At 67.5% G+C, this 55,275-nt stretch carries 53 protein-coding genes, 1 tRNA gene and 1 other RNA gene (1 of these 55 only partly in view); 31 read left to right on the plus strand and 24 right to left on the minus strand.

The genetic code is table 11. From position 1 onward, the window contains the following. Position 1: 1 nt before the first annotated feature. Positions 2–77: transfer RNA gene (locus ACZ2IA_RS09280), tRNA-Phe, on the plus strand. A 134-nt stretch (positions 78–211) separates the two neighbouring features. On the opposite strand, the gene bcsG is transcribed toward ACZ2IA_RS09280, so the two are convergent. From bcsG to bcsE, 3 genes are read right to left on the minus strand one after another with little or no spacing between them, the layout of a single operon-like run. Then, complete coding sequence (bcsG, locus tag ACZ2IA_RS09285) at positions 212–1,813, minus strand: cellulose biosynthesis protein BcsG (RefSeq protein WP_470292293.1); 1,602 nt, start codon at positions 1,811–1,813, stop codon at positions 212–214. After that, the gene (locus ACZ2IA_RS09290) at positions 1,806–2,030 is read right to left on the minus strand and encodes a hypothetical protein (RefSeq protein WP_470292294.1); all 225 of its coding nucleotides are present in this window, start codon (positions 2,028–2,030) and stop codon (positions 1,806–1,808) included. The genes bcsG and ACZ2IA_RS09290 overlap by 8 nt, the downstream gene beginning before the upstream one ends. Before the next feature lie 2 nt (positions 2,031–2,032). Continuing rightward, positions 2,033–3,649 (minus strand): cellulose biosynthesis protein BcsE, encoded by a 1,617-nt coding sequence (bcsE, locus tag ACZ2IA_RS09295; RefSeq protein ID WP_470292295.1) that lies wholly within the window; start codon positions 3,647–3,649, stop codon positions 2,033–2,035. A 343-nt stretch (positions 3,650–3,992) separates the two neighbouring features. On the opposite strand from bcsE, the gene bcsR reads away from it, so the two are divergent. Genes bcsR through ACZ2IA_RS09330 form a run of 7 tightly spaced genes read left to right on the plus strand, consistent with a single transcriptional unit; the run spans position 3,993 to position 15,310 of the window. Further along, positions 3,993–4,160, plus strand: coding sequence for a BcsR/BcsP family cellulose biosynthesis protein (gene bcsR / locus ACZ2IA_RS09300; RefSeq protein ID WP_470292296.1), 168 nt, complete (start codon positions 3,993–3,995; stop codon positions 4,158–4,160). Positions 4,161–4,209: 49 nt separating this feature from the next. Then, on the plus strand, positions 4,210–4,965 hold the full coding sequence (gene bcsQ / locus ACZ2IA_RS09305) for a cellulose biosynthesis protein BcsQ (RefSeq protein ID WP_470292297.1): 756 nt from the start codon (positions 4,210–4,212) through the stop codon (positions 4,963–4,965). Continuing rightward, the gene (gene bcsA / locus ACZ2IA_RS09310) at positions 4,962–7,553 is read left to right on the plus strand and encodes a UDP-forming cellulose synthase catalytic subunit (RefSeq protein ID WP_470292298.1); all 2,592 of its coding nucleotides are present in this window, start codon (positions 4,962–4,964) and stop codon (positions 7,551–7,553) included. Before bcsQ ends, bcsA begins: the two co-directional genes overlap by 4 nt. After that, positions 7,550–9,823, plus strand: coding sequence for a cellulose biosynthesis cyclic di-GMP-binding regulatory protein BcsB (bcsB, locus tag ACZ2IA_RS09315; protein ID WP_470292299.1), 2,274 nt, complete (start codon positions 7,550–7,552; stop codon positions 9,821–9,823). The genes bcsA and bcsB overlap by 4 nt, the downstream gene beginning before the upstream one ends. Continuing rightward, on the plus strand, positions 9,820–10,980 hold the full coding sequence (gene bcsZ, locus ACZ2IA_RS09320; protein ID WP_470292300.1) for a cellulose synthase complex periplasmic endoglucanase BcsZ: 1,161 nt from the start codon (positions 9,820–9,822) through the stop codon (positions 10,978–10,980). The genes bcsB and bcsZ overlap by 4 nt, the downstream gene beginning before the upstream one ends. Beyond that, entirely contained in the window at positions 10,950–14,909 is a 3,960-nt protein-coding gene (locus tag ACZ2IA_RS09325) for a cellulose synthase subunit BcsC-related outer membrane protein (RefSeq protein ID WP_470292301.1), read from the plus strand. Before bcsZ ends, ACZ2IA_RS09325 begins: the two co-directional genes overlap by 31 nt. Positions 14,910–14,920: 11 nt before the next feature. Further along, positions 14,921–15,310 (plus strand): hypothetical protein, encoded by a 390-nt coding sequence (locus ACZ2IA_RS09330; RefSeq protein ID WP_470292302.1) that lies wholly within the window; start codon positions 14,921–14,923, stop codon positions 15,308–15,310. A 64-nt stretch (positions 15,311–15,374) separates the two neighbouring features. On the opposite strand, the gene ACZ2IA_RS09335 is transcribed toward ACZ2IA_RS09330, so the two are convergent. Further along, positions 15,375–16,589 (minus strand): CynX/NimT family MFS transporter, encoded by a 1,215-nt coding sequence (locus ACZ2IA_RS09335; RefSeq protein WP_470292303.1) that lies wholly within the window; start codon positions 16,587–16,589, stop codon positions 15,375–15,377. Then, positions 16,586–17,281, minus strand: coding sequence for a FadR/GntR family transcriptional regulator (locus tag ACZ2IA_RS09340; protein WP_470292304.1), 696 nt, complete (start codon positions 17,279–17,281; stop codon positions 16,586–16,588). Before ACZ2IA_RS09340 ends, ACZ2IA_RS09335 begins: the two co-directional genes overlap by 4 nt. Positions 17,282–17,421: 140 nt before the next feature. Between ACZ2IA_RS09340 and ACZ2IA_RS09345 the strand changes: the two genes are divergently transcribed. After that, on the plus strand, positions 17,422–18,204 hold the full coding sequence (locus tag ACZ2IA_RS09345) for a class II aldolase/adducin family protein (RefSeq protein ID WP_470292305.1): 783 nt from the start codon (positions 17,422–17,424) through the stop codon (positions 18,202–18,204). 148 nt (positions 18,205–18,352) lie between these two features. Continuing rightward, positions 18,353–18,541, plus strand: coding sequence for a 4-oxalocrotonate tautomerase (locus ACZ2IA_RS09350; protein ID WP_470292306.1), 189 nt, complete (start codon positions 18,353–18,355; stop codon positions 18,539–18,541). A gap of 219 nt (positions 18,542–18,760) precedes the next feature. On the opposite strand, the gene ACZ2IA_RS09355 is transcribed toward ACZ2IA_RS09350, so the two are convergent. The 5 genes from ACZ2IA_RS09355 to aroQ form a co-directional block, all read right to left on the minus strand. Beyond that, on the minus strand, positions 18,761–19,783 hold the full coding sequence (locus ACZ2IA_RS09355; protein ID WP_470292307.1) for a DUF3426 domain-containing protein: 1,023 nt from the start codon (positions 19,781–19,783) through the stop codon (positions 18,761–18,763). Between the two features lie 5 nt (positions 19,784–19,788). Then, a complete protein-coding gene (gene prmA, locus ACZ2IA_RS09360) occupies positions 19,789–20,682 on the minus strand; it encodes a 50S ribosomal protein L11 methyltransferase (protein ID WP_470292308.1) in 894 nt (297 codons plus the stop codon). Between the two features lie 3 nt (positions 20,683–20,685). Next, a complete protein-coding gene (gene accC / locus ACZ2IA_RS09365) occupies positions 20,686–22,038 on the minus strand; it encodes an acetyl-CoA carboxylase biotin carboxylase subunit (protein WP_470292309.1) in 1,353 nt (450 codons plus the stop codon). A 93-nt stretch (positions 22,039–22,131) separates the two neighbouring features. Then, positions 22,132–22,584 (minus strand): acetyl-CoA carboxylase biotin carboxyl carrier protein, encoded by a 453-nt coding sequence (gene accB / locus ACZ2IA_RS09370; RefSeq protein WP_470292310.1) that lies wholly within the window; start codon positions 22,582–22,584, stop codon positions 22,132–22,134. 32 nt (positions 22,585–22,616) lie between these two features. Then, the gene (gene aroQ / locus ACZ2IA_RS09375) at positions 22,617–23,069 is read right to left on the minus strand and encodes a type II 3-dehydroquinate dehydratase (protein WP_470292311.1); all 453 of its coding nucleotides are present in this window, start codon (positions 23,067–23,069) and stop codon (positions 22,617–22,619) included. A 294-nt stretch (positions 23,070–23,363) separates the two neighbouring features. Between aroQ and queA the strand changes: the two genes are divergently transcribed. From queA to ACZ2IA_RS09405, 6 genes are all read left to right on the plus strand, one after another. Continuing rightward, positions 23,364–24,401: a tRNA preQ1(34) S-adenosylmethionine ribosyltransferase-isomerase QueA gene (gene queA, locus ACZ2IA_RS09380; RefSeq protein ID WP_470292461.1), complete on the plus strand. Its 1,038-nt coding sequence runs from the start codon at positions 23,364–23,366 to the stop codon at positions 24,399–24,401. A gap of 3 nt (positions 24,402–24,404) precedes the next feature. After that, a complete protein-coding gene (locus ACZ2IA_RS09385; protein ID WP_470292312.1) occupies positions 24,405–24,779 on the plus strand; it encodes a gamma-butyrobetaine hydroxylase family protein in 375 nt (124 codons plus the stop codon). Between the two features lie 3 nt (positions 24,780–24,782). Then, positions 24,783–25,517 carry a bifunctional demethylmenaquinone methyltransferase/2-methoxy-6-polyprenyl-1,4-benzoquinol methylase UbiE gene (gene ubiE, locus ACZ2IA_RS09390; protein WP_470292313.1) on the plus strand — a complete coding sequence of 245 codons (735 nt, stop codon included), beginning with the start codon at positions 24,783–24,785 and terminating at the stop codon, positions 25,515–25,517. A gap of 10 nt (positions 25,518–25,527) precedes the next feature. Then, on the plus strand, positions 25,528–26,106 hold the full coding sequence (locus tag ACZ2IA_RS09395; protein WP_470292314.1) for a ubiquinone biosynthesis accessory factor UbiJ: 579 nt from the start codon (positions 25,528–25,530) through the stop codon (positions 26,104–26,106). 48 nt (positions 26,107–26,154) lie between these two features. After that, complete coding sequence (gene ubiB / locus ACZ2IA_RS09400) at positions 26,155–27,678, plus strand: ubiquinone biosynthesis regulatory protein kinase UbiB (RefSeq protein WP_470292315.1); 1,524 nt, start codon at positions 26,155–26,157, stop codon at positions 27,676–27,678. A 269-nt stretch (positions 27,679–27,947) separates the two neighbouring features. Next, positions 27,948–29,264, plus strand: coding sequence for an NAD(P)/FAD-dependent oxidoreductase (locus tag ACZ2IA_RS09405; protein ID WP_470292316.1), 1,317 nt, complete (start codon positions 27,948–27,950; stop codon positions 29,262–29,264). Positions 29,265–29,347: 83 nt separating this feature from the next. On the opposite strand, the gene ACZ2IA_RS09410 is transcribed toward ACZ2IA_RS09405, so the two are convergent. Then, on the minus strand, positions 29,348–29,713 hold the full coding sequence (locus ACZ2IA_RS09410) for an Mth938-like domain-containing protein (protein ID WP_470292317.1): 366 nt from the start codon (positions 29,711–29,713) through the stop codon (positions 29,348–29,350). 186 nt (positions 29,714–29,899) lie between these two features. Here ACZ2IA_RS09410 and ACZ2IA_RS09415 point away from each other — a divergent pair, with 186 nt between their 5' ends. The 4 genes from ACZ2IA_RS09415 (at position 29,900) to thrC (ending at position 34,299) form a co-directional block, all read left to right on the plus strand. Then, complete coding sequence (locus tag ACZ2IA_RS09415) at positions 29,900–31,129, plus strand: pyridoxal phosphate-dependent aminotransferase (RefSeq protein WP_470292318.1); 1,230 nt, start codon at positions 29,900–29,902, stop codon at positions 31,127–31,129. A gap of 124 nt (positions 31,130–31,253) precedes the next feature. Beyond that, positions 31,254–32,564: a homoserine dehydrogenase gene (locus ACZ2IA_RS09420; protein ID WP_470292319.1), complete on the plus strand. Its 1,311-nt coding sequence runs from the start codon at positions 31,254–31,256 to the stop codon at positions 32,562–32,564. Further along, positions 32,557–32,886 carry a hypothetical protein gene (locus ACZ2IA_RS09425; protein WP_470292320.1) on the plus strand — a complete coding sequence of 110 codons (330 nt, stop codon included), beginning with the start codon at positions 32,557–32,559 and terminating at the stop codon, positions 32,884–32,886. The genes ACZ2IA_RS09420 and ACZ2IA_RS09425 overlap by 8 nt, the downstream gene beginning before the upstream one ends. Positions 32,887–32,892: 6 nt before the next feature. Beyond that, positions 32,893–34,299, plus strand: coding sequence for a threonine synthase (gene thrC / locus ACZ2IA_RS09430; RefSeq protein WP_470292321.1), 1,407 nt, complete (start codon positions 32,893–32,895; stop codon positions 34,297–34,299). Positions 34,300–34,383: 84 nt separating this feature from the next. On the opposite strand, the gene ACZ2IA_RS09435 is transcribed toward thrC, so the two are convergent. Beyond that, a complete protein-coding gene (locus ACZ2IA_RS09435; protein WP_470292322.1) occupies positions 34,384–36,507 on the minus strand; it encodes an autotransporter outer membrane beta-barrel domain-containing protein in 2,124 nt (707 codons plus the stop codon). A 165-nt stretch (positions 36,508–36,672) separates the two neighbouring features. On the opposite strand from ACZ2IA_RS09435, the gene flgA reads away from it, so the two are divergent. The 5 genes from flgA to ACZ2IA_RS09460 all read left to right on the plus strand — a co-directional run bounded on the left by flgA (position 36,673) and on the right by ACZ2IA_RS09460 (position 40,805). Beyond that, entirely contained in the window at positions 36,673–37,350 is a 678-nt protein-coding gene (gene flgA / locus ACZ2IA_RS09440) for a flagellar basal body P-ring formation chaperone FlgA (protein ID WP_470292323.1), read from the plus strand. Positions 37,351–37,438: 88 nt separating this feature from the next. Beyond that, on the plus strand, positions 37,439–37,732 hold the full coding sequence (gene flgM / locus ACZ2IA_RS09445; RefSeq protein WP_470292324.1) for a flagellar biosynthesis anti-sigma factor FlgM: 294 nt from the start codon (positions 37,439–37,441) through the stop codon (positions 37,730–37,732). Between the two features lie 42 nt (positions 37,733–37,774). Then, positions 37,775–38,239, plus strand: coding sequence for a flagella synthesis protein FlgN (locus ACZ2IA_RS09450; RefSeq protein WP_470292325.1), 465 nt, complete (start codon positions 37,775–37,777; stop codon positions 38,237–38,239). Positions 38,240–38,330: 91 nt separating this feature from the next. Continuing rightward, positions 38,331–39,254, plus strand: coding sequence for a CobD/CbiB family protein (locus ACZ2IA_RS09455; RefSeq protein ID WP_470292326.1), 924 nt, complete (start codon positions 38,331–38,333; stop codon positions 39,252–39,254). 153 nt (positions 39,255–39,407) lie between these two features. Beyond that, a complete protein-coding gene (locus ACZ2IA_RS09460) occupies positions 39,408–40,805 on the plus strand; it encodes a DEAD/DEAH box helicase (RefSeq protein ID WP_470292327.1) in 1,398 nt (465 codons plus the stop codon). A 74-nt stretch (positions 40,806–40,879) separates the two neighbouring features. Here ACZ2IA_RS09460 and ACZ2IA_RS09465 read toward each other — a convergent pair whose 3' ends face one another. The 10 genes from ACZ2IA_RS09465 to purM all read right to left on the minus strand — a co-directional run bounded on the left by ACZ2IA_RS09465 (position 40,880) and on the right by purM (position 50,394). After that, on the minus strand, positions 40,880–41,218 hold the full coding sequence (locus ACZ2IA_RS09465; protein ID WP_470292328.1) for a DUF2322 family protein: 339 nt from the start codon (positions 41,216–41,218) through the stop codon (positions 40,880–40,882). Between the two features lie 169 nt (positions 41,219–41,387). Beyond that, a complete protein-coding gene (locus ACZ2IA_RS09470; RefSeq protein ID WP_470292329.1) occupies positions 41,388–41,939 on the minus strand; it encodes a hydrolase in 552 nt (183 codons plus the stop codon). Between the two features lie 134 nt (positions 41,940–42,073). Further along, positions 42,074–43,318: a uracil-xanthine permease family protein gene (locus ACZ2IA_RS09475; protein ID WP_470292330.1), complete on the minus strand. Its 1,245-nt coding sequence runs from the start codon at positions 43,316–43,318 to the stop codon at positions 42,074–42,076. 104 nt (positions 43,319–43,422) lie between these two features. Next, a complete protein-coding gene (upp, locus tag ACZ2IA_RS09480) occupies positions 43,423–44,055 on the minus strand; it encodes a uracil phosphoribosyltransferase (RefSeq protein ID WP_470292331.1) in 633 nt (210 codons plus the stop codon). 269 nt (positions 44,056–44,324) lie between these two features. Then, the gene (grxD, locus tag ACZ2IA_RS09485) at positions 44,325–44,648 is read right to left on the minus strand and encodes a Grx4 family monothiol glutaredoxin (RefSeq protein WP_470292332.1); all 324 of its coding nucleotides are present in this window, start codon (positions 44,646–44,648) and stop codon (positions 44,325–44,327) included. Between the two features lie 40 nt (positions 44,649–44,688). Next, positions 44,689–46,089 carry a chloride channel protein gene (locus ACZ2IA_RS09490; RefSeq protein WP_470292333.1) on the minus strand — a complete coding sequence of 467 codons (1,401 nt, stop codon included), beginning with the start codon at positions 46,087–46,089 and terminating at the stop codon, positions 44,689–44,691. A gap of 58 nt (positions 46,090–46,147) precedes the next feature. Continuing rightward, positions 46,148–47,395: an RsmB/NOP family class I SAM-dependent RNA methyltransferase gene (locus tag ACZ2IA_RS09495; protein WP_470292462.1), complete on the minus strand. Its 1,248-nt coding sequence runs from the start codon at positions 47,393–47,395 to the stop codon at positions 46,148–46,150. Positions 47,396–47,398: 3 nt separating this feature from the next. Further along, positions 47,399–48,601, minus strand: a complete 1,203-nt coding sequence (locus ACZ2IA_RS09500; protein WP_470292334.1) for a DUF3108 domain-containing protein — start codon at positions 48,599–48,601, stop codon at positions 47,399–47,401. A 27-nt stretch (positions 48,602–48,628) separates the two neighbouring features. After that, complete coding sequence (purN, locus tag ACZ2IA_RS09505) at positions 48,629–49,264, minus strand: phosphoribosylglycinamide formyltransferase (protein ID WP_470292335.1); 636 nt, start codon at positions 49,262–49,264, stop codon at positions 48,629–48,631. Positions 49,265–49,356: 92 nt separating this feature from the next. After that, complete coding sequence (gene purM, locus ACZ2IA_RS09510; RefSeq protein WP_470292336.1) at positions 49,357–50,394, minus strand: phosphoribosylformylglycinamidine cyclo-ligase; 1,038 nt, start codon at positions 50,392–50,394, stop codon at positions 49,357–49,359. A gap of 277 nt (positions 50,395–50,671) precedes the next feature. On the opposite strand from purM, the gene hda reads away from it, so the two are divergent. The 6 genes from hda to ACZ2IA_RS09540 all read left to right on the plus strand — a co-directional run bounded on the left by hda (position 50,672) and on the right by ACZ2IA_RS09540 (position 54,582). After that, complete coding sequence (gene hda / locus ACZ2IA_RS09515) at positions 50,672–51,346, plus strand: DnaA regulatory inactivator Hda (RefSeq protein ID WP_470292337.1); 675 nt, start codon at positions 50,672–50,674, stop codon at positions 51,344–51,346. After that, entirely contained in the window at positions 51,343–52,017 is a 675-nt protein-coding gene (locus ACZ2IA_RS09520; protein ID WP_470292338.1) for a histidinol-phosphatase, read from the plus strand. Before hda ends, ACZ2IA_RS09520 begins: the two co-directional genes overlap by 4 nt. Positions 52,018–52,088: 71 nt before the next feature. Then, on the plus strand, positions 52,089–52,961 hold the full coding sequence (locus ACZ2IA_RS09525; protein ID WP_470292339.1) for an ATP-binding protein: 873 nt from the start codon (positions 52,089–52,091) through the stop codon (positions 52,959–52,961). 61 nt (positions 52,962–53,022) lie between these two features. After that, positions 53,023–53,097, plus strand: a non-coding RNA gene (locus ACZ2IA_RS09530) — sX9 sRNA. A gap of 115 nt (positions 53,098–53,212) precedes the next feature. Next, positions 53,213–54,145: a Nudix family hydrolase gene (locus ACZ2IA_RS09535; RefSeq protein ID WP_470292340.1), complete on the plus strand. Its 933-nt coding sequence runs from the start codon at positions 53,213–53,215 to the stop codon at positions 54,143–54,145. Further along, positions 54,142–54,582 carry a hypothetical protein gene (locus tag ACZ2IA_RS09540; protein ID WP_470292341.1) on the plus strand — a complete coding sequence of 147 codons (441 nt, stop codon included), beginning with the start codon at positions 54,142–54,144 and terminating at the stop codon, positions 54,580–54,582. Before ACZ2IA_RS09535 ends, ACZ2IA_RS09540 begins: the two co-directional genes overlap by 4 nt. A gap of 63 nt (positions 54,583–54,645) precedes the next feature. Here ACZ2IA_RS09540 and ACZ2IA_RS09545 read toward each other — a convergent pair whose 3' ends face one another. Both ACZ2IA_RS09545 and ubiA read right to left on the minus strand, forming a co-directional pair. Continuing rightward, positions 54,646–54,858, minus strand: coding sequence for a hypothetical protein (locus ACZ2IA_RS09545; RefSeq protein ID WP_470292342.1), 213 nt, complete (start codon positions 54,856–54,858; stop codon positions 54,646–54,648). Between the two features lie 114 nt (positions 54,859–54,972). Continuing rightward, positions 54,973–55,275: the end of a 4-hydroxybenzoate octaprenyltransferase gene (gene ubiA / locus ACZ2IA_RS09550; protein WP_470292343.1), read on the minus strand. Its footprint extends 576 nt past the window's final position; 303 of the gene's 879 nt are visible here — the last part of the coding sequence; the start codon falls outside the window, past its right edge — the gene reads right to left on this strand; its stop codon occupies positions 54,973–54,975.

The following is a 55,275-nucleotide window of genomic DNA, read 5'->3' on the forward strand; positions in this document are numbered from 1 at the left end:
TGGCCAATTAGCTCAGTTGGTAGAGCAACGGATTGAAAATCCGTGTGTCCTTGGTTCGATTCCGAGATTGGCCACCAGAATTTCAAAGAGACCGCAGCCTGTGCTGCGGTCTTTTTGCGTTGGCGCGTCGGATCGGTCAGGCTTGTCGCTGATCGCACCGCACATGAAAAAACCGGCCCCTGCGGGCCGGCTTGTCGTTGCCGGTGTGGGATCACTGGCCGACCGGGTACGGCGTCCAGTCGCTGCCCTGCTGGCGCATCATGTAGCGCGAGCCATCCTGCAGCATCGCCGTTCCCTCGTTCTCGGCCACGTACGGCGTGGTCGGCAGTTGGTCGAGGTAGTTGCCCGGCTGATAGTCGGCGCCGAACGGGCTCTTGTTCACCATCTTCGACAGGATGGCCGACACCGCCAGGTAGCTGGTCGGCTGGTCGACCTTCACCTGACCGACCGTGGCGCTGCCGCCGATCACCTTGATCGCCGCCGGCACGATGGTGATCGCCGGGGTCGGGATCTCGCGCAGGCCGGAGAACTGCAGCTTGTCGCCGCGCAGCGCCGCGCCGTGCTCCGGCACCATCACCAGGATCACCTTGCGGTGCGATTTCTCCAACTGGTCGATGAAGCGGTTCAGGTTGTTGAACAGCGTATTGGCGCGCAGGTGATAGCTGTCCAGGCTATTGAGGTTGCCGGCGCCGACCACCCGGTTGCCGTCGTGCAGGCTGACGGTGTTGTAATAGGCGGCGACGTGCGGGGCGGTGTCGGCTTGGCGCTGTTCCTGCCAGCGGTTGAGCACCTCGTAGTCGTCGTAGATCGGCGAGTTGTCGAACGAGGTCTGCGCGACCTTCAGCCCCTTCTGCGACATCAACGGCAGGTTCCGCCGACCCTCGTTGCGGAGCAGCTTGAGGAAGTCGTCGAAGTGGCCGTCGTGGTTGAGTGTCAGTTCGGTCTTGAAGCCGAGCTTGGCCAGATCCTCGAACAGGAAGCACTGCGGCGAGGCGCTGTCGTAGAGTGCGGTGTGGGTGGGCTGGCCGCAACTGGCGCGCAGTACCCGCAGCGCCGCCGGGCCGCTGTAGGCGGCCGCCGAGTTGAAATGGGTGAACAGGAAGTCGAAGCGCGACAGTAGCGGGTGGTTGTCGAGCTTGACGTAGCGCAGGTCGTCCCAGGCGAGCGAGCAGATGTGGATCAGCAGGATGTCGAAACCCGGGTCGGCCAGTGGTAGGTTGAACGCCACCGCGCGCTGGCCCTCGCTCTTGTAGAAGGCGGCGAGCTTGTCGTCGAGCGACTGGCGGCCACCGCTGGCCGCGGCCGGCGCACCGTTGTCGGCGACCACGGCGGCGGGCGCCGGTCGGTACGTCGCCCACAGCTGCGATCCGCTGACGCCGACGAGCGCCAGCATCACCAGCGTGCCGAGGCGCAGGTAGCGCGACAGCAGCGTGTAGCCGACCACCAGCACCACCAACAGTGCGACCGCGTCCGGCTTGATGACGCGGCCGGCCAGCTCGAACAGGTAGCTGAGACTGAAGCCCTGGACCACCTTGAGCTGGCTTACCGTCTGGGTGAACGAAGGCAAGAAGGAGTCGTTGTAGAGCAGCGCCGCGGCGCCGACGATGGCGAGGCTGTTGCGCAGCCAGATTTTGACCCGGCCTTCCACCGGCAGCAGCAACAGCAACGCGAAGGCGAGGTTGGGCAGCGGGTGAAAGCCGAGCAACCCCTGCCAGAACAGCAGCAGCTTGGCGATGAAATAGATGCTCCAGGCACCGAGCCCGGTCGAGCGGGGCGGGGCAGCAGGAGCGAGACGGGGCGGGGCACTAGTCATGATGGCGGTCGGTGCTGGCCGGCGTCGCGTCGTTGCGCGCCGCCAGCTGGTTCAGGTAGGGGTGGGGTTCGAAGTAACGCAGTGCGTTGCGCCGTTGCCGCCACCGTGCCTTCAGCCATGGCAAGAGCCTGGCGTGCAGCGCATAGCCGGCGATCAGGCAGACCAGGGCAGTGACGAGCAATAGGAACTGTTGCGCGCTCAATTCGGGGTTCAGCATGGTCATGACTTCCGCTGCGAAGTGGATAGGCGGACCAGTGGGGCCGGCGTCGGCGGCTCTTGCCACGGCTTGACTAGCGGCACGGCCCGTAGCAGCGCGGGGGAGGGCAGTTGTTCGGCGATCGCGACGCCGAGGTCGGGCAGGTTGGCGAAGCCGGCCTGGCCGCGGAACTGCTCGAGCGCGAGCCGGATGCTGTCCGGGTCGGGGCTGCGTACCTCGCCCTCGAACAGCTCGCCGACCGGCAGCCGGAACAGGTGCTTTAGCGCGGTGTCGACGTCGTTGTCGCGGCAGGCGAACAGGAACAGGTAGACATGGTCGCGGTCGGCGCTGCACAGGTCGCCGGCGCGCTTGAAGCGGCACAGCCACAGCATGTCGAGCGGGCTGGCGCCGGGCGCGGGGCGCAGGCTGATCAGCACATTGTGGATGCCGATGGTGCGGCTGCGCTCCACGGTCGCGCTGACCGCCGCGGCAAAGCGTGCCGGCGGCAGGTAGCCGCGGTCGGTTTCCGGGCGGCTGGCCGCTTGCAGTGTGCCGCTTTCGCCGTCGAGCCGGCCCTGATAGACCGCCTGCTGCAGTGCGCCGACCAGGCTGAGCACGCTGGTCAGCCCCAATTCGGCCGGCAGCACGGCGTTGGCGCCCAGATTCAGCAGCAGCTGCTCGTCGCTGTGGCGCAGCCGGCTGTTGCCGACCTCGCGCACCAGGATCTTCAGCTGCTTGCCGCGGCTCAGGCGTAGCCGGTGTACCGTTTCGGCCAGCTCGGCGCTGTCGGCAGCGTCGAGCAGCACGGTGGCGGCCACGGCGTTGTCGGCGGCGTCGAGTAGCGCGGCGCGGTTGTCGAATAGCTGCCAGTGCGCCGACGGCGCCGCGTAGTCTGGCAGGCTCGCGCGGGTGGCTAGCACCCGCTGCCGGTCGCTGGCCGCACGTGCCGGCGTCGGCTGATCTGCGTCGGATGTGGTGTCGGCCTGTAGCCGGCCATTGGCGCTCAGCGTCAGCGGGAACGGCGTCGGCAGGGACAGCGCGTCGCTGCCCTGCCAGTGTTCGACCTGCCAGGTATAGTGGCCCTGCCACGACTGTTGGCCGAAGGCGAGTCCGGCGCAGTCGGCGCCCAACTGGCTGAGCAGCGCCAGCTGCGGCAGGTCGAGGCGTTGCGCGGCGAACACGAGCAGCAGGGTATGGCCGGTCTCGGCGGCCCAGTGCCGGCAGCGCTGCAGTTCGCGCTGGGCGGCGGGGCCGTGCTCGAGCGGCAAGTAGTCTTCGGCGTCGTCGAGCACCAGCAGCATCGGCCCGCCGGCCGGGTGCAGTCGGTGGCGGTAGTCGGCGAGTTCGGCCAACTGGCGCGTCAGCCGACCGGTGCGGTCGCGCCCCGCCGGCAACGGCGAGAGCAGTGCCGCACTGCCGGTGCGCAGGCGCTCGTCGAGTCGCGCGGTGTCAGGCTGCAGCGCGGGATCGGCGCGGCTGACGCACAGCAAGGGCCGTTCGCCGCCACCGGGCAGATTGCCGAACAGCAGGGCGCGGGCGAGCAGCGCCGTCTCGCTCGCGACTAGGTAGACGGCCCCGGCGGTGAGGCTGGCCGCAGCCGGATCGAGTCCGGTGATGCCAAGCGTTGGTAGAGTCTGCATGTCGGTGACGCCGTATCACGGGCACGGCGGATGGATCCTTGATTTAGCGGTGGTCGGGTGGCCCTGCGAAGCTAGACGACCGGCACAATGATTTGACTGGAATATCAATGTTGGCTAATTTTATGCGATTGCGGTGGAAATTCTAAAACACTTTCAATGTAATATTAATTATGATGTTTGCGTTAAAGAGATTATGCTTCGTTCTCGCCTGACCAGCGAGTTTTCTACCGCCGGACGGCCAGACGGCCGGCCGATCGGCGATAACGTTACAATTCTAATGACTTCAGTTTAAACAGTATATTGAATAGCCGGGCACGCCGACGTGCGGCCGGCAAGGTTGATCATGCAAGAAGATATTCGTCGTTTGTACACCCACCTCCACCAGCCCGAGTTCCGTTTCCGGGAGCTGCGGCTGAGCGAAGCGGCCGAAGCGGCGTGCCAGCGCTGGCCGCTGCTGCAGTCGATCCGCGCCGAGGCGCCGGTTGAGCCGGCGGCGGCCGAGCGGACCTGATGCGGGGCGAGGAGGCCGCCGAGCGCTTGGCGGCAGAAGGGGGGCGAACGTGTCGATTCTCGCGGTAACCGGCGCCAAGGGCGGCACCGGCAGCACGGCCGTGGTGGCCGGGCTCGCCGGTGCCTGGGCTCGCCAGCAGCAGGCGGTGCTGGCGCTCGACCTGTGCCGGCAAAACCTGCTGCGCCTGCATTTTGGCCAGGACTGGCACGAGACCGACGGCTGGCATGCCCGGCTGGCGGTGGGGCACGACTGGAGCGAGGCCGCCTGGCGGACTGCCACCGGGCTCACCTTCGTGCCGCACGGCCTGTCCCCCGATGACGCTTCCGCAGCGGTTCTGGGCGAGTCGCGCTGGCTGGCCGGCGAGCTGGCCAGCCTCGACTTGCCGGCCGGCAGCCGGCTGCTGCTCGATACGCCGAGCGCGCCCGGCGGCGCGCGAGCTCAGGCGCTGGCCGCGGCCGACCAGGTGCTGGTGTTGCTGGCGCCGGAGCCGCTGTCCTGCGGCCTGCTCGGCCAGGTCGAGGCCGAGCTGCTACAGCACGGCGTGGCGCCGGAGAGGCTGCTGTTCGTGCTGAGCCGTTTCGATCCGACCCGCCAGCTCGACCGCGACGTCGAGCTGCTGCTGCGCGAGATGTTGGCCGAACGGCTGGCTCCGTTGCCGCTGCACCGGGACGAGGCGGTGCGCGAGGCTCTGGCGATGCAGCAGCTGGTCGCCGACTACGCGCCGCACAGCCAGGCGGCTGACGACTTCCGCCAGCTGGCGACCTGGTTGTCGATCCGGCTGGAAGCCGGCGCGAGGTCGCGATGAGCGGTCGCTGGTCGCGCTGGCTGCTGGCGAGCGGCTGGGTGCGTCATCCCGACGACGCCCGCTCGCTCGGCGCCGTGCTGCTCAGCCTGTTCCTGGTCCCGCCGGCCGACGGCTGGCAGGCCTGGGGCCGGCGCGCCCGCCACTACTTTCCGCATGTGGATTTCGACCGGCTGCGTCCGGCCGACCCGGTGCGCATCGTGCTGCAGTGCCTGTGGCTGCTGCTGGTGCGCCTCCCCGGCGAAGCCCGCCACGGGCCGGACCTGCGCCGCGCGCTGCCGCGGCGTCGCTGGCAGGAGCGCCGCCATGTCGAGGGGGCGCTGCGCCTGGGCTGGCAGCGCGCCAAGACGTGGGCGCTGCGGCGCTTTCCGGCGCTGCTCGATCGCACCCGGCTGCGCGGCTCGGTCGAGCAGGCGGCGCTGCACCCGTTCTGGGACCACTGGCTGGCGCGCTACGCCTGCTACGCGTTGGCGGTGCTGCTGGCGCTGGTGTGTATCACCACACCGTTCGACGTCGCCTCGCAGGCGCTGTTCGTGGTGCTGCTGCTGGCGGTGGCGCTGTGGGTGCGCCGGGTGCCCGGGCCGGTGCCGACGCTGATCTTGATGGTATTCTCGATTACCGTGTCGACCCGCTACATCTGGTGGCGCGCCACCTCGACGATCAACGACGACAGCGTGGCGAACCTGATCGCCGGCGTGGTGCTGCTCGGCGCGGAGCTGTACGCCTGGCTGGTGCTGTTGCTGGGCTTCTTCCAATCGTCGTGGATGCTGCGCCGCAAGGTCGTCGTGCTGCCGGCCGACCCCGTCTGCTGGCCGAGCGTCGACGTGTTCATCCCGACCTACAACGAGCCGCTGCGGGTACTGAAGCCGACCGTCTACGCCGCGCTGGCGCTCGACTGGCCGCGCGACCGGCTCAACGTCTATATCCTCGACGACGGAAGCCGCGACGAGGTGCGCGGGTTCGCCGACGAGATCGGTGTCGGCTACATCGTCCGGGAGCGTCACAACCACGCCAAGGCCGGCAACATCAACCACGCGCTTACGCTGACCGACGGCGAGTTCGTGGCGATCTTCGACTGCGACCACATCCCGACCCGCTCCTTCCTGCAGGTGACGATGGGCGGCTTCCTGACCGACACCCGGCTGGCGCTGGTGCAGACGCCGCACCATTTCTTCTCGCCCGACCCATTCGAGCGCAATCTGCAGACCTTCCGCAAGGTGCCGAACGAGGGTGAGCTGTTCTACGGCCGGGTGCAGGACGGCAACGACCTGTGGAACGCGACGTTCTTCTGCGGCTCGTGCGCGGTGCTGCGCCGCGGCCCATTGCTGGAGATCGGCGGTATCGCGGTCGAGACGGTGACCGAGGACGCGCACACCTCGCTGAAACTGCACCGCCGCGGCTACCGTTCGGCCTACCTCAACCTGGTACAGGCCGCCGGCCTCGCCACCGAGAGCCTGTCGGCGCACATCGGCCAGCGCATCCGCTGGGCGCGCGGCATGGCGCAGATCTTCCGCACCGACAACCCGATGTTCGGCCGCGGTCTGTCGCTGGCGCAGCGGCTGTGCTACAGCAACGCGATGCTGCATTTCCTGTACGGCATCCCGCGCACGGTGTTCCTGACCGCGCCGCTGGCGTTCCTGCTGCTGCACGCCTACACCATCTACGCGCCGGCGATGGCGATCGTGCTGTATGTGCTGCCGCACATGGTGTTCGCCACCATCACCAACTCGCGGATGCACGGCCAGTTCCGCCGCTCGTACTGGGGCGAGATCTACGAGACGGTGCTGGCCTGGTACATCACGCTGCCGACCACCATCGCGCTGCTGTTCCCGAAGCTCGGCAAGTTCAACGTCACCGCCAAGGGCGGCATCGTCGAGGAAAGCTATTTCGACTGGAACATCACCAAGCCGTACCTGGTGCTGATGTCGCTGAACCTGTTCGGCCTGTTCGCCGGCGGCTACCGCCTGCTGACCGGGCCGAACGACGAGATCGGCACGGTGCTGGTGAATATGGCGTGGACCGGCTACAACCTGTTCCTGCTCGGCGCCGCGCTGGCGGTGGCCAAGGAGTCGCGCCAGGTGCGGGTGACGCACCGGGTGCACGCCCGCCTGCCGCTGACGCTGCACCTGCCGGACGGCAAGTGCCTGCCGTGCCACACCCTCGATTACTCCGAGGGCGGCATGGCGATCGAGCTGCCGCAGGCGCTGAAGCTGGCGCCGGACACGCCGATCAGCGTGTCGCTGCGCCGCAGCGGCCGCAGTTTCGCCTTCCCGTGCCTGACCGTGTTCGCCAAGGGTAACCGCCTGAGCCTGCGCTTTGCCGCGCTCAGCCGCCAGCAGGAAATGGACCTGGTGCAATGCACCTTCGCGCGCGCCGACGCCTGGCTCAGCGACAACGCGCGTGCGCCCGAGCAGACCCCGATGCACGGCCTGCGCGACATCTTCCGGCTCGGCCGGGACGGCTTCCGCCTGCTGTTTGCGCAGGTGCTCGACTACCTGGACCCGCTGCCATCCCGGCTGGCGCGGCTGGCCCGCCGGCTCGCCAGCCTGCTGCCGCGCCAGCCGGCCCTCCTGATAGAAGGAAAATCATGACGCGTCCCGTGCTCATCCCCCTCTTGGCGCTGACGGTGGCGGGCCCGCTGTCCGCCGCCACGCTGCCCGACTTCTCCGCCGGCACGGCCGGGCGCGCGCCGCTCGCCGCGACGGCTTCGGCCAAGCCGCTGATCAGCACTCGCACGCTGAGCTTCCGCCAGCTCGGCGCGCAGTCGCCGCTCAGCCTGCGCGGCGGCAACGGCATCGCCGGGATCAACTTCGGTAGCCGCAGCGACGAAGTGATCACCCAGGCCAAGCTCAGGCTGCGCTATACCTACTCGCCGTCGATGTTGGCCGAACTGTCGCATATCAAGGTGATGCTCAACGACGAGGTGGTGGCGGTGCTGCCCTTGCCCAAGGACAAGGGTGGCACGCCGCAGCTGCTCGAGTTGCCGCTCGATTCGCGGCTGTTGGCCGACTTCAACCGCCTGCAGTTCCGGCTGATCGGCCACTACACCAACCAGTGCGAGGACCCGGCGCACAGTAGCCTGTGGGCGCAGATCAGCAATACCAGCGAGCTGGTGCTGACCGCGCAGTCGCTGCCGCTGGTGAACGACCTGGCACGCTTCCCCGAGCCGTTCTTCGACAAGCGCGATTTCACCCGGCTGACGCTGCCGTTCGTGTTCGCCGGCCAACCCACGCTCGGCACCTTGCAGGCGGCCGGCGAGCTGTCCTCCTGGTTCGGCGCCGCCGCCGGCTGGCGCGGTGCGCGCTTCCCGACACTGCTCGACAGCCTGCCAACGGCGCAGCACGCGGTGGTGTTCGCCACCAACGGCCAGCGGCCCGGCTTCCTCGCCAAGTACCCGCAGGTCACCGCGCCGACCGTGGCGATCATCGCCAACCCGAACCGGCCCGAGCGCAAGCTGCTGCTGGTGCTCGGCCGCGACGACAAGGACCTGAAGCTCGCCGCCGACGCGCTGGTGCTCGGCCAGGCGGCGATGACCGGTTCACAGGTGACGGTGGGCTCGGTCAAGCTCGACGCGCCGCGCCAGGCCTATGACGCACCGAACTGGGTGCGGCTCGATAGGCCGACCAAGTTCGGCGAGCTGGTCGGCAGCCAGCAGGAGCTGGAGGTGGCCGGTCAGCAGCCCGACCAGGTCCGCGTCAACCTGCGCGTGCCGGCCGACCTGTTCACCTGGCGCAGCCGCGGCATCCCGATCGCGCTGAAGTTCCGTTACACCGCACCGGCCAAGCTCGACGGCTCGCGGCTGTCGGTGGCGATCAACGACAACTTCGTGCAGAGCTTCAACCTGCGCCCGGCCGGGCAAGGCGGCGAGCAGTCGTCGCTGCGCCTGCCGCTGCTGGACGACGGCCTGCTCGGCGGCGGCAACGAGGTGCTGCTGCCGGCGTTCCGCGTCGGCAGCCGCAACCAGCTGCAGTTCCAGTACTCATTCGTGCTGCAGAAGGAGGGCAACTGCAACAGCAGCTCCAACGACAACTTCCGCGCCGCGATCGATCCGGATTCGCAGATCGACTTCAGCGGCTACCCGCACTACACCACCTTGCCCAACCTCGGCTTCTTCGCCAACTCGGGCTACCCGTTCACCAAGTACGCCGACCTCTCAAACAGCGCGCTGGTCGTGCCGGCCAAGCCGTCGGCGCCGGACATCGAGGCGATGCTGACGCTGCTCGGCCGGATGGGCGAGGCGACCGGCTACCCGGCCCTGCGCTATCGGCTGGTGGCGCCGGCGCAGATCGACATGGTGAAGGATGCCGACCTGCTGGTGATCGGCGCGGCGGCGCAGCAGCCGCTGTTGCAGGCCTGGCGCGACCGGCTGCCGACCTCGATCGACGGCAGCGACCGGCGCGTCGCCGACAGTGCCTATTCGGCCAACTCGGCGTTCGCCTGGCTCAGCGCCGACGCTAAGCCGAACACCGCCATCCTCGGCCAGGCGCAGATCCGCGCACAGGGCAAGATGGCGGCGCTGCTCGGCTTCGAGTCGCCGTATACCAAGGGGCGCAGCGTGGTGCTCGTGACCGGTTCCGAGCCGGGCGCGCTCGGCCAGGCGCTCGACGCGCTCGACGACGGTGGCAAGGTTGCCGCGATGCACGGCAGCGCGGTGCTGATCCGCGCCGACGCCGTCGAGAGCCAGTTGGTCGGCCCGACCTACGAGGTCGGTAAGCTGCCGCTGTGGACCTGGGTGTGGTTCTTTCTGTCGGAGCGGCCGATCCTGTTGGCGATCATGGCGGTGCTGGCGGTGTGCACCTTCGCCTTCGCGATCCTGCGACTACTGAAAGCGGTGACCGCACGCCGGCTGGGAGAGAAATGATGCGTAGATTGAGCAAGCACTGGTTCGCCGTCGGCCTGTTGTGCCTCGCCGGCGCGACGCAGGCCGCCACGCCGTGCGGCGACTGGCCGGACTGGACCACCTTCAAGCAGCGCTTCCTGTCCGACGGCGGCCGGGTGATCGACCGCAGCACCGAGAACCTGCAGACCACCTCGGAGGGGCAGTCGTACGCGCTGTTCTTCGCGCTGGTCGCCAACGACCGCGCCGCCTTCGAGCAGGTGCTCGGCTGGACCCGCGACAACCTGGCCGGCGGCGACCTGACCGCGCGGTTGCCCGCCTGGCAGTGGGGCAAGCGCGCCGACGGCAGCTGGAACGTGATCGACGCCAACAGCGCGTCCGATTCCGACCTGTGGATCGCCTACAGCCTGATCGAGGCCGGCCGGCTGTGGCGCGAGCCGCGCTATACGGCGCTGGGCAAGCTGCTCGGCCAACGCATGCTGCGCGAGGAGACCGCCGAACTGCCCGGCCTCGGACTGACGCTGCTGCCGGGGGCAAAGGGCTTCCATCCTGAACCGACACTGTGGCGGCTGAACCCGAGTTATGTGCCGCTGCAGCTGGTCGAGCGGATGGCACGGGCGATGCCCGATTCGGGCTGGACCAAGCTGCTCGCGAGCTCCGAGAAGCTGATCCTGAAGAGCGCGCCGAGGGGCTTCGCGCCGGACTGGGGCGGCTACCGGACAGGCAAAGGCTTCGTGCCGGATACCCAGACGAAAGCTGTGGGCAGCTACGACGCGATCCGCGTCTACACCTGGGCCGGCATGCTGGCGCCCGAGCTACCGGGACGCGTGCGGCTCTTGAAGTGGCTGTCGCCGATGGGGACGCTGGTCGCGCAGCGCGGTGCACCGCCGACCGAGGTCGACACCGTCAGCGGCCAGGCCGGCGCCGACGTCGGGCCGGTCGGCTTCTCGGTCGCGCTGCTGCCGTTCCTGGCGGCGTCGGGGCAGAAGAACGCCGTCGACGAGCAGCTGACCCGGCTCGCCGCCCAGCCGTTGGCCGAACGGCCGCAGAATTACTACGAGCATGTGTTGTCGCTGTTCGGCCTGGGCTGGCAGCAGCAGCGCTATTCGTTCAACCGGTACGGCGAAGTCCGACCGCGCTGGGAGACGGCATGTCCCGCTTCGCCCCGCTCCTCGTCCTGAGCGCGCTGGCGGCCGTGCCGGCCGCCTTCGCCGCACCGTCGCCGGTCGACCCGGTGCAGGCGCTGCTCGACCAGGCGCGTCTCTGGCAGGGGCTCAACCGCAACGATCTGGCGCAGCAGGCGCTCGACAAGCTGCTGCGCATCGCGCCGAACAACCCGGAGGGCCTGACCCAGCTCGCGCTGCTGCAGCTGAAAAACCGCCAAGGCAAGGAGGCGGCGGCGACGCTGGCGAAATTGAAGCGGCTCTATCCCGGCTACGACGGCATCGCCCGCATCGAGCAGCAGCAGCGCCTGGCCGGTGCCGATCAGGGCAAGCTGTTGGCCGCCCGGGCGCTGGCGCGCAGCGGCCAGATCGACGCGGCGATCGCGGCGTTCGACGCGCTGTACGGCGGCCGCCCGCCCGAGGGCGAGCCGGCGATCGAATACTGGCAGCTGGTGGCGCGCAGCCCGAACAACGGCTGGGCGCGCGCCCGCGCCGGCCTCGCCGCGCTGGTCGCGGCCAACCCCGACAACCGCCGCTACCGGCTGACGCTGGCCGACCTGTACCTGAACAAGCCGCCGGCCCCGCCGGCGGTGTTGGCCGAACTGAAGGCGCTCAGCGTCCATCCGGACAGCCGCAGCCAGGCGCTCGGTATCTGGCGCCGCGCGCTGTTGCAGGAAGACCTCGGCTCGCTGCAGCGCGACGCGTTCACTTCCTACCTGCGCGAGGTGCCGGACGACGACGCGGTGAAGGACAAGCTCGCCAGCCTCGACGACGCGGCCGCCAAACAGCGCGCGCTGCTCGCCGACCCGGCGTACCGCGCCCGGCTCGACGCCGGCCGGCTGCTCGACCAGAACCGCCTGGCCGACGCCGACGCCAAATTGGCGCTGGCACGGCAGCGCTACGGCAACGAGGTCGACGTGCTTGGCAACCTCGGCCGGCTACGCGAGAAGCAGGGCAAGTACGACGAGGCGATCGATTATTACCGGCAGGCCGCGGCGAAGGACAGCGACAAGGCCGGCTGGCAGCGCCGCATCGCCGATGCGCGCTTCGCGCAGCTCTTGGCCGACGCGGAGCGGGCCGAGGCCGCCGGGCGGCTCGAGCAGGCGTCGGCGGCGTTGGCCGAAGCGGGAAAGATCAAACCGGCTTCGGCCGAGCTGCGCGTCGCGCAGGGCCAGCTGCTCGTGAAACAGGGCAAGCCGGCCGCGGCGCGCGACGCCTATGAGGGGGCGCTGACGGCCGAGCCGGACAACGGATCGGCGCTCTCCGGGCTGGTCGGGCTGTACCTCGCCAGCGGCGAGCTCGACGAGGCGAGCCGCTACCTGCAGTCGCTCAGCCCGGCGCGGCGCAAGGCGCTCGGCCGCGCCTACCCGGCTGCACAGGCAAGGGTCGAGCGCGAGCGCGCCGACCGCTTGCAGGCGGCCGGGCACACCGACGAGGCGATCGCCGCCTTGCAGCGCGCGGTGGTGGCGATGCCGCAGGACCCGTGGAACCGCTTCGCTCTCGCCAACGCCTACGTCGCCGCTGGCCAAGCGGCACGCGGCGACAAGCTGCTGCGTGAACTGGCCGATGCGCCGGCGCCGGACAGCGATGCGCTGTACGCCTACGCGCTGTTCAGCTCGCGTGCCGAGAGCGACCGCGCCGCGCTGGCCGCGCTGCAGCGCATCGCGCCGGCGCAGCGCAGCGCCGGCATGGGGCAGCTGCAGCGCCGGCTGTGGCTGCGCGAAACGCTGCGCCTGGCCGAGGCCGACGTCGCCGCCGGCCGGCCGGACCGCGCCGAACGTCGACTCGACCTGGCCGAACGGCAACTGGCCGGCGACCCGGAGCGGCTCGCCGAACTGGCCAAGGGTTGGCAGGCGCTCGGCAATACAGACCGGGCGCTCGCGCTGATGCAGCGCCTCTACGCCGCGCAGCCGTCGCCCGAGGTGACGCTGCGCTACGCCGACCTGCTGCTCGACCTTGACCGCAACGACGAGGTGCGCGCGCTGCTCGAGCGCTTGCCGGCCCATACTCTCGACAAGGACGAGCAGGCGTCGCTGACATCGGCGCGCTCGACCTTGGCGGTCCGTCTCGCTGACCGCGAACGCGAGGCCGGCCACGGCGCGCGTGCACGCGCCTTGCTGTTGCCGGCGCTCGCCGCCGATCCGGCCAACCCGCGCTTGCTGCGCAGTGTCGCGGCGCTCGATCTCGATCAGCGGCGCTGGCAGGATGCCCGTCAGCGCCTCGACGAGGTGTTGCAGCGCGACCCGAGCGATGACGAAGCGCGGCTGCAGCTGGTCGACGTCGACCGCTTGTCCGGTCGGACCGAGGCGGCACGCGCCGGCATCGACCAGCTGCTGGCCGAGCCGCCCAAGCGCAGCGTCGACTTCCGGCTGCGGGTGATCGACCGGCTGACCGCATTGGGTGATCTCGCCCGTGCCGACCGGGAGGTGAACCGGCTATTCGCCGCGGGCGAGCCGACGCCGCGGCTGTGGGGTTACTCCGCCCGCCAGGCGCGGCGCGCCGATCGGCCCGACCAGGCGCTGCTGCGCTACCAGGCCGGTTTCGCCCCGGTCGGCCTGCGCCCGCACCTGACCGAGATGATGGCGTCGCCGGAGACGGACCCCGCCCCGGCGCTGCAGGCGCCGCCGCCGAGCACGGCCTTGTCGCGGCTGATGATCCCCGGCCAAGCCGCGGCCGCCGCCGAGGTGCCGGCGCTGCCGGGGGCGACGGCGAGCGTAGCTCCGGCACTGCTGAGAAATCAGCCGCTGCAGCCGATCGCGGCCGAGCCGGCCGGAAACACCGAGCTGCACGAGCAATACGCCGAGCTGATCGACCGGCGTACCGGCGACGTGCAGGCCGGACTTGACGTGACGGTGCGCGGCACCGGCACGGCCGGCCAGTCGCAGCTGCTGCTGGTGCAGACGCCGCTGCTGGTGAACGTGCCGGGTCCGCACGAGGGCAAGTTCTTCGTGCGCAGCGACCCGGTGACGATGAGCGCCGGCTCGCTCGATCCGAACGATTCGTTCAACCGCGACCGCTTCGGGTCGATCCGGCAGTGCGCCGACAAGGTCGCCTGCGCCGAGCGGGCCGGCCGGCAGAGCGCCAGCGGCGTCGCGGTCGGCATGGGTTACGAGAACGAAAACTGGCGGCTCGACATCGGCACCACGCCGATCGGCTTCCCGGTGCAGGACGTGGTCGGCGGGGTGAAACATTACGGCAAGCTCGGCCAGCTCAACTACAACGTCGACGTGTCGCGCCGGCCGCTGACCAGTTCGGTGCTGACCTACGCCGGCACCACCGACCCGGGCACCGGCAAGACCTGGGGCGGGGTGCGGGCGACCGGTGCCAGCGTCGGGCTCGGCTACGACCAGGGCGGCGACTTGGGAGTCTGGTCGAACCTCGGTTACCACGAGCTGACCGGCGAGAATGTGCTCGACAACCGTCGTCTCACCGCGATGGGCGGAGTGTACTGGCGGGTGTTGCGCGAGGACACCCGGCGGGTGACGGTGGGGATCAACACGATCAACTTCTGGTACAAGGAAAACCTCAGCGAGTTCACCTTCGGCCAGGGCGGCTATTACAGCCCGCAGCGCTACAACTCGCTGTCGTTGCCGGTCAGCTACGCCGGCCGAGACGAGCGCTGGAGCTATCTGCTGCGCGCCTCGGTGTCGGCGTCTAATTCGCGCGTGAAGGACTCGCCGTATTACCCGACCGACCCGCAGCTTCAGGAGCAGGCGGGCGATCCGATCTTCACGGGTAGCTCGGGCTGGGGCAGCGGCGCCTCGCTCAGCGGCGCGTTCGAGTACCAGATGGCGCCACTATGGGTGCTCGGCGGCAGCTTCGACCTCGAGTACTCGCAGTACTACCAGCCCAGTCGCGCCAGCCTGTACCTGCGCTACCTGTTCGCCCCGTCGGCCAACCCGCTGCCGTTCCCGCCGGAGCCGCTGCAACCGTACTCGAGTTTCTGAGGAGCCGGCCGATGCCATCGCTATCTCTCGTTCGGCCAACCTTGGGCCTGCTGCTCGCGCTGTCGGCGGTGCCGCTGTACGCGGCCGACACGCTCGACCCGCTGGCGGCCGCCAGGGCGCAATACTGGAAGAACCCGTATTCCCCGTCGGTGATCAACAACCTGGCGCTGCGCCTCGTCGAGGCCGGCGATGCGGCTAGCGCGCGGCTGCTGCTGTATCGCGCGGTGCGGATCGCGCCGGACCGCCAGGACATCCGCGCCAACCTGGCGCGGCTCGAGGCCGGTTCGCGCCGGGTCGTGAGCGGGCCGGCCGGCGAAGTCGCGCCGCCGGGCGTGGCCAAGCCGTCGGCGAGCCCCGACGAGCCGCCGCCGCTCTGGCCCTTGCCGAACCCTAAGCGCTGAATACCCGATAAAACAACGGCCCGGTCTCCCTCAGGAGCCGGGCCGTTGTTCCAGGGGCTGAGAATCAGCTTTCGTTCGGCGTCACCGCCACCTGCCGGTCGCGTCCGGCCAACAGGCCGAACAGCAGCGCGCCGACGCCGAACAAGAGATACACGGCGAAGGCGTCGTGCCAGTTGCCGAACAGGTCGTGGCTGAGCCCGACCAGCAGCGGTCCGGTCGACGCCACCAGGTAGCCGGCGCCCTGCGCCATCCCCGACAGCTGCGCCGCCACCTGCACGTTAGGTGCCCTGAGCACGATCAGCGTCAGCCCCATGCTGAACATCCCGCCGAGGCCCAGTCCCATCAGCGACGCCCAAAGCCACAGCACGTCGAGCGGCGCGTACAGCGCACCGGCGAAGCCCGCCATCGACATTGCCAGCATCGCGACGATCACCAGCCGCTGGTCGCGGCAATGGCTGGACAGCCACGGCGCGCCGAGTGAGCTGGCTAGCTGGGTCAACATCAATAGCGACAGCGTCCAGCCGGCGGCGAGCGGGCTCAAGCCGCGGTCGACCATCATCGTCGGAAACCAGCTGAACACGATGTAGGCGTGGCTCGACTGCAGGCCCATATAGCCGGTGACCTGCCAGGCGATCGGGTCGCGCCACAGCCCGCGCGCCACGCCGTGGCGGCGCGTGTTCGCGTGCGCCTGGCGCAGCTGCGGCCACCACAGCACCGCGGCCAGCAGCGCCGGCAGTGCCCAGACGCCGAGACCGACCTGCCAACCGCCGCCGGCGTCGCGCGCCGGCACGGTCAGTCCGGCGGCCACGGCCGCACCGAGGCACAGCGCCATCGTGTAGAGCCCGGTCATCAAGTGGGCGCGGCCGGCGAAGTCGCGCTTGACGATGCCGGGCAGCAGCACGCCGACCACGCCGATGCTAGCGCCGGCGAGCACGGTGCCGGCGAACAGCCCGGCTGTGGCACCGACGCTACGCAGCGCGGTGCCGATGGCGAGCAGCAGCAGTGATATCAGGATCACCCGTTCGGCACCGTAACGCGCGGAGAGGCGCGGCGCCAGCGGTGCAGCCAGGCCGAGGCAGAACACCGGGATGGTGGTCAACAGGCCGGCGGCGCCGGCCGACAGACCTAGCGAGGCAGTGATCTCGCCCAGCAGCGGGCCAAGGCTGGACAGCGCCGGACGCAGGTTCAGCGAGACCAGCAGCAGGCCCGCGAGCAGCAGCGCGGTGGACGGTTGGCCGACGGTGGACGGGGCGGTGGCCTCACGGGGCAGTTCGCTCATGCAGTCTCCAGATAGGCGGGTGACGGGGGCAGGTGGTTGTCGTAGTCGGCGATGCGCTGCACCGCGGCGGCGGCCGCGTCGCCGTCGCCGCGGGCGATCGCGTCGACGATCGCCCGGTGCAGCGCGTCGCCAGGCTGCGGCGCGGCCGGGTCGCTCAGCGAGGCGGCGAGCAGTTCGCGCAGCGCCAGGCCGGTGAAGCGATACAGCTCGAGCAGCACCGGGTTGTGCGCGCACGCGACCACCTGGCGGTGGAAGCGGATGTCGAGCTCGATGCGGCGTTCGGCGTCGCGCTGCGGGTCGAGCGCGTTGATCTCGTCGAGCAGCGCGTACAGCGCTTCCACGTCGTCGGGGCGGGCGCGGAGGGCGGCGAGCCGCGCGGCCTGCGTCTCGATCACCGCACGCACCTCGGCATGATGCTCGCGCGCGGCGCCGGCCAGGGTGCGCACCGTGTCGAGCGCATCGGCGCGGCTGCGCAGATAGGTGCCGTCGCCCTGGCGCACCTCGAGCACGCCGGCGAACGCGAGTACCCGGACCGCCTCGCGCACCGTGTTGCGGCTCATGCCGAGCTGTTCGGCCAACACGGGCTCGATCGGCAGCCGGGCGCCGGGCAGCCAGTCGCCGGCGTTGATTCGGCTGCTTAATCGGTCGACTGCTTGCTCGACCAGGGAGCGGCGCGGGGTGGGTGATGCCATTCGGTAATTCATCCGATGAATTGTGTCGGTCAAAATCTACGCCGCCCGATGGCGAATGGCAAGGCCGCGGCGATGACCGGCCACCCGGCTTCGTGCCATAATTCGGCAGTGGAAACATTTTCCGAAGAAAGGATGGGGCGATGAGCCAGGACGGACTGCAACTGGAATTTGCCGCCGGGCGGGTCGCCGACAACGGTGTCAGCGAAGCCGAATGGCAGGCGCGCCAGGATCTCGCCGCCTGCTACCGGCTGGTGGCCTTGAACGGCTGGGACGACCTGATCTACACGCATGTGTCGCTGGCGGTGCCGGGCGAAGCGGGGCGCTTCCTGATCAACCCGTTCGGCCTCTCGTTCGACGAGGTCACCGCCAGCAATCTGGTGAAGATCGACATCGCCGGCAATATCGTCGGCGACAGCCCGCACCGGGTGAACAAGACCGGCTTCGTGATCCACGCCGCGGTGCACTCGGCGCGGGCCGACGCGCAGTGCGTGATGCATCTGCATAACGACGCCGGCATCGCGGTGGCGATGTTGGCCGAAGGGCTGCTGCCGCTGTCGCAGCACGCGTTGCGCTTCTACGGCGACCTGGCCTATCACGGCTACGAGGGCCTGGCGCTGACCGAGGCGGAAAAGACCCGGCTGATCGCCAGCCTCGGCACGAAGAACGCGATGCTGCTGCGCAACCACGGCACGCTGGTGTGCGGCCGCACCGTGGCCGAGGCGTATTGCCTGATGGACACGCTCGACAAGGCCTGCCGCACCCAGCTGGCGGCGATGGCCGCCGGCAAGCTGGTGATGCCGCCGCCCGAGGTGTGCGAGCGCACCTACCAGCAGCTCTTGCCCGGCGACACGCCGGAGGGCGAGCTGGAGTGGCCTGCACTGTTGCGCAAGCTCGAGCGGCTGTCACCCGGTTTCCGCGACTAAGAACCGGCTCACAAAGCCCTCCCGGCATTGTCGCGCTGCCTTGCCGTCTTGTACTTCTGCGGCAGCGCGGCGAGCAGGACTGCTTCGCTGTGTGGGCGGCTGTATGCCGATCAATCGTTAATCCTTTATTTCCACTCAGGAGCAAATAATGCCGACCATTACCGTCAAACTGTTCGAAGGCCGTCCGGTCGAGGTGAAGAAGGAGCTGGCCGAGGCGTTGACCCGCGAATCCTGCCGCGTGCTCGGCTGCGAGCCGGGCGCCGTCGACATCCTGTTCGAAGACATCAAGAAGAGCGACTGGGCGACCGCCGGGGTGCTGTGGTCCGAGCGGGATTAGGCGTAAGTTGGCCGAAGCGCTTCGGCCAACGTTGCAACGAAAAAACCGGCGCGAGGCGCCGGTTTTTTTTCGTGGCTGCTCAGATGGGGTGCCTGTCGTGGCGGGCTGCTCGCCTTGCTGATTTCGGCCCGAGCCGGCGTGCGCTGCACCATTTGGGCAATGGCGGACATGAAAAACCGGAGCATGGGCTCCGGTTTTGTCTTGGGCAGTGCAGAACGCTTACGGGTAGAACCAGTGCAGGCTGTAGCCGCTCGGCTTGATCTTGCCGACGTCGAGACGCAGGCTCAGCTTCACCTCGCTGTTCGGGTTGAAGTGGCCCAGCTGCGCATCGTCGCCCTTCAGGTATTCGGCCGGCGTCAGCACCCGGCGCACCAGCACCTGGTCGTCGGCGTCCTTCAGGGAGAGCTCCAGCATCGGGTACGCCTGCAGGTAGCCGGCGTGGTTCTTCAGCGTGGCGTTCAGCTGGATCAGGTTGGCGTGCTCCGGCACGAACGCCAGTTCCGACCATTCGGTGCGGATGTACTGGATGTCGCTCGCCTGCGGAACGGTGCAGTGGAACGGCTTGCAGGCGGCTTCCAGCATCGGGCGCAATTCCGGTGCCTGCGCGGCGATCTCGACCCGTTTCAGATAGAGCAGTTGGCCGGCCAGCACCAGCAGGCCGAGCACGGCGAAGAGGCCGAACAGCGCGCCGAAATGGCTGCGGCGCGGTTCGCGTTGCTCGGGCCGTTCGGCGGCGAGCAGGCGTTGCTCCAACTCCTCGGGGCTCGGTTCGTAGCGGTTCCGCTCGGCGACGAACGGTGCGGGGTCGGCGGCGGCGGTCGGCGCGTCGGTCGCCACCTCGTCGTACAGCTGCAGGCGGCGCCGGGCCGGTGCGGCGCCGCGCTCCGGCTCGGCCACTTCGCTGTGCGGCTTGAGCGCCTCGCTCAGCGCCTGCTGGAAGTCGGCGTCGATCTGCGGCTCGGCCGGTGCTTCGGCCAACGCGGTGGCCGATTCGAACGGCTCGGCCGAGGCTGCAGCGCTCACCGGCTCGGGCGGCAGCTCCAGCGCGAAGTCGTTCCGTGCGGCGGCGCGCGGCGTCGCCTCGGCTAGCAGCGCGGCGTCACGGCGGGCCTGCTCGATCTGCTCGCGGGCGTTGAATACGTGCGAACAGCGCCCGCAGCGGACTCGCCCGCCGGCCATCGACAACTGGTCATCGGTGACGTTGAAACGGGTCTGGCAGGTCGGGCACTGTGTGGTCAGCATGGTCACTAGATCGCGCGTTTGGTTCCGGTAAGACGGGTCCAGCCTTCATCGAACACCGGGGCGTCCATCTCGAACCAGGTCGAGTAGATCGCCGAGAGTTCGTCGGCCTGTTCGGCAAGAATGCCAGACAGCACGATTTTACCACCGGTTTTGACATGGCTCGCCAGCAATTCACCCAGCATACGCAGTGGGTTGGCGAGAATGTTCGCTACCACCACGTCGTGCTCGCCCACCGGCAGCGCGTCCGGCAGGTAGAAATCGGCCGAAACGCCGTTCTGCGCCGCGTTGTCGCCGCTGGCGCGGATCGCCTGCGGGTCGATGTCGGTGCCGACGGTGTGGCCTGCGCCGAGCTTCAGCGCAGCGATCGCCAGGATGCCCGAGCCGCAACCGTAGTCGAGCACGGTCTCGCCGCCTTGCAGGTTGGCGTCGAGCCACTGCAGGCACAGCCGAGTGGTCGGGTGGCTGCCGGTGCCGAACGCCAGGCCCGGGTCGAGCTGCAGGTTGACCGCGCTCGGGTCCGGCGACTCGTGCCAGGTCGGGGTGATCCACAGCCGCTCGGAGATGCGGATCGGGTCGAACTGGCTCTGCGTCAGCCGCACCCAGTCCTGCTCCTCGACGCGCTCGACGCTGTACGCTGGCGTCGCGATGCCGGCCGCGTTGGCGGCGGCGGCGACGATCAGCGCGACGTCGGCGGCCTCGTCGAACAGCACGACCAGACGGCTCTGCGACCACAGCTGGTCGACCGGTTCGCCCGGTTCGCCGAAGATCGGCTGTTCGGCGTCGGTGCCGGCCAGCGCGTCCTCGATCGCCGACGACAGCGCGCCGGCGTCCATCAGCGCGTCGGACAGTGCCTCGGCGTGGCTCGACGGTGTGTCGATGGTGGCCTGAAGCCAAGCCATGGTTTACCTGCCTTTCGTGCTTTCCAGCAACTCTTCCAGATAGTGGATGCTGGTGCCGCCGCGGATGAACAGGCTGTCGTTGAACAGTTCCTGGTGCAGCGGGATATTGGTCTTGATGCCGCCGATCGCCAGCTCGGACAGCGCGACGCGCATCCGCGCCATCGCCTGGTCGCGGGTGTCGCCGTACGAGATCAGCTTGGCGATCAACGAGTCGTAGTGCGGCGGCACGCTGTAGCCCTGGTAGATGTGCGAGTCGATGCGGATGCCGGGGCCGCCGGCCGGGTGGTAGCTGTCGATCCGGCCCGGGCTCGGCACGAAGGTGAACGGGTCTTCGGCGTTGATCCGGCATTCCATCGCGTGACCGCGCAGCACGATGTCGCTCTGTTTGTAGCGCAGCTTCTCGCCGGCGGCGATGCGGATCTGTTCCTGGACGATGTCGACGCCGGTGATCATCTCGGTGACCGGGTGTTCGACCTGCACGCGGGTGTTCATCTCGATAAAGTAGAACTCGTCGTTCTCGAACAGGAACTCGAAGGTGCCGGCCCCGCGGTAGCCGATGCGGCTGCACGCTTCGGCGCAGGCGGTGCCGATCCGCTTGCGCTGTTCGTCGGTGATGCCCGGCGCCGGCGCTTCCTCGATCACCTTCTGGTGGCGACGCTGCATCGAGCAGTCGCGCTCGCCCAGATAGATCGCGTTGCCGTATTCGTCGGCGAGGATCTGGATCTCGATATGGCGCGGTTCCTGCAGGAACTTCTCCATATACACGGTCGGGTTGCCGAAGGCGGCACCGGCTTCGGTGCGGGTCATCTCGACCGAGGTCAGCAGGGTGTCCTCGCTGTGCACCACGCGCATGCCGCGACCGCCGCCGCCGCCGGCGGCCTTGATGATCACCGGATAGCCGACCTTCTTGCCGATCTTGAGAATTTCCTTCGGGTCGTCCGGCAGCGCGCCGTCCGAGCCCGGCACGGTCGGCACGCCGGCGGCGATCATCGCGTCCTTGGCCGACACCTTGTCGCCCATCAGGCGGATGGTGTCCGGGCGCGGGCCGATGAACACGAAACCAGACTGCTCGACGCGCTCGGCAAAGTCGGCGTTCTCGGCCAGGAAGCCGTAGCCCGGGTGGATGGCCTGGGCGTGGGTCACCTCGGCGGCGGCGATCAGCGCCGGCACGTTCAGGTAGCTCTTCACCGACGGGGCCGGGCCGATGCACACCGATTCGTCGGCGAGCTTGACATACTTGGCGTCGCGGTCGGCCTCGGAGTGCACCACCACGGTCTTGATACCGAGTTCGCGGCAGGCGCGCTGGATACGCAGCGCGATTTCGCCGCGGTTGGCGATCAGGATCTTTTCAAACATGATTTTTCCCGCAATAGGAAAAAGGGGAAGAGGGTCGGGTGACGCGTGGCCGATGGGCCGGTCTTCCCTCGCTCTTCCCCCTTTTCGGGTACTTTACTCGATGACGAACAGCGGCTCGCCGTATTCGACCGGCTGGCCGTCTTCGACCAGGATCGCCTTGATCACGCCGGCGCGGTCGGCTTCGATTTCGTTCATCAGCTTCATCGCTTCGATGATGCACAGCGTGTCGCCGATGTTGACGCTCTTGCCGATGTCGGCGAACGGCTTGGCGCCCGGGCTGGCCGAACGGTAGAAGGTGCCGACCATCGGCGACTTCACTGCATTGGCGTGGTTGGCGGCGGCCGGGGCGGCGGCTTCTGCGACCGGTGCAGCGACCGGTGCGACGGCGGCCGGAGCGGCAAATTGCATCGGCTGCGCGTAGGTGACCTGGGCGTTGGCCGACACCCGGGTGATGCGGACTTTCTCTTCGCCCTCGGTGACTTCGAGTTCGGCGATGCCCGATTCCTCGACGAGGTCGATCAGTTTCTTGAGCTTACGCAAATCCATTGCTAATCCTTCGGATGGGATGTTCGGTTCGATCAGGCCGCTTTAGCGTTCAGGAGCTGGATGGCGTGTGCCATCGCCAGCTCGTAGCCGTGAGCGCCCAGCCCGCAGATCACGCCGACCGCCAGATCGGAAAAATACGAATGGAGGCGGAAAGTTTCGCGGGCGTGCACATTGGACAGGTGCACTTCGATAAACGGGAGTTTGACCCCGGCCAAGGCGTCGCGCAGCGCGACGCTGGTATGGGTGAAAGCGGCCGGGTTGATCAGCACGAATACGGTGCCGTCGTCGCGCGCGGCGTGCACGCGCTCGATCAGCAGGTGTTCGGCGTTGCTTTGCAAGGTATCGAAGCCGTAGCCGGCGGCGCCGGCCTGGGCGGCCAGTCGCGCGTTGATCGTGTCGAGCGTGTCGCGACCGTAATGTTCGGGTTCGCGGGTGCCCAACAGATTCAGATTGGGGCCATTCAGAACCAGGATTTTCCGGGTCATTTAGGCTGTCCGGTATTCATCATGGCGGCGAGTTTGCCGCAAATCGCTGCAAGATGTCTAGCGTTTGCCGTTATTCAATCAAATGTCGGGAATCTTGCCGGGCGGGGCGGGGTAGGTGTTTTCGAGTGAAAACACTAGTCGGTGCGTGATATTACACCGTGCGGGCGTTTTGCCAACAGTGCCGTGTACGGCCGCTTGATCTGCCGCCAGCGCGGCCTGCGCGACACGATCCTGACCGGGGCCGGCGCGCGGGGGTATAATCCTGCGGTTTGGATCCGGTATTTGTTCTTGACCATGCAGCTTTCCGACTTCGACTACGACTTGCCCGATCATCTGGTGGCGCAGCACCCGCCGGCCGAGCGCGGTGCCAGCCGGCTGCTGCACGTGGCAGGCAGCGCGCTGACCGACACCGGTTTCGCTGAATTCATTCATCATATAGATGCTGGCGATGTGATGGTGTTCAACGACACCCGGGTGATCAAGGCGCGGCTGTTCGGCGAGAAGGCCTCGGGCGGCAAGGTCGAGGCGCTGGTCGAGCGGGTGCTCGACCAGCACACGGTGCTGGCGCATGTGCGCGCCAGCAAGTCGCCGAAGCCGGGCAATAGGATCACCTTCGCCGGTCGCTGGCAGGCCGAGATGGTCGAGCGCGACGACGCGCTGTTCAAGCTGCGCTTCCTCGACGCGGAAAGCGTGTTCGACATCCTCGAGGCGTCCGGCAAGCTGCCGCTGCCGCCGTATATCGAACGCGACACCGATGCCGACGACGACAGCCGCTACCAGACCGTCTACGCCCGCGAGCACGGTGCGGTGGCGGCACCGACCGCCGGCCTGCACTTCACCGAGGAGATGCTGGCCGCGCTGCGCGCCAAGGGCGTGACGCTCGCCTACGTGACGCTGCACGTCGGCGCCGGCACCTTCCAGCCGGTGCGGGTCGAGAACATCGCCGAGCACAAGATGCACAGCGAGATCTACGAGATTCCACAGGCGACCGTCGACGCGATCGCCGCGGCGCACCAGGCCGGCCGCAAGGTGCTGGCGGTCGGTACCACCAGCATGCGCGCGCTCGAATCGGCGGCGCAGGGCGGGGCACTGGTCGCCGGCCGCGGCGAGACCGAGATCTTCATCACGCCGGGCTACCGCTTCCGGGTGGTCGACCGGCTGCTGACCAATTTCCACCTGCCCAAGTCGACGCTGCTGATGCTGGTGTCGGCGTTCGCCGGGGTGGACACGATCCGCAACGCCTACCGCCACGCGGTCGAGCACGAATACCGCTTCTTCAGCTACGGCGACGCGATGCTGCTCGAGCGCGCCGACCACGTTTCCAAGGACTGAACCATGGCCGGACTGAACCCGAACACCCCGATCCCGAGCGAAGTGCGTCTGCTCACCGCCAGCCACACGCTGGAGCTGGTCTACGACGACGGCCGGCACTTCTCGCTGCCGTGCGAATACCTGCGCGTCTACTCGCCGTCGGCCGAAGTGCGCGGCCACGGCCCGGGCCAGGAAGTGCTGCAGACTGGCAAGAAGCACGTCGCGATCACCGCAATCGAACCGGTCGGCCACTACGCACTCAAACTGGTGTTCGACGACGGCCACGACAGCGGCCTCTACAGCTGGGACTACCTCTACGAGCTGGGCCAGAACCAGCAAACCTACTGGCAGGATTATCTCAACCGCCTCGCCGCCGCCGGCGCGAGCAGGGAGTCGTAATAGATGGACAAGCAGACCCATTTCGGTTTCAAGAGCGTCGACGAGAGCGAAAAGGCGCACAAGGTCGCCGAGGTGTTCCACTCGGTGGCGCAGAAGTACGACGTGATGAACGACCTGATGTCGGGCGGCCTGCACCGCGTCTGGAAGCACTTCACGCTGAACACCTCGGGCGTGAAGAGCGGCGACAAGGTGCTCGACATCGCCGGCGGCACCGGCGACCTGGCGCGCGGCTGGGCCAAGCGGGTCGGCAAGACCGGCGAGGTGTGGCTGACCGACATCAACAGCTCGATGCTGACCGTCGGCCGCGACCGGCTGCTCGACGAAGGCTTGATCCTGCCGGTGTCGCTCGCCGACGCCGAGAAGCTGCCGTTCCCCGACAACTACTTCGACGCGGTGTCGGTGGCGTTCGGCCTGCGCAACATGACGCACAAGGACGTGGCGCTGAAGGAAATGTGCCGGGTGCTCAAGCCGGGCGGCAAGCTGATGGTGCTGGAGTTCTCCAAGGTGTGGAAACCGCTGTCGCCGCTCTACGACCTGTATTCGTTCAAGGCGCTGCCGCTGATGGGCAAGCTGGTCACCAACGACGCCCAGAGCTACCAGTACCTGGCCGAGTCGATCCGCATGCATCCGGACCAGGAGACGCTGAAGCAGATGATGCTCGACGCCGGTTTCGGCAAGGTCGACTACCACAACCTGAGCGCCGGCGTGGTGGCGCTGCACAAGGGCTACAAGTTCTGAGGCGGTGGCAATGATTTCTCTTGCGCTGATCAACCATCTGCTCAACCAGCACCCGGTGGCGCGCGAGACGCTCGCCCGCCACGCCGGCCGGCGCATCGCCTTTACGCTGGCGCCGGTGACGGTGCGCGGCGTGATCACCGAGCAGGGCTGGCTGGCAGCCAGCGACGGCGAGCCGGAGGCCAGCGTCGCCGTCAGCCACGGCGCGGTGCTGACCGCGCTCTCCGGCCGCGACCCGGACCTGACTGCGGTGAAGCTGACCGGCGACACCGAACTCGCCACCGCGGTGGCGCGGGTGTTCGGCGCGTTGAAATGGGACGCCGGCGAAGACCTGTCGCGGCTGGTCGGCGACGTCGCCGCCAACCGGGTCGAGCGCTTCGTGCGCGGCGCGCTCGGCATCAAGGGCGAGATCGGCGCGCGGCTGCTGGAGAGCTGGATCGAGCACCTGCGCGAAGAGGCGCCGCTGCTCGCGCGCAAGCACGACGTCGGCCGCTTCGTCGCCGAGGTCGACGCGCTGCGCGACGACGCCGAGCGGCTCGACAAGCGCCTGGCGCGATTGAGCGCCGAGCTGGCGCGCCGTACCCTTTCCTGATTACTGGCTGGGCGGCCGGCCGCAAGGTTGGCCGAACAGGATGACTGCATGCGGATTGCCCGTTTCTACACGATTTTCTTCACCTTCCACCGTTTCGGCCTGAACGACTTCTTCGGCCTGCACCCGCGGCTGCGCTGGCTGCACCGCGCCAGCCGCCTGCTGCCGCGCTCGGCGATGGCCAAACGCGCGCCGCTGCCGGTGCGGGTGCGCCTGGCCTTGGAGAGCCTCGGCCCGATCTTCGTCAAGTTCGGCCAGGTGTTGTCGACCCGCCGCGACCTGCTGCCGCCCGAGTACGCCGACGAGCTGGCGCGGCTGCAGGACAGGGTGCCGCCGTTCGACGGCAAGCTGGCCCGCGACCAGGTCGAGATCGCATTCGGCAAGCCGATTAATGCCCTCTACGCCGAGTTCGACTTGACCCCGGTCGCCAGCGCCTCGGTCGCGCAGGTGCACCGCGCCTGGCTGAAGAACGAGGATGGCAGCAAGGGGCGCGAGGTGGCGGTGAAGGTGCTGCGCCCCGCCATCCTGCCGGTGATCGAGCAGGACCTGGCGCTGATGCGGGTGCTGGCGCGGTTGGCCGAAAAGCTGTTGCCGGACGGCCGCCGGCTGAAGCCGCGCGAGGTGGTCGGCGAGTTCGACAAGTACCTGCACGACGAGCTCGACCTGATGCACGAGGCGGCCAACGCCAGCCAGTTGCGCCGCAACTTCACCGGCTCCGACCAGCTGCTGGTGCCCGAGGTGTTCTTTGACCTGTGCTCGCGCAACGTGATGACGATGGAGTGGATGCACGGCACGCCGATCTCGCAGATCGACCGACTGCGCGAACAGCGCGTCGATCTGAAGAAGTTGTCCCGCTTCGGCGTCGAAATCTTCTTCACCCAGGTGTTCCGCCACGGCTTCTTCCACGCCGACATGCACCCGGGCAATATCTTCGTCGCCGCCGACGGCCGCTATATCGCGCTCGACTTCGGCATCGTCGGCTCGCTCACCGAGTACGACAAGCGTTACCTCGCGATCAACTTCCTGGCGTTCTTCAACCGCGACTACCACCGCGTCGCCACCGCGCACATCGAGTCGGGTTGGGTGCCGAAAGACACCCGCGCCGAGGAGCTCGAGGCGGCGGTGCGCACCGTCTGCGAGCCGATCTTCGAGAAGCCGCTCAGCCAGATCTCGTTCGGCCTGGTGCTGCTGCGCCTGTTCGAGACCAGCCGCCGTTTCAATGTCGAGATCCAGCCGCAGTTGGTGTTGCTGCAGAAGACCTTGCTGAATATCGAGGGGCTCGGCCGACAGCTCGACCCGGACCTCGACCTGTGGGCGACCGCCAAGCCGTTCCTGGTGAAATGGATGAACGAGCAGATCGGCTGGCGCGGATTGTTGCGTACATTGAAAAACGAGGCGCCGGATTGGGCGACCACCTTGCCGGGGATTCCGCGGAAGCTCAACGAGGCGCTGTCGGCAGATCGCACTGGTCTCTTGATCGAGGGCTATACCCAGTTGATGCGCGAGCAGAAGCGCCAGAACTGGCTGCTGGCCTTGATCGCGCTGCTGTTGGGCTTGCTGCTGTTCGCGCGTTAAGTCGTACTGGCATAAGCAGTTACGAGGGCCCGGCCGATCGCCGGGCCCTCGGCGTTTTCGGCCGGCCTAGCCGGTGGCCGATTCGCCGTCGGGGCGGGCGCGGGCGCGGGTGGCGCCCGACGTGCGCAGTAGCTTGTCGACAGTTATCGCGCACGGCCGTTTCGGCCGGATTGCCGGGGTTTTCCCTGCAAAATAATGGGACGCCGGTTCGGTTGTTGCGCCGCGGTACAGCGGGTAAGCTCCGCCCATACCACTCATCAGGAGATGCCATGCTAAGCCGTTCACAGGCTTTACCCCGCATCGTCATCGTCGGCGGCGGCGCCGGCGGTCTCGAACTCGCCACCCGGCTCGGTCGCAGGCTGGGCGCCCGGCACCAGGCGCAGGTGGTGCTGGTCGATGGCGCTGCCACGCACATCTGGAAGCCGCTGCTGCACGAGGTGGCGACCGGCGCGCTCAATACCGGTGAGGACGAGGTCAACTACTTCGCGCACGGCTACCACAATCACTACGAATTCGAGTTCGGCTACATGGAAGGGCTGGATCGCGCGCACCGTACCATCCGGCTCTCGGCGATCCACGGCGCCGACGGCAAGCAGCTCAGCCCGGCACGCGACATCGCCTACGATTACCTGGTGCTGGCGGTCGGTTCCGAAGCCAATGACTTCGGCACCCCCGGCGTCGCCGAGCACGCGATGTTCCTCAACACCCCGAACGACGCCGAGACGCTGCGCCACCGCGTCCTCGAGCTGGCGTTCGCGGTCAGCAGCGGCACCGAGGCGGGCAAGAAGCTCGGCATCGCCATCGTCGGCGGCGGCGCGACCGGCGTCGAGCTGGCGGCGGAACTGAACCACACGATGCGTGAGCTGCACCAGTACGGCGCGCGTCTGGCGCCGGATCAGGTCGAGATCAGCGTGATCGAGGGCGCCGACCGCATCCTGTTGGCGGCCCCGCCGTCGCTGTCGGCGTACGCCGAAGAACAGTTGAGCGCCAAGCAGATCCGCATCCTGACCAGCAGCCGGGTGGCAGCGGTGCAGCCGGATGGCGTCGAGCTCGCCGACGGTCGCAAGGTGGCCGCCGACATCACCGTCTGGGCGGCCGGGGTGAAGGCGCCGACCTGGCTCGCCGGCCTCGACGGCCTGGCGGTGAACCGGGTCAACCAGTTGCAGGTCGACGGCCGACTGCGCTGCGTCGGTGCCGAGCGGATCTATGCGCTCGGCGACTGCGCCGCGGCGCCGGACGGCGACAGCGGCCGCTCCCTGGCGGCGACCGCGCAGGTGGCGCACCAGGAGGCGAAGTGGCTGGTCGGCGAATTGAGCGCGCGGCTCGCCGGCAAGACGGCCCCGGCCTTCGTGTTCAAGCCGCAGGGCATGATGGTGTCGCTCGGCAAGCACAGCGCGGTCGGCAGCCTGGCGGCGGTGGTCGGGCCGAAGCGCGACTACTACGTTGAGGGGCGCGGCGCCAAGCTGATCTACGCCTCGCTGTACCGGATGCACCAGGCGGTGGTGCACGGCTGGCTGCTTACTGCGCTGCTCTATTGCGGCGACAAGCTGCGCGGGGTGGCGCGGCCGTCGCTGAAGCTGCACTGACACGGTCGGGTTGCAACAAAAAAAGGTTGGCCGAACGCATGCGTTCGGCCAACCTTTTGTCGTTTCTGTCGCGGCGGGGGGCCTTAGCCGAGCAAGACGGCGAGGACTCTGCGGTCCTCGCTCGACAGGATGTTGAAGGTGCGGCAGGCCGCCTGGCTGTCCATCACCTCGACGCCGATGCGGGCGTTGGTCAGCGCCGCGGTCAGCCGCGGGTGCGGGAAACGGATCGTCTTGCCGGTGCCGAACAGCACCACTTCCGGCGCGTAGTCGGCCAGCATCGCGAAGTGCTCCGGGGTCAACGCCGCAAAGTCGGCCACCGGCCACGGCGCGATCAGCTCGGCGGTGACGATCAGGTTGCCGTCGTGGCGTTCCTCGTTGATCAGGAAGTAGCCGTCGCCGTAACCGGTGAAGCGGTTCGAGCCCTCGCTCGTTTCTTGGTTGAATTTCATCGCCGAAGTCCTTGGAAACACGCGTGTTGCGTCGGAGGCGCCGCGGGCCGATCGTCTCTCGCAGCGCAGCAAAGTTTGGGATAGGATTATACTCTGACCCGCGCGGCAGCCGGCACCGCCGCTCGCGCGCCAATACAACAGGACAAAGACCAGAACGCCCGCGCGCTCTGCCAGCCAAAGACCGCCATGCACCCCATTCATAAATCGCAGAAACTCGCCAACGTCTGCTACGACATCCGCGGCCCGGTGCTCGACCATGCCAAACGGATGGAGGAAGAAGGCCACCGCATCATCAAACTCAATATCGGCAACCCTGCGCCGTTCGGCTTCTTCGCGCCGGATGAGATCATCGAGGACATGATCGCCAATCTGCAGAACGCGTCCGGCTACACCGATTCGAAGGGGCTGTTCGCGGCGCGCAAGGCGATCATGCACTACGCGCAGGAAAAGCAGCTGCCCGGCGTCGGCATGGAGGACATCTACATCGGCAATGGCGTGTCCGAGCTGATCGTGATGGCGATGCAGGCGCTCTTGGACAACGGCGACGAGGTGCTGGTGCCGGCGCCCGACTACCCGCTGTGGACCGCGGCGGTGAGCCTCGCCGGCGGTCGCGCGGTGCACTACCTCTGTGACGAGTCGGTCGGCTGGATGCCGGACATCGACGACATGCGCGCCAAGATCACCCCGAACACCAAGGCGATCGTGGTGATCAACCCGAACAACCCGACCGGTGCGGTCTACCCGCTGCCGGTGCTGCAGGCGATCGTCGAGGTGGCGCGCGAGCACGGGCTGATCATCTACGCCGACGAGATCTACGACAAGGTGCTGTACGACGGCGCCAAGCACACGTCGATCGCCAGTCTCGCGCCCGATCTGCTGTGCGTGACCTTCAACGGGCTGTCGAAGAACTACCGCGCCTGTGGCTTCCGCGCCGGCTGGATGAGTGTGTCGGGCGAGAAGAGGCACGCGCGCGACTATATCGAGGGGCTGAACATGCTCGCGTCGATGCGCTTGTGCCCGAACGCGCCGGGCCAGTACGCGATCCAGACCGCGCTCGGCGGCTACCAGAGCATCGACGACCTGGTGATGCCGACCGGCCGCCTCGGCCGCCAGCGCGACCTGGCGTACCAGCTGCTGACCGAGATCCCGGGTGTGTCCTGCGTCAAGCCGAAGGGCGCGCTGTACATGTTCCCGCGCCTCGACCCGGAGGTGTACCCGATCAAGAACGACCAGCAGTTCATCCTCGACCTGCTGCTCGAAGAGAAGGTGTTGCTGGTGCAGGGCACCGGCTTCAACTGGATTGCGCCGGATCACTTCCGCGTGGTATTCCTCCCCAATACCGACGACCTGACCGAGGCGCTCGGCCGGGTGGGCAACTTCCTCGGCAACTACCGAAAGCGCCACGGCACCGACTGAGTTTCGGACCAGGTCGGCCGAAACCGCTGGATACCGCTAACGGGGAGCCATCGGCTCCCCGTGCTTGCATGAATACGCTCGACCGGGCATAAGAATGACCAGGACAAAGAAAACAGGAGCAATGATGAAGCCGATCAATATTGGCGTGATGGGGGTCGGAACCGTCGGTGGCGGCACCGCTCAGGTGCTGCGCAACAATGCCGAGGAAATCAGCCGTCGTGCCGGCCGGGCGATCCGCCTGTTCATGGCCGCCAACCGCGACGTGGCCCACGCCCGCGAGGTCTGTGGCGACGGCGTGACCGTGGTCGACGACGCGTTCGCGATCGTCAACCACCCCGAGGTCGACATCGTGGTCGAGCTGATCGGCGGCGATACCATCGCCAAGGAGCTGGTGCTCAAGGCGATCGCCAACGGCAAGCACGTGGTGACCGCCAACAAGAAGCTCTTGGCGGTGCACGGCAACGAGATCTTCGCGCGGGCGCAGGAAAAGGGCGTGATGGTCGCGTTCGAGGCGGCGGTGGCGGGCGGCATCCCGATCATCAAGGCACTGCGCGAGGGCTTGAGCGCCAACCACATCGAGTGGATCGCCGGCATCATCAACGGCACCTCCAACTTCATCCTGACCGAGATGCGCGAGAAGGGCAGTAACTTCGCCGACGTGCTGGCCGAAGCGCAGCGCTTGGGTTACGCCGAAGCCGACCCGACCTTCGACGTGGAAGGCCACGACGCCGGCCACAAGCTGACCATCATGGCGTCGATCGCGTTCGGCATCCCGATGCAGTTCGACAAGTGCTACCTGGAAGGCATCAGCCAGCTGACCAGCAAGGACATCAAGTACGCCGAGGAACTCGGCTACCGCGTCAAGCTGATCGGCCTGACCCGCCGCACCGACGCTGGCGTCGAGCTGCGCGTGCACCCGACGCTGATCCCGGAGAAGCGCCTGATCGCCAACGTCAACGGCGTGATGAACGCGGTGCTCGTCAAGGGCGACGCGGTCGGCCCGACGCTGTACTACGGCGCTGGCGCCGGCGCGCTGCCGACCGCCTCGGCCGTGGTCGCCGACATCGTCGACGTGACCCGCCTGTTGACCGCCGACCCCGAGCACCGCGTGCCGCACCTGGCGTTCCAGCCGGACCAGCTCAAAGACCTGCGCATCCTGCCGATCGAGGAGGTCTACAGCAGCTACTACCTGCGCATCGGCGCGGTCGACCGTGCCGGCGTGCTCGCCAATATCACCAGCCTGTTGGCCGAACAGGGCATCTCGATCGAGGCGGTGATCCAGAAGGGCTCGGTGTCCGACGGTTCGGCCGAGGTGGTGATCCTGACCCACCTGGTGCAGGAAAAGGCGGTCAACGCCGCGATCGCCGCGATCGAGGCGCTCGACAGCGTGCGCGGCAAGGTGGTGCGGCTGCGTATGGAAGAACTCAATGGCTAAGCGTCGCTGGCTGCTGGCCGGCCTGTTGCTGCTGGTCGCGAACGCCGCGTCGGCCGAAACGCTGACCGGGCAGGGCCGCGAGATTACCCTGAAGGGCCTGTCGCTCTTGTGCGTCAACAAGGCGCAGGACTCGGTCTGGGGCGCGTTGCTCGCCGGTCCGAACCCGGAGCGGATGTGCTCGTGCACCGCCGAGAAGGTCACCGCCTCGCTGTCCAAGGAGGACGTGATCGCGATCATCGGCGGCGAGGTGAAGGTCAAGGACGATCCGCGCCTCAAGGGCCTGCTCGAACAGGCGGCGTTCTCCTGCTTCAAACAACGGTAAAGAATCATGCGTTACATCAGTACCCGCGGCGGCCTTGAGCCTGCCGCCTTCTCCGACATCCTGCTGATGGGCCTGGCGCCCGACGGCGGCCTGGTGCTGCCGGAAAGCTACCCGCAGATCGACCGCGCCACGCTCGACACCTGGCGCGGCCTGTCCTACGCGGAGCTCGCGTTCGAGATCATCCGCCGCTTCGCCGACGACATCCCGGCGGCGGACCTGATGGACATCGTCGGCCGCACCTATACCGCCGCGGCGTTCGGCTCGGCCGAGATCACCCCGGTCAAACGGCTGAATGACGGCCTGGTGATCCTGGAGCTGTCGAACGGCCCGACCCTGGCGTTCAAGGACATGGCGATGCAGTTGCTCGGCAACCTGTTCGAGTACGTGCTGGCCAAGCGCGGCGAGACGCTGAACATCCTCGGCGCCACCTCGGGCGACACTGGCAGCGCCGCCGAATACGCGATGCGCGGCAAGCACGGCATCAACGTGTTCATGCTATCGCCGGCCGGCAAGATGAGCGCGTTCCAGCGCGCGCAGATGTACTCGCTGCAGGACGCCAACATCCACAACATCGCGATCGACGGCCTGTTCGACGACTGCCAGGACATCGTCAAGGCGGTGTCGAACGACCACGCCTTCAAGGCGACGCACAAGATCGGCACGGTCAACTCGATCAACTGGGCGCGCGTGGTGGCGCAGGTGGTGTACTATTTCAAGGGCTACTTCAACGCCACCGCCAGCAACGACGAGCAGGTCAGCTTCTGCGTGCCGTCGGGCAACTTCGGCAACGTCTGCGCCGGCCATATCGCGCGCCAGATGGGCCTGCCGGTGGCACGGCTGATCGTCGCCACCAACGAGAACGACGTGCTCGACGAGTTCTTCAAGAGCGGCGTCTACCGCCCGCGCGGCAGCGCCGAGACGCACATCACCTCCAGCCCGTCGATGGACATCTCCAAGGCGTCCAACTTCGAGCGCTTCGTGTTCGACCTGGTCGGCCGCGACCCGGCGGCGGTGCGCGCGCTGTGGGCCAAGGTGGAGCAGGGCGAGGGCTTCGATCTGTCGGCTCAGCTGGCCGACGCGCAGCGCCGCTTCGGCTTCGTGTCCGGCATGAGCACGCACACCGACCGGCTGGCGACGATCCGGGCGGTCGATGCCGAGGACGACGTGGTGGTCGACACGCACACCGCCGACGGCATCAAGGTGGCGCGCGAGCTGCGCCAGGCCGGCGAGACGGTGGTATGTCTGGAAACCGCATTGCCGGCCAAGTTCGCCGAGACCATCGTCGAGGCGCTCGGCAAACAGCCGCCGCGCCCGGCCGGTTTCGACGGCATTGAGGACCTGCCGCAACGGGTGGTCGAACTGCCGGCCGACGCCGGCAAGGTGAAGGCGCTGATTACCGCCGAACTGGGCTGAGACGGTTTCGGCCAACCTTGACCGAACGCGGCGTATCAAAAAAGGCCAACCCATTGGGTTGGCCTTTGTCGTGGTTGGCGCTGGTCAGAACGAGGCGGCCAGACCCAGTGTCACCGCCTTCAGGTTGCCGGTGCTGCGGCCGCTGGTGGTCGACAGTTCGCCGTAGGCGCTGATCGTTTTGCTCAGGCTGGCCGCCGCGCCGAGCTTCCACTCCGCCCAGTTGCTGTCCGGTTTGCCGAGCGAGGTGGTGAACAGCCCCGGCTGGGTGTTAAGGCCGACCGCGACGCTGCGCGCGTCGTCCTTGAACTCGTGCACCCACGATGCGTTGGCGTACGGGGTGAACTGGCCGAAGGTGCCCTGCACCTGCCAGCCGAGCTTGCCGAGGAAGGAGCTGGCGTCCTGCTTGTCGAAGTTCATGCTGGTGCTGCTGTTGCCGTCTTCGGTGACGCCGCCGACCTTGACCTTGACGTAGTCGAGGCCGACCAGCGGGCCGGTCTGCACCGGGCCGACGTCGAACTGGTAGCCGCCGTTGACGCGCCAGCCGTACTGGGTGGTACGGGTCGAGCCGTTCATCGTGCGGACCACCGGGCCGAGCGTGACCTGACGATGGGTGTCGATGTCGCCGTTGCCGACGTGCAGGTCGCCGTCCAGCCAGTACTGGTTCATCCGCCAGCTGGCAAGCAGCGCCATCAGCCGCTGGCGGCTGTCGAAGTCGCCCTGGTTGTCGACGCTATTGTCACCCTTGCCGGCGGCGAACGCCGCGCCGAGCGTCAGCGTGTCGCTGGCCTGGAAGTCGATGCCGAGCGTCAGCAACTGACCCTTGGTCTTGCCGCTCAAGGCGTCGTAGTCGAGCGAGTCCGGCCGCCAGCCGCCGCTGGCGAAGGCGCTGACGGTGCCGACCGGGCGCGGTGCGGCGCGCAGCGCCTGGTAGCGGGTGGTTAGCGCGTCGCCGAGCTGGCGCGAGGCGTTCAGACCGGTCTCCGGCAGTGCGGCGGCGAACGCCGGCGCCACGAGCAGCGAGTAGATGTACTGGCCGAGGATTGCGTGCGCCTGCGGGGTCGGGTGGCGGTCGTCGGTGAACAGATAGGTCATCCCGGCCACGAAGGCGGGGTTGAACGCGCTGGCGACCGCCGAACTGCAGGCGATCGCGCTGACGCCGACTGGGCAGGCGCTGCCGGTGACGTTGCTGAAGCCGTACTGCGTCGGCGCGGCGACGATCTCGTTCAGTAGCGCAGCGATGTCCGGGCGCACGATGCCGCCGCCCAGACCGGACAGGCCGAGGTTGGTCGCGTCGTTGAAGCCCTGCGACAGTGCCTGTAGGTTGGCCTTGGCGCCGTTGACCGCGGCGGTGACGGCGGCGACTGGCTGGCCCGAGGCGGCCGCTGCCGCCGCGATTGCTTGGTTGACCGCCGCTTGCTCGTCGGCGGCGTTGCTGTTCTTCACCATCGACAGCGCCGCCCACGCCGCCAGCGCCCCTTTTTGGAAGTTCGGGTCGCTGGTGTTGCCGCCGAACAACTGGCTGAGGCCACCGTAGAACGCCGCTGGCGTGATCGCGAAGTTTGGCAGGTTCGGCACGATGACGGTATTGGCGCCGAGCGCCTGCAGGGTGCCGACCTGGGTGGCGAGCGAGGCCGACGAGGCGAGGATGTAATTGGTCGCCGCCTGCTGACCTTGAGCAAGAGAACCTGTGGTTGCTGCCGTCACGGCGCCGATGGTGGCCGCGGCCGGCACGTCGTTGCCGCCGGCCCAGATGAAGTACGCCGCATTCGGGTCGGCACGGCCGCCTGTGCGCGCGAGGTAGTCCTTCACCTGTTGCGGCACGTCGCGAATCGGGATGCCCGGTGCGCTCGGGTCGTCGGACGGGCCTTTATTGGGCGGGGTGACTGTCTGCGCCTGCGCGCCACCCTGGGCGAAGTTGTTGCCGTTCGGGTTGAGACCGTCGGTGGCGTTGGTTGCGATGACGCCGAGACCGAACTTGCCGGCCAGCACATTGGCCAGGTTCGGGCCGTAGTCGAGCGTCCAGCGGGCGTTGGCCGGCAGTGTCACGACGGCGCCGTTGGGCAGCTTTAACGGCTGGCCGGCAAACGCGCCGGTGTCGGTTAGGCTGTCGCCGAAGAAATAGATATTGCTGTAATTCTGGGCCATCGCGGCCGGTGCGGCCAGAGCCACGGCGATGGCGCAGCTCAAGGTGGCAAGACGCAGTTTCATGAAACGGTTTCCCCTCATTATTTTTGGTCGGTTCCAATCAAACATTCGTATCGAGCCTAGGCTCTAATGCATATGTTTATTGCATGATTGTTTCGCCTGTCAACAGACTTTGGGTTTTTCAGCAGGCTTTGGGTTTTGCGTGGAGGCAGGGTTACAATGCCCCGCATGTTGAACAGGATTCTTGCGCTACTCCTCCTCTGCCTGGCCCCGCTCGCCGTGGCGGCCGCGCAGGACGTGGGTTCGGTCGAGAGCGCGCTGCGCCGCTTCCTCGACGCCGAACTGCAGCACCGCCAGGCGAGCTATCAGCTCGGGCCGCTCAGTTCGCTCGACGGACTGAGGACCTGTCCGCAGACGCCGCGGATCAGCTGGCCGCCCGGCGCCCAGTCCCGTGGCGGCACGCAGCTGAACGTCGCCTGCCCGGGCGCGGGCTGGGTGGTGAAGGTGCCGGTGACGATCAGCGAGACCCGCTACGGCATGGTCACCACCCGGGCGATCGATCCGGGGGAGGTGCTGGCCGACGCCGACGTGCAGAAGGTGGTGGTGCCGAATCAGGCGCTGGCGCGCAGCGTGTTGCAGGATCCGGCTGAGGTGGTCGGCCAGAGCGCCAGGAGCGGCATCCCGGCCGGCGCCTGGCTGCGTGCCTTCATGCTGCGTCCGCCACAGGTGGTGAAGGCCGGTCAGCGGGTGCAGGTGCACGCCACCGGCGACGGTTTCGCGGTGCTCGCAGACGGCGTCGCCAACCGCAACGCCGCGGTTGGCGAGGTGGTGGTGGTGCGGATGAGCTCCGGTAGGCTGGTGCAGGGGGTGGCGCAGCGGGATGGCACGGTGGTGGTGCGGTTCTGAACGCCCGCCACGAAAAAAACCGTTAAAGATTGCAGACTTGTCGCCGATAATTGCAGTAATCACGCAATGCCGAGCACAAGGATTTTTTATGAAAGTCGAGACTAACCGCAGCCTGGCCGCCGTCTACGGCACGCCGACCCGGCCGACCCGCAAAGACGATGACGCACAAGGCAGCACCGCTGGTGCCGCCGACAGCGTCGCGATCAATCCGCTGGCCAGCCAGATCAGCGCGGTCGAACGCAGCGTCGCTTCCGAACCGGCGTTCGACGCCGGCAAGGTCGAAGCGATCCGCTCCGCGATCGCCGCCGGCACCTTCGAGGTGAACCCGGGCGCGATCGCGGACGGGCTGATCGCCTCGGCGCGCGAGCTGCTCGGGCGCTGAGCCGCGGGGACGTCCAATCGTTCCACTTAAAGAGAGTTGTGCATGAGTGACGTCGCGCTGCGCTTTACCGCCGCCTGTGAGAGTGAGACCGCCCAGCTGATCCGGCTGGGCGAAGTGCTGAATGAGGAACAACGGGTGCTGATCAGTGGCCTGACGCTGCTCCTTGAGCCGGTGGCCAAGGCCAAGGCGACGCTGCTCGAACAGCTCTCCTCGCTGTCGGTGCTGCGCGAGCGCTGCCTGTTCGAACTGGGCATCGAGACGCCGGCGGCGCTCCATGGCTGGCTGGCCGACAAGCCGGCGGCGCTCTCCGCCTGGCAGGCGCTGGAAGCGGCGCTGCACAAGGTTCAGGCGGTCAACACGCTGAATGGCCAGTTCATCAGCGAGAGCTTGGCACGGACCGACGAGGCGCTGAACGTACTGCGCGAGGCGGCGATCAGCACCCTCGGCTACGGGCGCGACGGCAGCCCGCCGTCGCTCGGCGGCGGCCGCCGCCTCGGTTCGGTCTGAATCCCGTTCCCCCTCTGCCCGCCACCGGTGGGCGCCGTGTTGCCAACTGTGGTATCTTGACGCTGGGCCTGCGATCAACCCCCCGATACCGATGACCCTGTTATCTCTTATTTTGGCGCTCGCCCTCGAGCAGCTGCGCCCGCTAGGCAACCGCAACCGCGTCTGGTTGCTGTTCACCCGTTACGCCAACCAGCTGGAGCGCAACTTCAACGCCGGCTCCAACCGCCATGGCGTGTTCGCCTGGCTGGTGGCCATTGTCCCGCCGGTGCTGGTGGCGTGGGGCGTGTACGCGCTCCTGTACCGGCTCAACCCGATCCTGGCGCTGGCGTGGAACGTGCTGGTGCTCTACCTGACGATGGGCTTTAGGCACTTCTCCAGCGCCTTCTCGGACATGTCGCGAGCGCTGAATGAGGGCCGCGATCTCGACGCGCGTCAAGCGCTGCGCGACTGGACCGGCCAGCCGACCGCCGAGCTGTCGACCGAGGAAATGTCTCGACTGGCGATCGAGCAGGGGGTGGTGGATAGCTACCGGCACGTGTTCGGCACGATGTTCTGGTTCGTGGTGCTGCCCGGCCCGGTCGGCGCGGTGCTGTACCGGCTGGTGACGATGCTCGGCCAGAAGTGGGGCGAACGCAGCCAGGAAGGCGACGACCAGTTCGGTCGCTTCGCCGCCAGCGCCTCGTTCTGGCTCGACTGGCTGCCGGTGCGGCTGACCGCGGCGAGCTTCGCGGTGATGGGCGACTTCGAGGACGCGATCTACTGCTGGCGCTCGCAGGCGCGCACCTGGGGCAACTACGCCAACGGCATCCTGCTGGCGACCGCGGCCGGCGCGATCGGCGTGAAGCTCGGTGACCCGCTGCGCCAGGACTACACGGTGCGGTTCCGCCCCGAGCTGGGGCTGGGCGATCCGGCCGATCCAAGCTTCCTGAAGAGCGCGGTAGGCCTGGTGTGGCGCTGCGTGCTGTTGTGGCTGGCCGTGATCCTGCTGTTGAGCGTGGCCCGCCTGCTCGGCTGAGCCGCCTGTTTGCAACGCCGCCCCGTCCGTGGGGGCGGCGTGCTTTATTGGGCGCCGGACCGATTGATACCGACTTGATGAACAAAGACGAAAGGGTTGGCCGAAACCGCACGGACGGGTTCGGCCAACCCTTCCTGTTGCAGGAGTGATGAGATGTCCTTTGCAGAGCTGGGGCTGGCGCCCGAGATCCTGCGGGCGATCGACGAGCTGGGTTACAGCACGCCGACCCCGATCCAGGCGGCGGCGATCCCGAAGGTGTTGAGCGGCCGCGACCTGTTGGCCGCCGCGCAGACCGGCACCGGCAAGACCGCCGCGTTCATGCTGCCTATCCTCGAGCGGCTGAAGAAGTTCGCGTCGAGCAGTACCTCGCCGGCGATGCACCCGGTGCGCGCGCTGATCCTGTCGCCGACCCGCGAGCTGGCCGACCAGATCGCGGTCAACGTCAAGGCGTACACTAAGTACCTGCCGCTGCGCCATACCGTGGTGTTCGGCGGCGTCAATATGGACCCGCAGACCCAGGACCTGCGCCGCGGCGTGGAGATCGTCGTGGCGACGCCGGGCCGGCTGCTCGATCACGTCGGCCAGAAGTCGATCCAGCTGAACAAGGTCGACATCCTGGTGCTCGACGAGGCCGACCGGATGCTCGACATGGGCTTCATCAACGACATCCGCAAGATTCTCGGCATGCTGCCGAAGGAGCGCCAGACGCTGCTGTTCTCGGCTACCTTCGCGCCGGAGATCAAGAAGCTGGCCGAAGACTTCATGCGCAGCCCCGAGCTGATCGAGGTGGCACGGCAGAACGCTACCTCCGACCAGGTCGAGCAGCTGGTGTACGCGGTCGATACCGGTCGCAAGCGCGGCCTGCTCGAGCACCTGATCAAGTCGCGCGACATGAGTCAGGTGATCGTGTTCTGCAAGACCAAGCAGAGCGTCGACCAGGTGGCACGCGACCTGAAGCGTCGCGGCCTGTCGGTCGAGCCGATCCACGGTGACAAGGCGCAGGGTCTGCGGCTGGAAACGCTGGCGGCGTTCAAGTCGGGCGAGCTGCGCGTGCTGGTCGCCACCGACGTGGCGGCGCGTGGCCTCGACGTCACCGAGCTGCCGTTCGTGATCAACTACGAGATCTCGAATGCGCCGGAAGACTATGTGCACCGGATCGGCCGGACCGGTCGCGCCGGAGCCAAGGGCGTGGCGATCTCGCTGATGGCCGAGGACGAGCAGAGGCAGCTCGAGGCGATCGAGAAGCTGACCCGCCAGAAGCTGACGGCGCAGCCGGTGGAAGGCTTCTGGCCGTCGTGGATGGCGTCGCCGAAAGGCGCTGATGCCGGCATTATCCCCAGCAGCGCCCCGGCCCCGCGTCCGGCGGCAAGCAGCGCATCGCGTCCGGTGCAAGCGTCCAGCCGCAGCAAGCCGGCAGCGGCCGGCCGTGCCGAGCCGAGCGACGGGGTCGAGTTCCCGCTGATCCCGGGCCGGTTGGTGCGCGGCAAGCGTAAGCGCGAGGTACCGGCGCTGCTGCTGCCGCCGCGCTACAAGGTCGAGCCGCTGCGCTGAGCGCGAGCGGCCCGCAATGAAAAACGGAAGCCTTGTGGGCTTCCGTTTTTTTTTATTGACCGAAGCGGCGGTTATCAGCCGGCGACGTTGGCGAACACGCTGACTTGCAGTGCCGGGACGGCGTGGTCGGCGATCGGGAACAGCCGGTCGATGTTCGGGTGCTTGCCCGGATTGCTGCGTGCGTCGGCAACGTGCTCGGCGTAGATTTCCAGCCCGCGCTGTGCGGCGGCCTGGTTGATCTCGCCAAACTCCTTCAGCAGGGCGTGGTAGACCCGCACCGAACCGGCGGTGCCGGGACGGTTTTCCAGCCGGGCGACGACCGCGCCGGCGGAGCTGACGAGTTCCAGTGCGTCGATGGCATCGGTTGCCGGCAGGGTGGCCAGATTCGCCTGAAAGTTGCTGGTGATCGTCATCGAGGGATTCCTGACAGGGTGGATAGGACCCACAGCATAGGGTGATCGCCGCAAAATTGCACCTGTTGCGGTGCCGAACGGTAGGGTGTGAAGCGGGATGATCGGGCAGGGCGGGAAGGAGTCGCTTGGCCGAAGCGGCGTTCGGCCAAGCGAGTGTTCATAGCAGGCTTTAGGGCTGCTCGCCGACCAGGTAGCGCTTGCTGGCGCTCTTGAATTCGTCGGTGCCAGCCTGGTGCAGCAGTTCGAACAGCACCATTTCACGGGTGACCAGTTGGGCACCGGCGTCGCGCATCCGCGCCAGACCCGCTAGATGGTCGGCCTCACGGCGGCTCGACATCGCGTCGCTCACCACGTACACCTCCTTGTCCTCGTCGATCAGGTCGAGCACCGTCTGCAGCACACACACATGGGTTTCCATGCCGCAGACGATCACCTGGTCGCGCTTCATCAGGCTATCGGGCAGGCAGTCGCCGGCGACGCAGGAGAAGTGCTGTTTCTCGACCGCGCGGGCATCCGGTGCCACTTCGCGCAGCGCCGGCACGGTGTGGCCGAGGCCCTTCGGATACTGTTCCGAGAACACGACCGGCACGCCGGTGTCGCGTACCGCGCCGACCAGCCACTGTAGGCGGGCCAAGAGCCCGTCGGCGTCATGCACCGCCGGGGCCAGCTTCTCCTGCACGTCGACCACCAGTAGGGTGGCGTGCTCGCGTTGCATCAACATACTCGTTTCCCTCTCTAGTCATTGTTGTTGCCGCCTCATTATATCCACGGCGCCCCGTCGTGCCGCCAGACAGAATCCGGCGCCGCAACAAAAAACCCGCACGGAATGTGCGGGTCTGGTTGTCGGCCGAACGTTCAGATGTCCTGGCCTTCGGGGATGCCATCGTGCCGGTCCGGTGCCAGAGGCAGGATCAGGTTGAGGACGATCGCCAGGATCGAGCACAGGCCGACGCCGACCAGCGAGAAGCTGCCGAACTTCAGCTCGAGCGCGCCGATGCCGCAGGTCAGCACCACCGACACGATCACCAGATTGCGCGGCGCCATCAGGTCGACTTTCGACTCGATCAGCGTCTTCAGGCCGATGCTGGCGATGGTGCCGAACAACAGCACCATGATGCCGCCCATCACCGGCATCGGGATCGACAGCAACAGCGCGTTGAACTTGCCGAAGAACGCCATCGCGATCGCGAACAGCGCCGCCCAGGTCATGATTACCGGGTTGAAGTTCTTGGTGATCATCACCGCGCCGGTCACCTCGCCATAAGTCGTAACGGGAGGCCCGCCGATCAGGCCGGCCACGCACACGCCCAGGCCGTCGCCGGCGAGGGTGCGGTGCAGGCCCGGCTCGCGGGTGTAGTCCTTGCCGGTCACGCCGCCGATCGCCATCACGCCGCCGATGTGCTCGATCGCCGGAGCGATCGCCACCGGCAGCATGAACAGCGCCGCTGCCCAATTCACCTCGGGGGTGATGAAGTGCGGCATCGCGAACCACGGTGCGGCGGCGATCTTGGCGAAGTCGACCACGCCGATGAAGCCGGCGACGCTGTAGCCGACGATCACGCCGGCGAGGATCGGCACCAGGCGGAAGATGCCGCGGCCGAAGATCGCCACGATCACCGTAGTGGCCAACGACACGCCGGCGAGCATGAGCGCGGTGTCGTAGGGAACCACCTGCTGGCCGCCGGCCTTGCCCATCGCCATGTTCGAGGCGACGCCGGCGACCGACAGGCCGATGATCATGATCACCGGGCCGATCACCACCGGCGGCAGCAGCTTGTGCACCGCGGCGACGCCGCGCCAGCGCACCAGCGCGGCGAACACGAAGTACATGAAGCCGGCGGCGAACAGGCCGAACATCGTCGACGGCAGGCCCCAGGTCTGGGTGGCATAGATGATCGGCGCGATGAAGGCGAATGAGGAGCCGAGGAAGATCGGCACCTTGCGGCCGGTCAACAGCTGGAACAGCAGGGTGCCGATGCCGGCGCCGAGCAGCGCCATCGACGGATTCAGGCCGGTCAATAGCGGCACCAGCACCATCGCACCGAAGGCGACGAACAGGATCTGCGCACCGGCGAGCGCCTGTTTGACGTGGTTGAACATGGTCGTGAATATCCTCTTGTTATTGTCGGGGCGGGGATGGCCCGTCCTCAAAAAAACGCCGCGCTCGGGTCGAGGCGGCGTTCTGATGTGAGTGGCATCGCCGATCAGGCATGCTTGGTGCCGAAGATCTTGTCACCGGCGTCGCCGAGGCCCGGGATGATGTAGCCGTTGTCGTCGAGGTGCGAGTCGAGCGAGGCGGTGTAGATCTGCACGTCCGGGTGCGCCTCGTTGACGACCTTGACGCCTTCCGGCGCGGCGACCAGCACCACCGCCTTGATCTGCTTGCAGCCCTTGCGCTTCAACAGCTCGATGGTCGCGACCATCGAGCCGCCGGTGGCGAGCATCGGGTCGATGATCAGCGCGATGCGCTCGTCGAGGTTGTCGACGAATTTGTCGAAGTACGGCACCGGTTCGAGGGTCTCCTCGTTGCGGTACAGGCCGACCACGCTGATCTTGGCCGATGGCACCATGTCGAGCACGCCTTCGAGCATGCCGAGGCCGGCGCGCAGGATCGGCACCACGGTGACCTTCTTGCCCTTGATCTGTTGCACCTCGACCGGGCCGCACCAGCCGTCGATGGTGATTGTTTCGAGCTGGAAGTCGCGGGTGGCCTCGTACGCCAACAGGCGCGCCAGCTCCTGCGTCAGCGTGCGGAATTTCGAGGTGCTGATCTCGCCCTCGCGCATCAGGCCGAGCTTGTGCTGTACCAGCGGGTGATTGACTACGGAGATGTTCATGTGAGCCCTTACCTTATGAAAAAGCTGCTTTTCACGGGCGGCGGTGGGCACGGTGAAAAACAGCTTCGGGTCGTTGTGTCACCGGCCGGGGGCGGCCGGTAGATTGTATTCAGGTATGGGACGCGATTCTAGCGCGGGTTGCGCCGCAAAATCCACGCCGTCCCCGGCGTTTATGCACACGGCCTGATCTTTCGGCCAAGCTTGTCTCTCTATAGACAAAAATAAAGCCATTCCGAAAGGAATGGCTCGTTGGCTGGAGCAGGGGATGCTTACTCGGCCGGGTTCAGGGTCTTGATCAGTTCCTGCAGTTCGCCCGACTGGTACATCTCGGTCATGATGTCCGAGCCGCCGATGAACTCGCCGTTCACGTACAGCTGCGGGATGGTCGGCCAGTTCGAGTAGTCCTTGATGCCCTGGCGCACCGCCGGGTCGGCCAGCACGTCGATGGCGGTGAAGCTCTCCAGACCACAGCCTTGCAGGATCTGTACCGCACGGGCGGAGAAGCCGCACTGCGGGAATTTCGGCGAGCCCTTCATGAACAGCACGACCGGGTGGGTGGTAACGGTGTGGCGCAGCGCTTCTTGAATGTCCATGCAATCTATCCTTGCAGAAATACCTGACTTATTAACTCGGTTATTGTAGGCCGCTGTCGGCCGGCCGGTCAATTGCCGGCGCTGCCGTCGGCCTGGGCAGGCGCAGGTCGGCCTGCTGCTTGAGCAGGTCGTGCGCCTGCGCCTCGTACAGCGCCCGGCGCGACACGATTCGCGACACGTTGGCGGCGATCAGCGCGGTCGCCATCAGCGGGATGATCATGCCGTTCGAGTCGGTCATCTCCATCACGATCACGAAGCCGGTCATCGGCGCGCGGGTCATGCCGGCGAAGAACGCCACCATCCCCAACAGGATCAAGCCGGTTGCCGGCAGGCTGGGCAGCAGGTGCGACACGTTCAGGCCGAAGCCGGCGCCGACCGCCAGCGACGGTGCGAACATGCCGCCCGGCGCGCCGCTGATGTAGCTGAGCAGCAGCGTGATCAGCTTGAGGACGCCGTAGCCCTCCAGCCCGGCGCCGTGGCCCTCGATGATGTCCCTGGCGCGGTAGTAGCCAGTGCCGAAGGTGCTGCCGTGGCTGGCGATGCCGATCGCCGCGATCACCACGCCGCAGCCGATCGCGAACCAGACCGGGCGGCGGCTGCGCCAGTCGGCCAGGGGGCCGGGCAGGCGCAGCGAGAACGCCAGGATCAGCTTGGCGGTGAGGCCGCCGACCACGCCGCCCACCAGGCCGGTGACCGGGATCGCGTACCAGCCCGAATCGAGCGGCAGTGTGGCACTGGTGACGCCGAAGTAGTTGTAGTTGCCGATCAGGGCGGTGGCGGTCAGGCCGGCCAGGATCACCGACAGCAGGATGGTGCGGCTCGAGCGCTGGTCGAGGGTGCGGCCCATTTCCTCGAGCGCGAACACGATGCCGGCGAGCGGGGTGTTGAACGCGGCCGCCACGCCGGCGGCGCTGCCGGCCAGGATCAGCGCGCGCGCGGTGCCCTCGTTGGCCAGTGCCGCCTTGCGGTCGAACGAGTACTTGATCGCCGCGCCGACCTGGACGATCGGACCCTCGTAGCCGAAGGTCGCTCCCGAGCCGATGCCGAGCAGTGTCAGCACCATCTTGCCGAGTACGCCGCGCAGCGTCAGGAACTGCTCGCGGATCGCGACCGCGCCCGGCTGCAGGCAGGCGATCGCCTGCGGGATGCCGCCGCCACCGGCGCCGACGAAGTAGCGCTTGAGCAGCCACACCGACAGGCCGAGGCCGCCCGGGGTGATCAACAACGCCCAGTACGGCGAGTTGGCATAGGCGGTGTCGAACCAGCGGTGCAGCAGATGGCTGCCGCTGGCGAGGATGGTCGCCGCCACGCCGACCAGGATCGCCGCCAGCCAGATCGACGCACGGCGTCGCCACAGGCCTACCGACAGGTAGAAGTGACGTAGGCGCCGACTGCTGCGCGATTTGTGCGGCGCGAACGGGTGCGACCCGAGTTTAGGCATGGACGGCGGCTTCTCAACAGTATTTTGCTGTTTGCTAATATGTTGATGTTACGGCGGATCAAGCCTTCCTGACCAGCACCGCGGCAAAAAAACCGTCGGTGTTGTGCACGTGCGGTTGCAACTCGAGACAATCGCCGGTATCGAGCGCGATCTTCTGTTCGGCCAACAGCTGATTGGCCGGCAGCAATTCGAACTCGGGATGGCCGGCGAGGAAGGCGTCGACGATCGCGCGGTTCTCCTGCGGCAGCAGGCTGCAGGTGGCGTAGACCAGCCGGCCGCCGGTCTTCACCAGCCGCGCCGCCGAGGCGAGGATGCTCGCCTGGATCGCGTTGAGTTCCGCGACGCTCTTGGCGTTCTGCCGGTACTTCAGGTCCGGGTTGCGGCGCAGGGTGCCGAGGCCCGAGCACGGCGCGTCGACCAGCACCCGGTCGACCTTGCCGGCCAGGCGCTTGATGCGGGTATCGTTCTCGTTGGCGATCAGCTGCGGGGTGACGTTGGACAGGCCCGAGCGCGCCAGGCGCGGCTTCAGGTTGGAGAGGCGCTTCTCCGAAATGTCGAAGGCGTAGAGACGACCGCTCGATGCCATCATCGCACCCAACAGCAGCGTCTTGCCGCCGGCGCCGGCGCAGAAGTCGACCACCATCTCGCCGCGCCGGGCGCCGACCAGCAGGCCCAAGAGCTGGCTGCCCTCGTCCTGCACCTCGATCGCGCCGTCGATAAACAGCGGATGCTTGTTCAGCGCCGGCTTGCCGGCCAGGCGAATGCCGAACGGCGAGTACGGCGTCGGCTCGGCGGCGAGGCCCGAGTCGCGCAGCGCGGCCAGCGCCGCGTCGCGCTTGGTCTTCAGCGTGTTGACGCGCAGGTCGAGCGGTGCCGGCTGCATCAGCCCGGCGCCGAGCGCGCGTACTGCGTCGGGGTCCTGGTCGGCGAGGCGTTCGATCACCCAGTCGGGCAGCTCGGCTTCGACGTTCAGGCTGTCCGGCAATGCGGCGGCGCGCACGCCGTCCAGCCACTGGCGTTCGTTGTCCTGCAAGAAGCGGTCGAGCACCTCCTGGTTGATGTCGCGGGCGCGCGCCAGCGTCGCCAGCATCAGCCGGCGCGGCGTGCGCTTGGGCGCGACCAGCGCCGACACCCGCGCGTAGTGGCGCAGGCAGGCGAAGGCGGTCTCGGCGATCTCGTGGCGGTCGTTGCTGCCGAGCTTCGGATTGTCGCGGAAATAGCCGGACAGCACGGCGTCGGCCGGGCGGTCGAAACGGACGAGACGGCCGATCACGGCCTCGATATGCGGGAGTTGTTGCTGAGTGATCATTTATTTCGGGCCACGGGGCGGCGACGGAGGCAGCGCCCATTCTTCCTGTTCGTTGATGTCGATAGCGACGATGCGCTGTTCCAGTTTCTTGTCCGGGTCGATCCGGGTGATGCGGATCGGCAGGTTGGCGTAGCCGGGGGCCAGCCAGAATTCGGTGATGTCGTCGTCGCCCTTTGCGCGGATCACGACGGCGCGCATCTTGCCCGAGCCGGTGTCGAACACCGTCTCGCCGACCGGCTGCAGCGGGTAGCTGTAGACCTTCTTGCCGGTGGTGATCTGCGTCATGCCGAGCCGCGCGCCCTTCAGCGCCAGCTGCCAGCCGAGGCTCAGCACGTCCTGCGCGCCCGGTTCGAGCTTTTCCTGCTTGTCGCCGCCGTAGTGCAGCACGCCGGCGTCCCAGTCGAATTCGGCGTGCTCGCGCGGCTGGTCGTTGCGGAACGCCTTGAAGGTATCCGGTTTCAGGCCGGTCGCGTCGAGCCGGCCGTGCGATTCGTAGCGCAGCCGTTGGCCGAAGCCGTTCGCCTTGGCGACCAGGCTGTAGCTGTTGCCGTCACGCTGCCAGCTGATCTGGCCCTGGCCGGCCAGGATCCTGCCGAGGAACACCTGGTAGCTCAGCTTGGCGCTGCTCGGGAAGCGCTTCAGCGGCTGGCTAGCGCGCAGCATGCCGTCCGGGCCGGCGCCCTGGCCCGGCCAGTCCTTGCCTTCGGCGACGGCCTGAGCCTCGGCGACGGCGGCGGACGCCTGCGCCTTGGAGAGCTTGGCCGGGGTCGGTTCGGAGGCGGCGTGGGCGAGCGGCTTGGCTTTCGGGGCCGAGGCGGCGGCGACGCGGTCGACGCTCGGCGCCGACGCCTCGGCCTGCGTCTCACCGGCCGGGGCGCTCGCTTCGGCCAACGGCGCCGAGGCCAGCGGGTGTTTGGCCGGGCGCGGTTTCTTTCGCGCGGTGATGGGGCGCGGTTTCTTCGGTTCCGGTGGTTTGACCGGCAGCGTATTGGGCGCCGGCAGCAGCGCCACGGTCGGGGTGGCCTGCCTGGCCGGCGCCGACGCCTCGAGCGACATCGCCTTCAACTGCACCTCGATCGGCTTGAGCTTCGCGTCGTCGGGCAGCTCGAGCGTGGCCGGCGGGATCAGGTCGCTGGCCAAAAAGCTCAAGTGCACCAGCAGCGACAGCAGCAGTGCCAGGACGATGGCGAGACGTTTACGCATTCCGCTCCCGGAGCCCGTTCGTGCTACTCAGTCTAGCGGCACGGCCAGCCGGGTGCTGGTCGGCGTTTCACCGGCGACCAGCACGCGCAGGCCGTCGAGTTGCAAGCGGCCGGCGACGAACTGGGCGACCGCCTGTGGGTAGAGCCGGTGTTCCTGTTCGAGCACGCGGGCGGCCAGCGTCGACTCGGTATCGTCGGCGTACACCGGCACCGCGCCCTGCGCGACGATCGGGCCGTGATCGAGCTCGGCGGTGACGAAGTGCACGGTGCAGCCGGCGATGCGGCAGCCGGCGTTGATCGCTTGCTGGTGGGTGTGCAGGCCGGGGAAGGCCGGCAGCAGCGAGGGGTGAATGTTGAGCATGCGGCCCGCGTAGTGGGCGGTGAAGCCCTGCGTGAGGATGCGCATGAAGCCGGCGAGGACAACGAGGTCCGGCCGGTAGCCGTCGATCAGCGCGGCGAACGCGGCGTCGAACGCCTCGCGGCCCGGGTACTGCTTGTGGTCGAGCACGGCGGTGGCGATGCCACGCTCGGCGGCCCAGGCGAGGCCGGCGGCGTCCGGGCGGTTGCTGATCACCGCGGCGATGCGCGCGCCGGGGATCTGCGCGTCGACGATCGCCTGCATATTGGAGCCGCGGCCGGAAATCAGGATGACGAGGTTTTTCATTCGGGACTGTGTGCGAGTAGGGGGGCGAAACAAACCGGCGCTAGCGGGCGGCAAACCCGGTAGCGCCGTTCTTCATCAGACTACCAAGCGCCTTACGCTACCTGGGTCTGATGCTCGTCGCCCTGACGCGGGCGGATGCTGCCGATGCGGTAGACGGTTTCACCCTGTTCGGCCAACAGTGCGGCGGCCTGCTCGGCGTGCTCGGCGGCGACGATCACCACCATGCCGATCCCGCAGTTGAAGGTACGGTACATTTCCTGCGCGTCGACCTGGCCCTGCTGCTGCAGCCACTGGAACAGGCGGGTCTGCGGCCAGCTCGAAGCGTCGATCTCGGCGACGACGTTGTCCGGCAGCACGCGCGGGGTGTTTTCGGTGATGCCGCCGCCGGTGATGTGCGCCATGCCCTTGACCGGCAGCGTCTCGATCAGCTTCAAGAGCGGCTTCACGTAGATGCGGGTCGGGGCGATGATCGCCTCGCGCAGCGTGCGGCCGGCGTCGAACTCGGCGTCGAGATCCGGCTGGGCGCGATCGACGATCTTGCGCACCAGGCTGTAGCCGTTCGAGTGCACGCCGTTCGAAGCCAGGCCGAGCACCACGTCGCCCGCGACGATGTCGCGGCCGGTGATCACGCGGCTCTTCTCGACCACGCCGACGGCGAAGCCGGCCAGGTCGTATTCGCCGACCGGGTACATGCCCGGCATCTCGGCGGTCTCGCCGCCGATCAGCGCGCAACCGGCCTGTTCGCAGCCGGTGGCGATGCCCTTGATCACCTCAGTGGCGCGCGGCACGTCGAGCTTGCCGCAGGCGAAGTAGTCGAGGAAGAACAGCGGTTCGGCACCCTGTACCAGGATGTCGTTGACGCTCATCGCCACCAGGTCGATGCCGACGGTGTCATGGCGGTCCCAGTCGAAAGCCAGCTTGAGCTTGGTGCCCACGCCATCGGTGCCGGACACGAGGACCGGTTCCTTATACTTTTTGCTGATTTCTACCAATGCGCCAAAGCCGCCAAGGCCGCCCAGCACTTCGGGACGCATGGTGCGCTTGGCAAACGGCTTAATGTTCTCAACGAGTGCGTCGCCCGCGTCGATGTCGACACCGGCATCACGGTAACTCAGGGAGGTGGTGTTCAAAGGAGTCTCTTTCTGCAAACGTAAGCGTTGTCGGTGCTTCCGGGGTCACCAAAAGCGCCTGTATTTTAACCGATTTACCCGCGCCGTTGGGCCCGATCTGCAGCGCGCCCGGGCCGTTGGTCCGCGGCCGCCGTCCTGAGCGGCGTCGCGGTCGGCCCGGCCGAGCGGCGCGAAAAGCCGCCTTTCGTCATCGTTCGGCGTCGCCGGGGGCGACTGGCGGGCGCTTTGCACGTAAACTTGGGGGTCCGATTTCAACCGCTCTTGATGACCGCCCGCCTTGGATCAGCTCGTCCTCGACCTTACGCCCGAGCCCGTCTCCGCGTTCGACACCTTCATCGCCGACCGCAACCGCGAAGTGATCGCGGCGCTCACCGGCGAGGAGGCCGAGCGCTTCGTCTACCTGTGGGGCGAGGCGGGCAGCGGCAAGACCCACCTGTTGAAGGCGTGGATCGCCCATGCGGAGTCGCTCGGCCGCGCGTCGATCTATCTGGACGGCCAGACCGAGACCTTGCCCGACTTCGCCCGCGAGGCGAGCTTCATCGCCGTCGACCATGTCGACGCGCTCGACCCGGACAGCCAGATCACCCTGTTCTCGATCTACAACTCGCTGAAGGAGTCGGGCGATGGCCACCTGTTGATGGCCGGCCGCCAGCCGCCGATGCTGGCGCCGGTGCGCGACGACCTGCGCACCCGCCTCGGCTGGGGGCTGGTGTTCGAGGTGAAGGGCCTGTCCGACGAGGACAAGCTCGCCGCGCTCTCGCGTCACGCCGCGCTGCGCCAGCTGGCGATCCCCGAAGACGTCTACCGTTACCTGCTCAATCACTGGCGGCGCGACCTGGCGAGCCTGACGCGGATGATCGACATGCTCGACCGCTACTCGCTGGCGATGCGCCGGCCGATCACCGTGCCGCTGGTGAAAAACATTCTGCAAACCACCGATAGCGAACCATGAACCTAGCCCTGTTCGACCTCGACCACACCCTGATTGCCGGCGACTCCGACGTCGAGTGGCCGAAATTCCTGATCAAGCGCGGCCTGATCGACGAGGCGTTCTACGCCCGCCGCAACGACCACTTCTACGAGCAGTACAAGGCCGGCACGCTCGACATCTACGAATTCCTCGACTTCCAGCTGGAACCCTTGACCCGCTTCTCGCGCGCCGAGCTCGACTCGCTGCACGCCGAGTACATGCAGGAACACATCCTGCCGATCATCCCCGAGAAGGCGCGCGCCATCGTCGCCGCGCACCAGGCCGCCGGCGACACGGTGATGATCATCACCGCGACCAACCGCTTCATCACCGGCCCGATCGCCCGCGAACTGGGCGTCGAGCTGTTGATTGCGGTCGAGCTCGAGGAGCACGACGATGGCCGCTTCACCGGCAAGCCGGCCGGGGTGCCGAGCTTCAAGGAAGGCAAGATCACCCGGCTCGAGCAATGGCTGGCCGAGCAGGACAAGACGCTCGCCGACTACGCGCAGAGCTTCTTCTACAGCGACTCGCGCAACGACATCCCGCTCTTGTCGCGGGTCACTCACCCGGTGGCGGTCGACCCGGACGACACGCTGCGCACGCACGCCGAGGCGAACGGCTGGCCGGTGATCTCGCTGCGCGACGAGGCGTGAGCTCGCGACAATAAAGGTTGGCCGAACGGCCGGTTTGGCCAACCCCGATTTATCTGATCAAGGGGAAACCGATGGACCGTTTGGACGCCTTTCTCGGCCGCGCCGAAGCCCTGCTCGCGCGGCTCGAACCGCTATTGCCGCCGGCCCGGCCGGAGCCGGACTGGAACGCGGTCGCGTTCCGCTGGCGCCGGGCCGGTCTCGCCGGCTGGCTCGAGGCGGTGCACGAGCCGCACAGCTTCCCGCTGTCGGCGCTGACGCATATCGACCGGCAGATCGACGCGGTGGTGCGCAACACCCGCCAGTTCGTCGAGGGCCGGCCGGCCAACAACGTGCTGCTGACCGGCGCGCGCGGCACCGGCAAGTCATCGCTGGTGAAGGCGCTATTGACCGAGTTCGCCGCCCAGGGCTTGCGCGTGATCGAGGTCGACAAGGCGCAGCTGACCGACCTGCACGACATCATCGAGCTGATCGCCTCCCGCCAGGAGCGCTTCGTCATCTTCTGCGACGACCTGTCGTTCGAAGAGGGCGACGACGCCTACAAGGCGCTGAAGACCGCGCTCGACGGTGGCCTGGCCCGGCGCGCCGACAATGTGCTGGTGTACGCCACCTCGAACCGCCGCCACCTGATGCCGGAGAAGATGGCCGACAACCTGGCGCACCAGAAGGGCGACAGCGGCGAGATCCACCCGGGCGAAACGGTCGAGGAGAAGGTATCGCTGTCCGACCGCTTCGGCCTGTGGCTGACCTTCTACCCGTTCGACCAGGACGCCTACCTCGCCGCCTGCGAGAGCTGGCTCGGCTACTACGCGCTGACGCTCGACGAGGTGGCGCGCCGCGCCGCGCTGCAGTGGTCGCTGACCCGCGGCAGCCGCTCCGGCCGGGTCGCCTGGCAGTTTGCCAGCGACTGGGCGGGTAGGAGCGCCCAGGAGCGCCAGGCCGACTGAGAAGTGGCTTCAACGTTGCTGCGCGGACGTGATCTCGGGTTGGGCAGTGCTCGGAATCCTCATGTACTCCAGTACATTCCGGTTCCTGCGCGCTGTCCGCCCCGAGCTGACGCCCGCTCGCGACACGTTGAGAACCACTTCTGAACGGCTGCTTGGCCGAACCCTTTACCCGCCGCGGCAGTCGCTACGGTGGGCCGATTTTGATCGCTCAGGGCCGTTCGGCCCTGAGCGTTTTGAACAGATAGGTAGTGATGAGCAAGATTGTCGAAGTGGTGGCCGGCGCGCTGATCGGCGCGGACGGCCGCTTCCTGCTCGGCAGCCGGCCGGCGGGCAAGCCGTACGCCGGTTACTGGGAATTCCCCGGCGGCAAGGTCGAGCCGGGCGAGACGCCGTACGCGGCGCTCACGCGCGAGCTGCACGAGGAAATGGGCATCACCGTACGCCATGCCACGCCGTGGATGACCAAGCATTTCGTCTACGAACACGCCACGGTGTTCCTGCGCTTCTTCCGGGTCTGGGCCTGGGATGGCGAGCTCCATGCCCGCGAGGGCCAGGCCTTCGCCTGGCAGACGCCGGGGGTGCTGTCGGTCGAGCCGATGCTGCCGGCCAATGGCCCGGTGCTGCGCGCGCTGGCGATCCCCGAGCTGGTGTCGATCACCTGCACGCACGAGATCGGCGCGGACTCGGTGCTGAACGCGCTGTCGGCGAGCACCACGGCGCGCTGGGTGATCGTGCGCGAGCCGGGGCTGGACCGCGAACAGCTGGCGGCGTTCGTCGAGCAGGTGGCGGCACGGGTGCATCCGAAGGGTGGCAAGGTGATCGTCAACGCCGACCCGGCCTGGCTCGCCGGCCTGCCGGTCGACGGCGTGCAGCTGTCGGCGGCGCGCCTGGCCGACACCCGTGAGCGCCCGGCGTTCGACTGGGTCGGCGCCTCGGTGCACTCGGCGGCCGAACTCGACCGCGCCGCCGAACTCGGCTGCGACTACGCGCTGCTCGGTCACGTCAAGGCGACGCCGACCCATCCGGACCGGGCGCCGCTCGGCTGGGACGGCTTCGAGTGCCGGCTCGCGCAGGGCACGCCGATCCCGGTGCTGGCGCTCGGCGGCCTCGGCGTCGACGACCTGCTCGACGCGCGCGCGCACGGTGCGCACGGCGTGGCGCTGATGCGCGGGGCGTGGCGATGAGTCCGAAGCAGCGGAAGTGGCTGGCGATCGGCGCGCTGCTGCTGGTACTCGGCGCGGTGAAGTTCTGGCTGATCGGCCACTACCTGCTCGGCAAGCCGGCGCCGACCGCCGAGCTGCCGCAGACGCTGGCGTGCCGCACGCTGACTGCCGGCTGTGCGCTGCCGGGGGGCGGCACGGTGCGCTTTGCCACGCCGCCGAACTACCGCAAGCCGTTCGAGCTGCAGCTGTCCGGGGTGACAGCCCGGCAGGCGCCGAGCGTCGAATTCAGCATGGTCGAGATGGACATGGGCTTCAATCGCTACCAGCTGGTGGCGGACGGGCAGGGCGGCTGGCATGCCCGGGTGACCTTGCCGGTGTGCGCCAGCGGCGGGCACGACTGGCTGGCGACGCTGCGGATCGACGGCAAGCGCTACAGCGTGCCGCTGCAGGTGAGCTAAGCGCTGCGGCCAACAAAAAACGGGCACCCGAGGGTGCCCGTTTTCATTGCTTCGACGCGCGAATTACTTGGCGGCGGAAGCGGCCGGCTTCTTCATGGCTTTCTTTTCGCCCTTGGCGGCCGAAGCGGCGTGCTTCTTGTGAGCGGCTTTCTTGTGGGCTTTCTTTGCTTCGTGCTTTTCAGCAGCCGGCTTGGAAGCCTCGGCAGCAACCGGGGTAGCAGCGAAAGCGGCCGAAGCGAACACACCAGCGACCAGAGCAGCGATCAGTTTTTTCATGATTTTTACCTATTTGAGTTGTTGATTGACGGTTTTTCGGAACGAGTCCGTTAGCGCCAGCCAGCGCCGTTTTACGGCATTGACCGGCAAAACAGCATAAAAAATTATGACTGCTTAATGAGCGTTCAGACCGTATTCAGTCAAAATGCCGACGAAAATTACCATCCCTACCCGGTTGTTGCCAAGAAAAGCTTTAAAACATGCCATCCGATCGCGATTTTTTATGACGAAATACTGGTTCGCCATCATCGCCGCGGCCACCGCCAAACCCAGCCAGTAGTAGGGCCCCAGTCCGAGCGACTGGCCGACCGTGGCCATGATCGCGGTGAACACCGCGAAGCAGGCCATCACCGCCGCCACATCGTAGTCGCCGAAGGTGATCGCCGAGGTCTTGATACCGATCTTCAGGTCGTCCGG

The sequence above is a fragment of the Crenobacter sp. CS_VA4 genome, from assembly GCF_055597485.1.

Coding starts and splice junctions, on each gene's coding strand:
- thrC (WP_470292321.1), top strand. CDS start 32,893: ATGCGTTACATCAGTACCCGCGGCGGCCTTGAGCCTGCCGCCTTCTCC.
- bcsR (WP_470292296.1), top strand. CDS start 3,993: ATGCAAGAAGATATTCGTCGTTTGTACACCCACCTCCACCAGCCCGAG.
- upp (WP_470292331.1), bottom strand. CDS start 44,055: ATGAACATCTCCGTAGTCAATCACCCGCTGGTACAGCACAAGCTCGGC.
- ACZ2IA_RS09325 (WP_470292301.1), top strand. CDS start 10,950: ATGTCCCGCTTCGCCCCGCTCCTCGTCCTGAGCGCGCTGGCGGCCGTG.
- ACZ2IA_RS09345 (WP_470292305.1), top strand. CDS start 17,422: ATGAGCCAGGACGGACTGCAACTGGAATTTGCCGCCGGGCGGGTCGCC.
- bcsZ (WP_470292300.1), top strand. CDS start 9,820: ATGATGCGTAGATTGAGCAAGCACTGGTTCGCCGTCGGCCTGTTGTGC.
- ACZ2IA_RS09350 (WP_470292306.1), top strand. CDS start 18,353: ATGCCGACCATTACCGTCAAACTGTTCGAAGGCCGTCCGGTCGAGGTG.
- purN (WP_470292335.1), bottom strand. CDS start 49,264: ATGAAAAACCTCGTCATCCTGATTTCCGGCCGCGGCTCCAATATGCAG.
- ACZ2IA_RS09425 (WP_470292320.1), top strand. CDS start 32,557: ATGGCTAAGCGTCGCTGGCTGCTGGCCGGCCTGTTGCTGCTGGTCGCG.
- flgA (WP_470292323.1), top strand. CDS start 36,673: ATGTTGAACAGGATTCTTGCGCTACTCCTCCTCTGCCTGGCCCCGCTC.
- accB (WP_470292310.1), bottom strand. CDS start 22,584: ATGGATTTGCGTAAGCTCAAGAAACTGATCGACCTCGTCGAGGAATCG.
- ACZ2IA_RS09290 (WP_470292294.1), bottom strand. CDS start 2,030: ATGCTGAACCCCGAATTGAGCGCGCAACAGTTCCTATTGCTCGTCACT.
- ACZ2IA_RS09385 (WP_470292312.1), top strand. CDS start 24,405: ATGGCCGGACTGAACCCGAACACCCCGATCCCGAGCGAAGTGCGTCTG.
- ACZ2IA_RS09395 (WP_470292314.1), top strand. CDS start 25,528: ATGATTTCTCTTGCGCTGATCAACCATCTGCTCAACCAGCACCCGGTG.
- aroQ (WP_470292311.1), bottom strand. CDS start 23,069: ATGACCCGGAAAATCCTGGTTCTGAATGGCCCCAATCTGAATCTGTTG.
- ACZ2IA_RS09460 (WP_470292327.1), top strand. CDS start 39,408: ATGTCCTTTGCAGAGCTGGGGCTGGCGCCCGAGATCCTGCGGGCGATC.
- ACZ2IA_RS09415 (WP_470292318.1), top strand. CDS start 29,900: ATGCACCCCATTCATAAATCGCAGAAACTCGCCAACGTCTGCTACGAC.
- queA (WP_470292461.1), top strand. CDS start 23,364: ATGCAGCTTTCCGACTTCGACTACGACTTGCCCGATCATCTGGTGGCG.
- flgM (WP_470292324.1), top strand. CDS start 37,439: ATGAAAGTCGAGACTAACCGCAGCCTGGCCGCCGTCTACGGCACGCCG.
- ACZ2IA_RS09520 (WP_470292338.1), top strand. CDS start 51,343: ATGAACCTAGCCCTGTTCGACCTCGACCACACCCTGATTGCCGGCGAC.
- bcsB (WP_470292299.1), top strand. CDS start 7,550: ATGACGCGTCCCGTGCTCATCCCCCTCTTGGCGCTGACGGTGGCGGGC.
- ACZ2IA_RS09465 (WP_470292328.1), bottom strand. CDS start 41,218: ATGACGATCACCAGCAACTTTCAGGCGAATCTGGCCACCCTGCCGGCA.
- accC (WP_470292309.1), bottom strand. CDS start 22,038: ATGTTTGAAAAGATCCTGATCGCCAACCGCGGCGAAATCGCGCTGCGT.
- ACZ2IA_RS09355 (WP_470292307.1), bottom strand. CDS start 19,783: ATGCTGACCACACAGTGCCCGACCTGCCAGACCCGTTTCAACGTCACC.
- ACZ2IA_RS09405 (WP_470292316.1), top strand. CDS start 27,948: ATGCTAAGCCGTTCACAGGCTTTACCCCGCATCGTCATCGTCGGCGGC.
- ACZ2IA_RS09335 (WP_470292303.1), bottom strand. CDS start 16,589: ATGAGCGAACTGCCCCGTGAGGCCACCGCCCCGTCCACCGTCGGCCAA.
- ACZ2IA_RS09500 (WP_470292334.1), bottom strand. CDS start 48,601: ATGCGTAAACGTCTCGCCATCGTCCTGGCACTGCTGCTGTCGCTGCTG.
- bcsA (WP_470292298.1), top strand. CDS start 4,962: ATGAGCGGTCGCTGGTCGCGCTGGCTGCTGGCGAGCGGCTGGGTGCGT.
- ACZ2IA_RS09535 (WP_470292340.1), top strand. CDS start 53,213: ATGAGCAAGATTGTCGAAGTGGTGGCCGGCGCGCTGATCGGCGCGGAC.
- ubiE (WP_470292313.1), top strand. CDS start 24,783: ATGGACAAGCAGACCCATTTCGGTTTCAAGAGCGTCGACGAGAGCGAA.
- ACZ2IA_RS09450 (WP_470292325.1), top strand. CDS start 37,775: ATGAGTGACGTCGCGCTGCGCTTTACCGCCGCCTGTGAGAGTGAGACC.
- ACZ2IA_RS09420 (WP_470292319.1), top strand. CDS start 31,254: ATGAAGCCGATCAATATTGGCGTGATGGGGGTCGGAACCGTCGGTGGC.
- ACZ2IA_RS09490 (WP_470292333.1), bottom strand. CDS start 46,089: ATGCCTAAACTCGGGTCGCACCCGTTCGCGCCGCACAAATCGCGCAGC.
- grxD (WP_470292332.1), bottom strand. CDS start 44,648: ATGGACATTCAAGAAGCGCTGCGCCACACCGTTACCACCCACCCGGTC.
- ACZ2IA_RS09470 (WP_470292329.1), bottom strand. CDS start 41,939: ATGTTGATGCAACGCGAGCACGCCACCCTACTGGTGGTCGACGTGCAG.
- ACZ2IA_RS09545 (WP_470292342.1), bottom strand. CDS start 54,858: ATGAAAAAACTGATCGCTGCTCTGGTCGCTGGTGTGTTCGCTTCGGCC.
- bcsG (WP_470292293.1), bottom strand. CDS start 1,813: ATGACTAGTGCCCCGCCCCGTCTCGCTCCTGCTGCCCCGCCCCGCTCG.
- ACZ2IA_RS09540 (WP_470292341.1), top strand. CDS start 54,142: ATGAGTCCGAAGCAGCGGAAGTGGCTGGCGATCGGCGCGCTGCTGCTG.
- ACZ2IA_RS09340 (WP_470292304.1), bottom strand. CDS start 17,281: ATGGCATCACCCACCCCGCGCCGCTCCCTGGTCGAGCAAGCAGTCGAC.
- ubiB (WP_470292315.1), top strand. CDS start 26,155: ATGCGGATTGCCCGTTTCTACACGATTTTCTTCACCTTCCACCGTTTC.
- ACZ2IA_RS09525 (WP_470292339.1), top strand. CDS start 52,089: ATGGACCGTTTGGACGCCTTTCTCGGCCGCGCCGAAGCCCTGCTCGCG.
- prmA (WP_470292308.1), bottom strand. CDS start 20,682: ATGGCTTGGCTTCAGGCCACCATCGACACACCGTCGAGCCACGCCGAG.
- bcsE (WP_470292295.1), bottom strand. CDS start 3,649: ATGCAGACTCTACCAACGCTTGGCATCACCGGACTCGATCCGGCTGCG.
- ACZ2IA_RS09410 (WP_470292317.1), bottom strand. CDS start 29,713: ATGAAATTCAACCAAGAAACGAGCGAGGGCTCGAACCGCTTCACCGGT.
- ACZ2IA_RS09330 (WP_470292302.1), top strand. CDS start 14,921: ATGCCATCGCTATCTCTCGTTCGGCCAACCTTGGGCCTGCTGCTCGCG.
- ACZ2IA_RS09435 (WP_470292322.1), bottom strand. CDS start 36,507: ATGAAACTGCGTCTTGCCACCTTGAGCTGCGCCATCGCCGTGGCTCTG.
- ACZ2IA_RS09455 (WP_470292326.1), top strand. CDS start 38,331: ATGACCCTGTTATCTCTTATTTTGGCGCTCGCCCTCGAGCAGCTGCGC.
- ACZ2IA_RS09475 (WP_470292330.1), bottom strand. CDS start 43,318: ATGTTCAACCACGTCAAACAGGCGCTCGCCGGTGCGCAGATCCTGTTC.